This window comes from aff. Roholtiella sp. LEGE 12411, assembly GCF_015206995.1.
Lineage (GTDB): Bacteria > Cyanobacteriota > Cyanobacteriia > Cyanobacteriales > Nostocaceae > Komarekiella.
Genome location: NZ_JADEXR010000019.1, coordinates 1 through 57,671, shown reverse-complemented (window position 1 = coordinate 57,671; position 57,671 = coordinate 1). Strand labels below are relative to the sequence as shown.

54 protein-coding genes and 1 pseudogene (1 of these 55 running past the window's edge) are annotated in these 57,671 nt (G+C 41.3%); 32 read left to right on the top strand and 23 right to left on the bottom strand.

Features of this window, described 5'->3' with window-relative positions; all coding sequences use genetic code 11:
* Window positions 1-293: the 3' portion of a thiamine-phosphate kinase gene (gene thiL, locus IQ246_RS06795; protein WP_194001335.1), read on the top strand. The gene continues 763 nt to the left of window position 1, outside the view; only the last 293 of its 1,056 coding nucleotides appear in the window; the start codon falls outside the window, past its left edge; it ends in the stop codon at window positions 291-293.
* Between the two features lie 26 nt (window positions 294-319).
* Here thiL and IQ246_RS06790 read toward each other — a convergent pair whose 3' ends face one another.
* Together IQ246_RS06790 and nadD are read right to left on the bottom strand one after the other, a co-directional pair.
* Window positions 320-1,333, bottom strand: coding sequence for a type I glyceraldehyde-3-phosphate dehydrogenase (locus IQ246_RS06790; protein ID WP_194001333.1), 1,014 nt, complete (start codon window positions 1,331-1,333; stop codon window positions 320-322).
* 116 nt (window positions 1,334-1,449) lie between these two features.
* Window positions 1,450-2,076, bottom strand: coding sequence for a nicotinate (nicotinamide) nucleotide adenylyltransferase (gene nadD / locus IQ246_RS06785; RefSeq protein WP_194001331.1), 627 nt, complete (start codon window positions 2,074-2,076; stop codon window positions 1,450-1,452).
* Between the two features lie 404 nt (window positions 2,077-2,480).
* Between nadD and murC the strand changes: the two genes are divergently transcribed.
* The 4 genes from murC (at window position 2,481) to IQ246_RS06765 (ending at window position 6,206) form a co-directional block, all read left to right on the top strand.
* Window positions 2,481-3,944, top strand: coding sequence for a UDP-N-acetylmuramate--L-alanine ligase (gene murC, locus IQ246_RS06780; RefSeq protein WP_194001329.1), 1,464 nt, complete (start codon window positions 2,481-2,483; stop codon window positions 3,942-3,944).
* A 114-nt stretch (window positions 3,945-4,058) separates the two neighbouring features.
* Window positions 4,059-5,045, top strand: a complete 987-nt coding sequence (gene murB, locus IQ246_RS06775; RefSeq protein WP_194001327.1) for a UDP-N-acetylmuramate dehydrogenase — start codon at window positions 4,059-4,061, stop codon at window positions 5,043-5,045.
* Between the two features lie 236 nt (window positions 5,046-5,281).
* Window positions 5,282-5,629: a YbaB/EbfC family nucleoid-associated protein gene (locus IQ246_RS06770; protein WP_162397640.1), complete on the top strand. Its 348-nt coding sequence runs from the start codon at window positions 5,282-5,284 to the stop codon at window positions 5,627-5,629.
* 91 nt (window positions 5,630-5,720) lie between these two features.
* The gene (locus IQ246_RS06765; protein ID WP_194001325.1) at window positions 5,721-6,206 is read left to right on the top strand and encodes a low molecular weight protein-tyrosine-phosphatase; all 486 of its coding nucleotides are present in this window, start codon (window positions 5,721-5,723) and stop codon (window positions 6,204-6,206) included.
* 134 nt (window positions 6,207-6,340) lie between these two features.
* Here IQ246_RS06765 and IQ246_RS06760 read toward each other — a convergent pair whose 3' ends face one another.
* On the bottom strand, window positions 6,341-7,024 hold the full coding sequence (locus IQ246_RS06760) for a response regulator transcription factor (protein ID WP_194001323.1): 684 nt from the start codon (window positions 7,022-7,024) through the stop codon (window positions 6,341-6,343).
* Between the two features lie 574 nt (window positions 7,025-7,598).
* On the opposite strand from IQ246_RS06760, the gene smpB reads away from it, so the two are divergent.
* Together smpB and IQ246_RS06750 are read left to right on the top strand one after the other, a co-directional pair.
* Entirely contained in the window at window positions 7,599-8,066 is a 468-nt protein-coding gene (smpB, locus tag IQ246_RS06755; protein WP_194001321.1) for an SsrA-binding protein SmpB, read from the top strand.
* Between the two features lie 181 nt (window positions 8,067-8,247).
* Window positions 8,248-8,526 carry a WGxxGxxG family protein gene (locus IQ246_RS06750; RefSeq protein ID WP_194001319.1) on the top strand — a complete coding sequence of 93 codons (279 nt, stop codon included), beginning with the start codon at window positions 8,248-8,250 and terminating at the stop codon, window positions 8,524-8,526.
* Window positions 8,527-8,604: 78 nt separating this feature from the next.
* On the opposite strand, the gene IQ246_RS06745 is transcribed toward IQ246_RS06750, so the two are convergent.
* Window positions 8,605-10,014, bottom strand: coding sequence for an IctB family putative bicarbonate transporter (locus IQ246_RS06745; protein ID WP_194001317.1), 1,410 nt, complete (start codon window positions 10,012-10,014; stop codon window positions 8,605-8,607).
* Between the two features lie 197 nt (window positions 10,015-10,211).
* Entirely contained in the window at window positions 10,212-11,765 is a 1,554-nt protein-coding gene (locus IQ246_RS06740; protein WP_194001315.1) for a GAF domain-containing sensor histidine kinase, read from the bottom strand.
* A gap of 811 nt (window positions 11,766-12,576) precedes the next feature.
* Between IQ246_RS06740 and IQ246_RS06735 the strand changes: the two genes are divergently transcribed.
* On the top strand, window positions 12,577-13,758 hold the full coding sequence (locus IQ246_RS06735) for a DegT/DnrJ/EryC1/StrS aminotransferase family protein (protein ID WP_194001356.1): 1,182 nt from the start codon (window positions 12,577-12,579) through the stop codon (window positions 13,756-13,758).
* On the opposite strand, the gene IQ246_RS06730 is transcribed toward IQ246_RS06735, so the two are convergent.
* Entirely contained in the window at window positions 13,713-13,961 is a 249-nt protein-coding gene (locus IQ246_RS06730; RefSeq protein WP_194001312.1) for a hypothetical protein, read from the bottom strand. The two genes, IQ246_RS06735 and IQ246_RS06730, sit on opposite strands and share 46 nt — an antisense overlap.
* Before the next feature lie 56 nt (window positions 13,962-14,017).
* On the opposite strand from IQ246_RS06730, the gene crtB reads away from it, so the two are divergent.
* From crtB to IQ246_RS06710, 4 genes are all read left to right on the top strand, one after another.
* Entirely contained in the window at window positions 14,018-14,896 is an 879-nt protein-coding gene (gene crtB, locus IQ246_RS06725) for a cyanoexosortase B (RefSeq protein ID WP_194001310.1), read from the top strand.
* A gap of 162 nt (window positions 14,897-15,058) precedes the next feature.
* Window positions 15,059-15,781, top strand: a complete 723-nt coding sequence (locus IQ246_RS06720) for a cyanoexosortase B system-associated protein (RefSeq protein ID WP_194001308.1) — start codon at window positions 15,059-15,061, stop codon at window positions 15,779-15,781.
* A 276-nt stretch (window positions 15,782-16,057) separates the two neighbouring features.
* Window positions 16,058-17,419 carry a polysaccharide biosynthesis/export family protein gene (locus tag IQ246_RS06715; protein ID WP_194001306.1) on the top strand — a complete coding sequence of 454 codons (1,362 nt, stop codon included), beginning with the start codon at window positions 16,058-16,060 and terminating at the stop codon, window positions 17,417-17,419.
* A 245-nt stretch (window positions 17,420-17,664) separates the two neighbouring features.
* Window positions 17,665-19,839, top strand: a complete 2,175-nt coding sequence (locus IQ246_RS06710) for a tyrosine-protein kinase domain-containing protein (RefSeq protein WP_194001304.1) — start codon at window positions 17,665-17,667, stop codon at window positions 19,837-19,839.
* 70 nt (window positions 19,840-19,909) lie between these two features.
* Here IQ246_RS06710 and IQ246_RS06705 read toward each other — a convergent pair whose 3' ends face one another.
* The 3 genes from IQ246_RS06705 to IQ246_RS06695 form a co-directional block, all read right to left on the bottom strand.
* Entirely contained in the window at window positions 19,910-20,581 is a 672-nt protein-coding gene (locus IQ246_RS06705) for a rhomboid family intramembrane serine protease (protein WP_194001302.1), read from the bottom strand.
* 124 nt (window positions 20,582-20,705) lie between these two features.
* Window positions 20,706-21,425: a rhomboid family intramembrane serine protease gene (locus tag IQ246_RS06700; RefSeq protein ID WP_194001300.1), complete on the bottom strand. Its 720-nt coding sequence runs from the start codon at window positions 21,423-21,425 to the stop codon at window positions 20,706-20,708.
* Window positions 21,426-21,649: 224 nt separating this feature from the next.
* On the bottom strand, window positions 21,650-22,132 hold the full coding sequence (locus IQ246_RS06695) for an MEKHLA domain-containing protein (protein WP_194001298.1): 483 nt from the start codon (window positions 22,130-22,132) through the stop codon (window positions 21,650-21,652).
* Window positions 22,133-22,251: 119 nt separating this feature from the next.
* Between IQ246_RS06695 and IQ246_RS06690 the strand changes: the two genes are divergently transcribed.
* Entirely contained in the window at window positions 22,252-22,872 is a 621-nt protein-coding gene (locus tag IQ246_RS06690; RefSeq protein WP_194001296.1) for a hypothetical protein, read from the top strand.
* Window positions 22,873-22,887: 15 nt separating this feature from the next.
* Here the strand turns inward: IQ246_RS06690 and IQ246_RS06685 are convergent, their stop codons facing one another.
* Both IQ246_RS06685 and IQ246_RS06680 read right to left on the bottom strand, forming a co-directional pair.
* Entirely contained in the window at window positions 22,888-23,469 is a 582-nt protein-coding gene (locus tag IQ246_RS06685) for a Uma2 family endonuclease (protein ID WP_194001354.1), read from the bottom strand.
* A 103-nt stretch (window positions 23,470-23,572) separates the two neighbouring features.
* Window positions 23,573-24,133, bottom strand: a complete 561-nt coding sequence (locus tag IQ246_RS06680; RefSeq protein WP_194001294.1) for a Uma2 family endonuclease — start codon at window positions 24,131-24,133, stop codon at window positions 23,573-23,575.
* A gap of 65 nt (window positions 24,134-24,198) precedes the next feature.
* Here IQ246_RS06680 and IQ246_RS06675 point away from each other — a divergent pair, with 65 nt between their 5' ends.
* Window positions 24,199-24,336: a hypothetical protein gene (locus tag IQ246_RS06675; protein ID WP_194001292.1), complete on the top strand. Its 138-nt coding sequence runs from the start codon at window positions 24,199-24,201 to the stop codon at window positions 24,334-24,336.
* A gap of 5 nt (window positions 24,337-24,341) precedes the next feature.
* On the opposite strand, the gene IQ246_RS06670 is transcribed toward IQ246_RS06675, so the two are convergent.
* The 4 genes from IQ246_RS06670 to uvrB all read right to left on the bottom strand — a co-directional run bounded on the left by IQ246_RS06670 (window position 24,342) and on the right by uvrB (window position 27,702).
* The gene (locus IQ246_RS06670) at window positions 24,342-24,818 is read right to left on the bottom strand and encodes a hypothetical protein (RefSeq protein WP_194001290.1); all 477 of its coding nucleotides are present in this window, start codon (window positions 24,816-24,818) and stop codon (window positions 24,342-24,344) included.
* A 354-nt stretch (window positions 24,819-25,172) separates the two neighbouring features.
* Window positions 25,173-25,481 (bottom strand): DUF2442 domain-containing protein, encoded by a 309-nt coding sequence (locus IQ246_RS06660; protein ID WP_194001288.1) that lies wholly within the window; start codon window positions 25,479-25,481, stop codon window positions 25,173-25,175.
* Window positions 25,462-25,647: a hypothetical protein gene (locus tag IQ246_RS29820; protein WP_208492035.1), complete on the bottom strand. Its 186-nt coding sequence runs from the start codon at window positions 25,645-25,647 to the stop codon at window positions 25,462-25,464. Before IQ246_RS29820 ends, IQ246_RS06660 begins: the two co-directional genes overlap by 20 nt.
* 57 nt (window positions 25,648-25,704) lie before the next feature.
* Window positions 25,705-27,702, bottom strand: a complete 1,998-nt coding sequence (gene uvrB / locus IQ246_RS06650) for an excinuclease ABC subunit UvrB (protein ID WP_194001286.1) — start codon at window positions 27,700-27,702, stop codon at window positions 25,705-25,707.
* Between the two features lie 254 nt (window positions 27,703-27,956).
* On the opposite strand from uvrB, the gene IQ246_RS06645 reads away from it, so the two are divergent.
* From IQ246_RS06645 to IQ246_RS06620, 6 genes and pseudogenes are all read left to right on the top strand, one after another.
* On the top strand, window positions 27,957-28,424 hold the full coding sequence (locus IQ246_RS06645) for a hypothetical protein (RefSeq protein ID WP_194001284.1): 468 nt from the start codon (window positions 27,957-27,959) through the stop codon (window positions 28,422-28,424).
* A gap of 371 nt (window positions 28,425-28,795) precedes the next feature.
* Complete coding sequence (locus IQ246_RS06640) at window positions 28,796-28,978, top strand: CsbD family protein (protein ID WP_194001282.1); 183 nt, start codon at window positions 28,796-28,798, stop codon at window positions 28,976-28,978.
* A gap of 5 nt (window positions 28,979-28,983) precedes the next feature.
* Window positions 28,984-29,353: pseudogene (locus tag IQ246_RS06635) on the top strand (hypothetical protein); the annotation flags it as partial.
* Window positions 29,354-30,243: 890 nt separating this feature from the next.
* Entirely contained in the window at window positions 30,244-31,107 is an 864-nt protein-coding gene (gene crtA, locus IQ246_RS06630; RefSeq protein WP_194001280.1) for a cyanoexosortase A, read from the top strand.
* 5 nt (window positions 31,108-31,112) lie between these two features.
* Window positions 31,113-31,364: a hypothetical protein gene (locus IQ246_RS06625; RefSeq protein WP_194001278.1), complete on the top strand. Its 252-nt coding sequence runs from the start codon at window positions 31,113-31,115 to the stop codon at window positions 31,362-31,364.
* A 95-nt stretch (window positions 31,365-31,459) separates the two neighbouring features.
* Complete coding sequence (locus IQ246_RS06620; RefSeq protein ID WP_194001276.1) at window positions 31,460-32,182, top strand: HpsJ family protein; 723 nt, start codon at window positions 31,460-31,462, stop codon at window positions 32,180-32,182.
* A gap of 240 nt (window positions 32,183-32,422) precedes the next feature.
* Here IQ246_RS06620 and rpe read toward each other — a convergent pair whose 3' ends face one another.
* Complete coding sequence (gene rpe / locus IQ246_RS06615; protein WP_194001274.1) at window positions 32,423-33,130, bottom strand: ribulose-phosphate 3-epimerase; 708 nt, start codon at window positions 33,128-33,130, stop codon at window positions 32,423-32,425.
* 210 nt (window positions 33,131-33,340) lie between these two features.
* Here rpe and IQ246_RS06610 point away from each other — a divergent pair, with 210 nt between their 5' ends.
* Together IQ246_RS06610 and IQ246_RS06605 are read left to right on the top strand one after the other, a co-directional pair.
* A complete protein-coding gene (locus IQ246_RS06610; RefSeq protein ID WP_194001272.1) occupies window positions 33,341-34,936 on the top strand; it encodes a S8 family serine peptidase in 1,596 nt (531 codons plus the stop codon).
* A 303-nt stretch (window positions 34,937-35,239) separates the two neighbouring features.
* Window positions 35,240-36,571, top strand: a complete 1,332-nt coding sequence (locus IQ246_RS06605; RefSeq protein WP_194001270.1) for a serpin family protein — start codon at window positions 35,240-35,242, stop codon at window positions 36,569-36,571.
* Window positions 36,572-36,601: 30 nt separating this feature from the next.
* Here IQ246_RS06605 and IQ246_RS06600 read toward each other — a convergent pair whose 3' ends face one another.
* Window positions 36,602-37,777, bottom strand: a complete 1,176-nt coding sequence (locus tag IQ246_RS06600) for an AI-2E family transporter (protein WP_194001268.1) — start codon at window positions 37,775-37,777, stop codon at window positions 36,602-36,604.
* Between the two features lie 280 nt (window positions 37,778-38,057).
* Here IQ246_RS06600 and IQ246_RS06595 point away from each other — a divergent pair, with 280 nt between their 5' ends.
* On the top strand, window positions 38,058-38,438 hold the full coding sequence (locus tag IQ246_RS06595) for a hypothetical protein (RefSeq protein WP_194001352.1): 381 nt from the start codon (window positions 38,058-38,060) through the stop codon (window positions 38,436-38,438).
* A gap of 278 nt (window positions 38,439-38,716) precedes the next feature.
* Window positions 38,717-40,135: an LCP family protein gene (locus IQ246_RS06590; protein ID WP_194001266.1), complete on the top strand. Its 1,419-nt coding sequence runs from the start codon at window positions 38,717-38,719 to the stop codon at window positions 40,133-40,135.
* A 136-nt stretch (window positions 40,136-40,271) separates the two neighbouring features.
* Here the strand turns inward: IQ246_RS06590 and IQ246_RS06585 are convergent, their stop codons facing one another.
* A complete protein-coding gene (locus tag IQ246_RS06585) occupies window positions 40,272-40,424 on the bottom strand; it encodes a nicotinate phosphoribosyltransferase (RefSeq protein ID WP_191758285.1) in 153 nt (50 codons plus the stop codon).
* 424 nt (window positions 40,425-40,848) lie between these two features.
* On the opposite strand from IQ246_RS06585, the gene IQ246_RS06580 reads away from it, so the two are divergent.
* The 4 genes from IQ246_RS06580 to IQ246_RS06565 all read left to right on the top strand — a co-directional run bounded on the left by IQ246_RS06580 (window position 40,849) and on the right by IQ246_RS06565 (window position 45,542).
* Window positions 40,849-42,294 (top strand): nicotinate phosphoribosyltransferase, encoded by a 1,446-nt coding sequence (locus tag IQ246_RS06580; RefSeq protein WP_194001264.1) that lies wholly within the window; start codon window positions 40,849-40,851, stop codon window positions 42,292-42,294.
* A gap of 100 nt (window positions 42,295-42,394) precedes the next feature.
* On the top strand, window positions 42,395-42,994 hold the full coding sequence (locus IQ246_RS06575; RefSeq protein WP_194001262.1) for a nicotinate-nucleotide adenylyltransferase: 600 nt from the start codon (window positions 42,395-42,397) through the stop codon (window positions 42,992-42,994).
* Window positions 42,955-43,701 (top strand): NUDIX domain-containing protein, encoded by a 747-nt coding sequence (locus tag IQ246_RS06570; RefSeq protein ID WP_194001260.1) that lies wholly within the window; start codon window positions 42,955-42,957, stop codon window positions 43,699-43,701. Before IQ246_RS06575 ends, IQ246_RS06570 begins: the two co-directional genes overlap by 40 nt.
* 92 nt (window positions 43,702-43,793) lie before the next feature.
* Window positions 43,794-45,542, top strand: a complete 1,749-nt coding sequence (locus IQ246_RS06565; protein ID WP_194001350.1) for an NAD+ synthase — start codon at window positions 43,794-43,796, stop codon at window positions 45,540-45,542.
* A 73-nt stretch (window positions 45,543-45,615) separates the two neighbouring features.
* On the opposite strand, the gene IQ246_RS06560 is transcribed toward IQ246_RS06565, so the two are convergent.
* Window positions 45,616-45,792, bottom strand: coding sequence for a hypothetical protein (locus IQ246_RS06560; protein ID WP_194001257.1), 177 nt, complete (start codon window positions 45,790-45,792; stop codon window positions 45,616-45,618).
* 422 nt (window positions 45,793-46,214) lie between these two features.
* Here IQ246_RS06560 and IQ246_RS06555 point away from each other — a divergent pair, with 422 nt between their 5' ends.
* Window positions 46,215-46,628 carry a four-helix bundle copper-binding protein gene (locus IQ246_RS06555; protein WP_244141947.1) on the top strand — a complete coding sequence of 138 codons (414 nt, stop codon included), beginning with the start codon at window positions 46,215-46,217 and terminating at the stop codon, window positions 46,626-46,628.
* 663 nt (window positions 46,629-47,291) lie between these two features.
* A complete protein-coding gene (locus tag IQ246_RS06550) occupies window positions 47,292-48,239 on the top strand; it encodes a zinc-binding dehydrogenase (RefSeq protein WP_194001255.1) in 948 nt (315 codons plus the stop codon).
* A gap of 250 nt (window positions 48,240-48,489) precedes the next feature.
* Here the strand turns inward: IQ246_RS06550 and IQ246_RS06545 are convergent, their stop codons facing one another.
* Window positions 48,490-48,918 (bottom strand): hypothetical protein, encoded by a 429-nt coding sequence (locus IQ246_RS06545; protein WP_194001253.1) that lies wholly within the window; start codon window positions 48,916-48,918, stop codon window positions 48,490-48,492.
* A 353-nt stretch (window positions 48,919-49,271) separates the two neighbouring features.
* Between IQ246_RS06545 and IQ246_RS06540 the strand changes: the two genes are divergently transcribed.
* Complete coding sequence (locus tag IQ246_RS06540; RefSeq protein WP_194001251.1) at window positions 49,272-50,255, top strand: DUF1517 domain-containing protein; 984 nt, start codon at window positions 49,272-49,274, stop codon at window positions 50,253-50,255.
* A 211-nt stretch (window positions 50,256-50,466) separates the two neighbouring features.
* Window positions 50,467-51,984, top strand: a complete 1,518-nt coding sequence (locus IQ246_RS06535; protein WP_194001249.1) for a glycosyltransferase family 39 protein — start codon at window positions 50,467-50,469, stop codon at window positions 51,982-51,984.
* Window positions 51,985-52,050: 66 nt separating this feature from the next.
* Here IQ246_RS06535 and IQ246_RS06530 read toward each other — a convergent pair whose 3' ends face one another.
* The 3 genes from IQ246_RS06530 to IQ246_RS06520 form a co-directional block, all read right to left on the bottom strand.
* Complete coding sequence (locus IQ246_RS06530) at window positions 52,051-53,904, bottom strand: bifunctional serine/threonine-protein kinase/formylglycine-generating enzyme family protein (protein WP_194001247.1); 1,854 nt, start codon at window positions 53,902-53,904, stop codon at window positions 52,051-52,053.
* Window positions 53,905-54,492: 588 nt separating this feature from the next.
* On the bottom strand, window positions 54,493-55,935 hold the full coding sequence (locus IQ246_RS06525; RefSeq protein ID WP_194001245.1) for an AAA-like domain-containing protein: 1,443 nt from the start codon (window positions 55,933-55,935) through the stop codon (window positions 54,493-54,495).
* A 505-nt stretch (window positions 55,936-56,440) separates the two neighbouring features.
* Window positions 56,441-57,259: an ABC transporter permease gene (locus IQ246_RS06520; RefSeq protein WP_194001243.1), complete on the bottom strand. Its 819-nt coding sequence runs from the start codon at window positions 57,257-57,259 to the stop codon at window positions 56,441-56,443.
* Between the last annotated feature and the right edge of the window lie 412 nt (window positions 57,260-57,671).

Genomic DNA, 57,671 nt, shown 5'->3' with positions numbered 1-57,671 from the left:
GCGGTGTCGGTGCTATCCTAGAGCGCAGGCAAATCTCCTTACCGACAGCTTTTGAGCACTGGCTGACAAAAGAGCAAGCACTGGAATACGCTCTCTATGGTGGTGAAGACTTTGAATTAGTGCTTTGCTTACCACAATATCTAGCCCATGACTTAGTAGAACAACTAGGTCAGAGTGCGGCTGTTGTGGGGAGGATTACATCGGAATCAACAGTAGTATTGCACGATGAAAAAGAAAAATTCCCTGACCAAGTTCTGAGTCTTAGCCAGGGATTTCAACATTTTAGTCATTAGTCATTTGTCGAAGGACTAATAACTAATTATTGCCACTTGTGAGCCACTAATTCTGCCAAATCCAGAACTCGCTGGCTGTAACCCCACTCGTTGTCATACCACGCCATCACTTTCACTAAGTCATTGCCCAAGACCAAAGTCAAAGCAGCATCCACAATCGAAGAAGCGTCACTACCTTGATAATCGGACGATACCAGTTGTAGTTCACTGTAGTCCAAAATACCTTTGAGTGGGCCTTCAGCAGCATCTTTAAGAGCTTGGTTAACTTCTTCGGTAATAGTACGCTTCTCAACCTGAACCACGAAATCTACCATTGAAACGTTCGGGGTAGGTACACGCAGAGCAACGCCATTCAGCTTACCCTTGAGGTCTGGAATTACCAGCGCCACTGCTTTTGCCGCACCAGTTGAGGTGGGTACAATGTTTATGGCTGCTGCTCTGGCCCGTCGCAAGTCCCGGTGAGAAGCGTCTAGCAAGCGCTGGTCGCCAGTATAGCTGTGGGTGGTGGTCATTGTACCTTTAATGATGCCGAATTTATCATTCAACACCTTGGCGATGGGAGCCAAGCAATTAGTGGTACAGCTGGCATTACTGATGATGTGGTGTTTGTTGTGGTCATAGTCATGATGATTTACACCAACCACAAAAGTGCCATCCTCATTTTTACCAGGGGCGGTGATCAGAACCTTCTTGGCTCCAGCATTCACATGCTTCAGCGCTCCTTCTTTGCTGGTAAATACTCCCGTCGCTTCGATGATCAGGTCAATTTCCCACTCTTTCCAGGGCAAGTTTTCTGGGTTGCGATCAGACACGCATTTAATGGTCTTACCGTTAACGATGATAGAGTTATCATCGGCAGCAATCTCAGCACCCTTTATCTTGCCCAGCATTGAGTCATATTTCAGCAGGTGAGCGTTGGTTCTAGGGTCTGAGGTGTCATTAATAGCAACAAGGTCAATTTGGCTATTTTCTCTACCCACCCAGCAGCGCGCAAAGTTACGTCCGATACGCCCGAAACCGTTAATTGCAACTCTGATCACAGTGTCTTGCCCTCTGTATTTATGCTTATAAGTTGATATCGTTGACCCCAATCATATCGCAAAGGGGGGGAGCACTCATAACCAGAAAGTGTTGGATCAAGAAAAAAACACATAATTTATTCAGATTTGCTTGAGTAAAGGTTGTTGTTAGCGATGTACCCTCTGACGGATTCCGGGACTAAGTAGCGAATTGACTGGCGTTGGTAGCAAAGTTTGCGAATTAGACTTGACGAAACTCCTACTAAAGGTATATTCAAGAATTGCCAGTGAATGGTAATCGACTGCTTCATCAGTTGTTGCTCCACTTGCTTGCAGATTAACTCGCTTTGAGCTATAGTCTCACCACCTACCAGTCGGGGTGCGATTAACCAATCGCACATTTGTGCTAGTTCGTGTCCGCGGTACCAACGAGGTAAGGTTTGGAAAGCATCCAAACCCAAAATCCAGTACCAGTGAGTATTTTGGTAAAAAGCAGATAAGTCGATTAGGGTATTTATCCCAAAAGAGACCCCAGAGCGATTTACTTCTACTAGTGAGACAGTAAATGCTGGGTTATCTTTTGTAGCTGTTTGCAACATTTTCACGCGATGCTCAAACAAAGCTGCTTCTTTATGAGGAGGATTTAGCGATGGCACCCAAATTACCTTTTTTAGTGGTACTTGATGCAAAGCTGTTTCGGCTATGAGGAGGTGTCCCCAATGAATTGGATCAAATGTGCCACCAAAAATTGCTAGTTGCTGCATCCAATCACGCCTGGGTTTTATGCAATTGAAAAATAGTTTCATTACCAATGTACTATTGAAGTCAATTTGCGCCTAGGCTTGATGCAATTTAAAATCAGTTTCGCCAACAATGTGCGATCGCAGTCAATTCCAGTAAGGTAACGAAAAATATGTATTTGACATTACAAGAATTTATTTCCCGACGCGGCAAAAATTCTCAGAATAATCTTAAAAACAGTTCAAAAATAGCAAAAACCTCCAACCAAGGTAAAATCATTCTGAACAAACAAAGCCAGAGCATAAAAGTCAACTAAGCATCAAACATAAACATGATGTACGAGCAGTTACGGTAAAAAATCAAATTCCTGTTATGATACGCGTGTCATTTGTGATTATGGTGTGGTGTGGTGTAAAAGGAGTAATAAATGAGTAATTCTGTAGACTTTAGTGGTAGACCATTTCATTTCATTGGTATCGGCGGCATAGGTATGTCTGCTCTAGCATACGTTCTCGCCAAACGCCAATTTCCAGTATCAGGTTCGGATCTTCGTCCTAACCACATTACGCACAAACTGGAATCTATTGGCGCTCATATTTTTGGCAAACAAGAAGCAAGCAATCTTGAATTCTTTCGCCCTCAAGTATTGGCTAATGGAGTAGTATTAAACTCACAAGAACAATTGCCTGCTCCTAGTAAGTCAATACTGCCTCAAGTCATTTGTTCGACAGCGATTAACACTAATAATTTAGAATACAAAGCGGCGTTGGAATTAGGTTGTCCTATTTTACATCGTTCAGATGTACTAGCAGCCTTGATTGCCGATTACTACAGCATTGGAGTGGCAGGAACACACGGCAAAACCACAACCAGTAGTATGATTGGCTATATGCTTTTGCAAGCAGGTTTAGACCCAACCATTTTGGTGGGTGGGGAAGTAAACGCTTGGGAAGGCAATGCTCGACTAGGGCAAAGTCGGTATTTAGTAGCAGAGGCAGATGAATCAGATGGTTCTCTAGTCAAACACGCCCCTGAAATTGGCATTATTACCAACATTGAACTTGATCATCCCGATCACTACGATACATTGGAGGAAGTAGTTGACATCTTCCAGACTTTTGCCAAGGGTTGTAAGATATTGATAGGTAGTATTGACTGTGCTACAGTACGTGATTGCCTAAAACCAACAATCAGCTACAGCTTACACTCAGATACTGACGCTGACTACACCGTCACCAATGTTGACTATCGTGCTGATGGCACCACGGCTCTTGTTTGGGAACGAGGCAAAGCTTTAGGTGTATTGAAATTGCGGCTGCTTAGTCGGCACAATCTCAGTAATGCTCTAGCAGCTGTCGCCGTTGGTCGAGCCTTGGGCTTAGAATTTGGAGAAATCGCCAAAGGCATTGCCACTTTTGAAGGAGCTAGACGCCGCTTTGAATTCCGGGGTGAAGTCGATGGTATCACCTTCATTGATGATTATGCTCATCATCCCAGCGAGATTCGCGCTACTCTTGCCGCAGCACGTTTACAGGCAAGACCAGGACAAAGAGTTGTTGCTATCTTCCAACCCCATCGCTACAGCCGTACACTTACCTTCTTAGAAGAATTTGCCCAATCTTTTACTCACGCTGATTTAGTTGTGCTGACTGATATTTACAGTGCAGGCGAACCAAATTTAGGGCAAATCAGTGGTGAACAACTAGCAGCGGAAATTGCCAAGCAGCATCCGCAAGTAGTTTATCAACCGACTTTAGACTCAGTGTGCGAATTCTTATTGCAAACACTGCACCCAGGCGATTTGGCACTTTTTCTAGGAGCTGGAAACTTGAATCAGGTGATTCCCGAAGTAATCACAACACTTTGCGAGCCTGCTAAAGCCACATCATAAGTTGCGAGGTCTAATTTCTGAGCAAAGCACCCGTCTACCAACGGTTCCATTGGTTTATGCTATTGCCGTATTATTACGGTAAAAAATGTAAAAATTTTACCTATTAAACTAAAGATGACCATTTCCCAGGCAGTTGGAAACGTCTGCATAGCTTCTGCTTTGAATACAAAGAAACAAGAAACAGCTAATTCAATCAAGAGTGAGGTAATTTATTTACCTGGTACTGATTGTGCGATTAAGTCTCAGGCTTCCTTGTCAGCGTTTACTTCCTATAGAGTTGGGGGAGCAGCCCAATGGTACGTTGCTCCCCGAAACTTAGAAGCGTTACAGGCAAGTCTTAACTACGCAAAAGAACATGATTTAATAGTAACAATACTGGGAGCAGGTTCTAACTTATTAGTGAGCGATCGCGGTATACCAGGCTTAGTCATTGTTACTCGCCATCTGCGCCACAGCTACTTCGACTCCGAGACAGGCCAATTAACCGTTGCCTCTGGAGAATCAATTCCCAGCTTGGCATGGCAGGTAGCAGAACTAGGGTGGCAGGGATTGGAGTGGGCTGTTGGTATCCCTGGAACTGTCGGGGGCGCTGTCGTAATGAATGCAGGAGCACATAAGAGCTGTATCGCAGATATGTTAGTTAGCGCCCAGGTACTTTCACCTGATGGTACAGTGGGAACTTTTACACCTAAACAGCTAGGTTATAGCTACCGAACTTCATTACTACAAGGCGGCGATCGCATAGTCACTCAAGCCACCCTCCAGCTTGAGCCAGGTGCTGATCCAGCACAAGTTGTAGCGCTTACCAAGCAGCACAAAAAGCATCGGCTGAACACCCAGCCCTACAACTTCCCCAGTTGTGGCAGTGTGTTCCGCAATCCCAAACCTTACACTGCTGGATGGTTAATCGAACAAACTGGTTTAAAAGGTTACCAAATTGGTGGAGCACAAGTAGCACAACTTCACGCCAATTTTATCGTCAATCGTGGTGGAGCAAAGGCTAGTGATATCTTCTGTCTCATTCGGCATATCCAACAACAGGTTCAAGAACGTTGGTCTATTTGGTTAGAACCAGAAGTCAAAATGATCGGAGAGTTTTAAAGTGCTTGTTGAAATTTGCAATTAAGGGTATGGAAACTGAACAAGCAAAAGGGCAGAGGAAGAAAAAACTGACTGCAACTTCTCCTGTCCTCCCTTACTCTCCTGCTTCATGCCCAATGCCCCATGCTCCATGCCCCCTGCCCAGCATTAATTATTGGTAAAAAAAGAGGCAAATTGCCCACCCCATCTATAATTGAATTTGATTTGTTATTCAACGCACACGCGGACAATCAATTATGACAGGAAAAGGACAGGGATTCGGCTTTGGCTTAGGAAAAATGAAAGAATTAGCCGAAGCTTTTAAAAAAGCACAACAAGTTCAAGAAGGTGCAAAGCGACTCCAAGAAGAATTGGAGCAAATGGAGATTCAAGGAGAATCTGGCGGTGGTTTAGTTAAAGTAATTGTCAGTGGCAACCAAGAACCCAAGCGAGTGGAAATTTCCCCAGATGCTTTAGGAGAAGGTGCAGAGGTACTTTCTGATCTTGTGGCAGTGGCAATGAAAGACGCCTACAACAAATCCACAGCAACAATGAGGGAACGTATGGAAGATTTGACAAGTGGACTGGAACTTCCTGGATTTTAGTTGTTAGTCATTAGTCATTAGTCCTTGGTCAATAACTATGGACAAATGACAAATGACAAATGACTGAATCCTTACGGACAATCAAATATTTATGCCTTATAAGCTGCTGTTTGTCTGCTTAGGTAACATCTGCCGATCCCCATCGGCAGAAAATATTATGAATCATTTAATTGAGCAGGCTGGCTTGAGCGATCGCATCTTTTGCGACTCAGCTGGTACATCTAGCTACCATATTGGTAGCCCACCTGATCAACGCATGAGTGCTGCGGCTGCTAAAAAGCTTTTAATTAAATTACGTGGTCGAGCACGCCAGTTTAAAAAGTCGGACTTTCAAGATTTTGATTTAATTTTGGCTATGGATCGAGAGAATTATCAGGACATCCTTTCTCTTGATCAAACTGGACAGTATCATCACAAAGTGCGTTTAATGTGCGATTTTTGCTCTCGACACACCCTCAAGGAAGTTCCAGATCCTTATTACGGTGGTTTAGAAGGATTTAATCAAGTGATAGATTTACTTGTTGATGCTTGTGAAGGTTTGCTCACATACGTTACTACCCAGCAATCAATACCATAACGTAGAGAGTTTGGAGGTTGAAGATTGTAATTATTGGAGTGAGGACTTTAACATTTCTAACTCCTGTACAGACGCTTAGGCGCTCTCTGAGCGCCTAAGCGTAAGAGTATAATCGCGTCTTTTAACTTCTATTTTTATTCTACTAAACCATGCTTAATCGCAAAACGCACCAACTCTGCTCTGTTGCTGGTTGAAGTTTTTCTCAATAAACTGCTGACATACTTTTCCACTGTTCGAGGACTAAGGTGTAACTGATGACCCATTTCGGCATTAGAAAGACCATGAGTCAATAGCTCAAGGACTTCCTGTTCTCTATGAGTTAGGTCTGAGAACATCTGAGATGGTTGAATCTGAGTGAACAGAGAATTATGGGCGTCTACTGCTTTTGTGGAAGCGGAAATGCCCAACTTTTCCTTATGAGAAAAGCGGTACTCCGATTGAATGATTTGCGATCGCTCCAAAAGATTGCGAATTGCTGCTGCTAACTCTTCTAGTTCAAAAGGCTTGGGTAAATATAAATCACACCCTGACTGATAGCCCAAAATTCTTTCTTGGGTTTTGGTTCGTGCTGTTAACAAAATTACAGGCAATAAACGGAACGCTGGTTTTTGACGCACCTGCCGTACCAGTTCATAACCGTTCATCCGTGGCATGACGATATCCGTGACAATCAAATCAGGATGGTACTCGTCCACCATCGCCAAAGCCTCTTGACCGTCATTAGCCGTGATCACCGAGTAGCCAGACAGTTCAAGATAATCGCTAATAGACAGACGAGTGCCCAGGTCGTCATCCACTACAAGGATCGTCAAGGGCATGGACAGTAGACCCCTAGCATTTTTTTTAGTAAGAAATTTGCTTCTATGAGCACTATCAATGAACACAGGCAACAATATTAGTGTTCTTATGTTTCATACTATGACAGGATTACCAGCTAATAACTGCCTTAGGGCTAATTTATAAAGAAAATCTTAAATCATTTAAGAGGCGCTAACGAAGTGTAACCTAACTTCAGCTTTATACGCTTAGGAGAAATCAAGAGCTTTATAATTCGTAACAACTTATCGAAAAATTAGAGTAAATACTCACCATAATGTAAATTAATATTGACTTAAACAATAATTTTCTGGAATTTCAGTAATTAAAAATAAATAAATCTATAGCCATCAGTAGTGTTTACTCATTTTTGACAACACCTAATTGACAAACATAATGATTATATTTACACACTCCAAGCAACTTGAAGTTATTGAAAAACTTTCAATGGCAACTTAGAAAAGCTAAATTAGTGATATACAGATCAGCATTTATAGTGGTTTAATATCCCCCCAAAAATTCACAAAGTTAATCCAAACAATTTTTTCGGTACATTTAACGCATCCAAAATGATCAATGAGTGAAAAGAGCGAAGGTTACAAAGTTATTAGTGACAACCGTCAAGCCCGTTATTTATATGAAATCCTGGAAACTTACGAAGCTGGAATTCAGTTGACAGGAACCGAAGTCAAGTCAATTCGTGCGGGTAGAGTCAATCTTCAAGATGGCTATGCTTTACTTCGCAACGGCGAAGCATGGTTGATCAACGTGCATATCTCCCCTTACACTGCCAGTGGTCAATATTTTAATCATGAACCGCGGCGTACACGCAAGCTGCTGTTACATCGCCAAGAACTCCGCAAGCTAATTGGCAAAGTCGAACAGCAAGGTTTAACCTTAGTGCCTTTGAAAATGTATCTCAAAAGAGGCTGGGTGAAAATCAGTATAGCTCTTGGCAAAGGTAAAAAGCTCTACGACAAACGAGAAGACCTAAAACGACGCCAAGATCAGCGCGATATTCAAAGGGCGATGAAAAACTATTAACTGTCAGTGTTGCCATACTACACTCTACATTAGGGTGAGAAACGGATTGCAGTAGAAAGCATGTTGTATGTCCTCAGCGTGAGTTGACAAAATGCCCAGTTTATAGCTCCAGATTGATTTTATTAAATTTTAAACTCGATACAGTTGTGAATAACTTCGGATGGCATGAGGGACTTTCACGATGAAACGCAATTTCACCAAAGCTGTTGGCGCGGGCGTGCTCACCTTGAGTATGGGAATTATGCCCTTAACTCTACCTGCACAGGCCCAGACAACTACTGATCCTGGAGTCAATACAGCTCCCAGGACAACAACTTATGAGCGCAATGATTTTGATTGGGGTTGGTTAGGATTAATTGGTCTGTTAGGTTTAGCTGGTTTAGCAGGTAGAAAGCGTAATGACGAACCAACCCGTTATCGTGACCCTAATACCCCCGGGGCTACCACCTACAGGGACTAGACAATTAAAACTTCCAAAACAGTCAACAATCAGTTGTTTTATACTGACTGTTGACTGTTTTTAGTTTACTGCTACTTCTCAGGTAGGTGAATTTAGTTCTTGAGTTTGGTTTTGAGCGGAAGGTGTCCAGTAGCTAGCAATTAAAGCAACCATTAGCCACCAAAGGGTATTAACTTCAGGACGAAACCAGATAGTATCTACCGTTCCATGAGTTAGCATACCCAGCAAAGTAGCGATCGCCCCAATCAACCAAAATCCCTCGGCACTTCTTAATTGTCGCAATCGTCTTATTTGCATCAATCCTGTATTCAAGGTAACAATTATTAACCAGAGAAAGCAGGCTAAACCAATGAAGCCAGTTTCTACAGCTACCTCTAACAAAATCGAGTAGGCACTCAAAGCAGTATAACGAGGACGTTGGTAAAGGGGATAAATCTTGTTAAAAGAGTTGTGTCCAGGGCCAATACCGATAATCGGGCGATCGCGAATCATTTCAAAAACAGCATCCCATACGTTCCTACGAAAATTATTACTGCTATCTTTGCGATCGGCAAAAATGCTGAATACTCGCAGGCGTACTGGCTCTACAAAGATCACCGCCAACACCAATACCCCAATCAAACCTCCCAAAACGATTGGCAGCGACCAAGTACGCCAGAAAGGAGGCATTTCTATACTTATCCAATAAACTAGCAATGCCATCACAGTTAAAACTGCTGCCACTAGTCCAATCCAGCCGCCACGACTAAAAGTCAGAACCAGGCAGGCAGTATTGACAATCAGCATGGTTAATGCTAAAGCTTTTTTAATCCAGCTTTGCCATGCAAAAACCGCTACTAAGCTAAAAACTACCGCTGGCAGCAGGTATCCAGCTAATAAGTTGGGATTTCCCAAATAACTGTAGACTCTTGTAGTCTTAGACAGAGGAGATTCTGGGTCAACCCAAGTTGCTAGTGCTGTAGCTCCAAAAAACCATTGCCGTAGTCCATATACGCTGACTATAAGCGATACATGTAAGTAAAGGATAATCAGCCAAGACCGCAGGCGAGGCAGCCTTAGTACCCTAGCACAAAGAGCAAATAGCATTAAATACAGCGTCAAAGTTGCTAAATCGCTAAGTGCCGCCTTTTTCACTGGTGATAAAGCTGTTGCTACTACGGCAATTACCCAGTAGAGTAATACCAGTAGATGAATGGGCGTAACTGACGTAGTATTTGCTGCTGTTCCCTCATCAGATAAAGTCAATAAAAGCCAAAATCCGACACAAGCAACCAGTAACAAACCCACTAAAGTGCTTGAAACAAAAGGTGCAAGAGCGTATATTAGGCTGAGTAAGGCAGCTGCAATTGTTTCTCCCCACTGTATCAAGACGCTAGTTTGCCGCCAGGAACGCAACAGTCCTACTAGGGAACGGTGTAGGTAACTGGTAGCAAGATATTCTTTAATTGGTAAAGATGATAAGGTAAATCGTTGCCAGACTAAATTCATAAAAAACGATGTGATCAATTAGCATGTCGCCACAGAACTTGGACTTAATCATAATGCGGGTAGCTATAAAAAGGTAATAATGTAGATTGCAAGTTGGTAATTTTTGATGGGCGCTCTTGTTAGTAGCCCTCAGCTATTACCTATAGTTTCAAAGCATTACAGGCATTACTAATTGAAGACATCTATAGGGTTGGTCATCAGACATCATTAATTGCTTCTGAGGCAGCAGCTAGTTGTAATGGCAAAGAAAGTACGTAACGATATCCTGATTCTGGTGAACCTTGAATGGAAATTTGTCCGCCATGCAGTTCTGCTAGCTGACAGCTAAGCAACAGACCTAAGCTTTCACGGGACAGACTTCCATGTGGTTTAGTTAAATCTATGGCTGAAGTAACAGCAAAGATACTTGAGTGAGAATCACTCAAATCTTTTGACTTGTCCACTGCTGCTGGTAAGATATCTGGTTGATCTTGACTTTCTAGATGAGTATTATAAGTTACTGTTTCACCAGAGAGATCCAGTCTCGACAAGGGATTAAAGCGAAAATAGGGATCGACTTCAGTCATACCGTCTCCCAGCCAGGGATGCGAAACCCAGATAGTAATGTGAAGCGTATCTTCCTTGTAAGAGACATGAATACGAACAATACTACCTGTAGCAGAAAGTTGAATCACGCTAAAAACCAGGTGATAGAGAATTTGCCGCACCTTGTCTTTATCCAAAGGACAAATGCGATTACGTCCCGGTTCTATAGATAGGCGAATATCTTGGTCGCGACGGTTAGCCACTTCTTCTAGAGTATTGATAGCTTGTTGACACAGCATTTCAATATCCACAGGAGCTAGATTCAGTACATCTGAGTTTTGCTCTAGAGTACCAAGTTCGGTAATTTCGTTTACTAACGAAAGCAAGTACCGACCACTATGTTGGATAATCTCTACATATTCTCTCTGCTTAGTTGTCAAAGGCCCGTAAATCTCACGTCCCAGAACACTAGCCATGCCTAGCACAGATGTTAAAGGTGTACGCAACTCCTGAGTTAGCTGCTGCAAAAGTTCTAGTTTCAGTTGCTTAGTAGAAACAGAGTCTTGGTCTAAAGTGGGTGGGGTGATTCTGAGGTCAGCAGTATGATCGTCATTATATGACAGTATAGGAGCACTCTTGGAAGGGCTTGTTTCTAGTTTTCCTTGCAGCAGTCGGTTGCGCTCAAATTCACTCATGCTCCAACGAGCGATGATTTGTAAAAACTCAATGTCTCGAATTGTAAAGTTACGCGGCACTAAATCCATTACTGCTAATGCACCTAAACAATTTCCCGAAGCATCAATCAGTGGCGCTCCTAAATAAGCACGAATGCCATAATCTTGCACCAATTTACTGCTAGCAAGTACTGAATCTGTAAGCTTATGAGTATCATTAATTACAAATATTTGATAACTCTCTACTACCTGTGTGCAAAAAGATTCCTGGCGTAAAAGTTGACGGTTTTGTGCCAAATGATTCATTAATCCCAGCCTGGATAAGCCTACCGCTGATTTGAACCAATGCCGTCCTTGATCTACAAATCCCAAAATTGAAATTGGGGTTTCCAAAAAGTGAGCAGCAGTTTGAGTGGCTTCTTCAAAGACCGGAATTGTTTCTGGTTGCCGCAAACCTAATTCAGACAAAGCTTTGAGGCGTTGTTGTTCTCTTGTTTCTTGAGAAGTCCAACCATCCTTTAGGGCAAATAATTTGTTTTCAGGCTCTACCATTGCCACTGCTACCTTGATAATTGCTCGATACTGTAATTGATATAACCACTATATTTTGAGTTATCAATTGCTATTTTTAAGCATTCCCTAATTTCGCCTCCAATAAACAATTTTAGGGCAAAATTTTTCACCCTCAGCCTTAACCAGGCAATGCAGTCTCCAATAATTCCTATCCACTGGTGCTGAATGTTCTACTCAGCACTGATATTATCTGTATTGCTTTATATTTTGCAAACAGACAACGTTAGTTTTGGATTAAGCAAGGGTAACATAACGCTAAGGATACAATACAAAGGGTGTATCATTCTTATGCATGGAAGGTAAAATTATTGTCTATATAATAAACGTAAATTTACTGTAAATAACTTTAATTTATAAATAATCACTAATTTAAATTTTCTGGATATTTGGAAAGCTAGATGCAGGCAATAAATCCTAAATAATTTATTAGTGAAAGTATTTTAATTACCTTGTTGGGATAAATTTAATATCTTCGCCCATCTTGTCCTAATCATTGGTCGGTCACATTTTAATAGTCTATTAAAAGCAACCTTGCTCAGATAATAATTATGATTTTTAAGTGGTCGTGAAATATCTAAAAAATAAACAAATAAAGATGATTTTGTAAAAAATTAATTTAAATAAAATTGTTATGTAAGTTTGTTTTTCAAGTTGCACCAATTTCGTCAAAAACTTCATGGTTTTTAGTAAGTATATTTATATTAACATTTACGGGCAACTAAAAATAGATTAACTTTGATTAAGCAGAATTTTAATATTTGCATTTTGAGGACAAAGAGTGATGAATAAAATGATTATTAGAATTCCTTTTGTAGACCTTAAATTACAACATCAACCGATTCAAACGCAACTACAACAGGCAATTCATGCTGTATTAGAACAGGGAGATTTTATTTTAGGGCAAGCACTCTCAGATTTTGAAGGAGCTTTTGCAGTAGCATCGGGGACAGAGTATGGAGTTGGTGTTGCATCAGGAACCGATGCGATCGCCCTCGGATTGCAAGCATGTAATATTGGAGCTGGCGATGAGGTGATTTTACCAGCCAACACCTTCATAGCAACTTTGATTGGGGTGCTACGTGCTGGCGCAAAGCCTGTTCTTGTAGATTGCGATTCCCAAACAGCTTTAATTGACTTAGAAGCAGCTACAAAGTCAATTACACCAAAGACCAAAGCAATTATTCCTGTACATCTTTATGGTCAGATGGTATCACCACGGCAGCTATTAGACTTTGCGGATGCCTATAAGCTGCTAGTTTTTGAAGATGCGGCACAGGCACACCTAGCAGAAAGAGAGGGGTTTCATGCTGGTTCAGTAGGAATAGCAGCAGCTTTTAGTTTTTATCCCAGCAAAAATTTGGGCGCATTTGGGGATGGGGGGATGTTGCTGACGCGAGATTCCGATGTAGCCCAGAAGATGGTGCGCTTACGGAATTATGGTGCATCACAAAAGTATTATCATACTGAATCAGGAACGAATAGTCGCTTGGACACCATGCAAGCGGCTGTCTTGCACCAAAAATTACCATATTTACCACAGTGGAATCGCGATCGCCTGACTATTGCCCAGCAGTACGATATGGAACTAGCACCCTTAGCAAATGCTGGCATTATCCCTATACAAAACCAAAGTGATACAGGACACGTTTATCATCTTTATGTGATCAGAGTTGACGATACTTGCCGCACAGAACGCCAGCAACTCCAAGAAAAACTAACAGCAGCAGGAATTCAAACTGGTATTCACTACCCAATTCCCTGTCATCTCCAGCCAGCATTCACCAGCTTAGGCTATCAACAAGGGGACTTCCCGCAAGCGGAAAAGCTGTCAAAGCAAATATTATCGTTACCGATGTATCCTGGTTTGAGTAGCAGCCAAGTCAAAGAAGTTGTAGCAGCGATCGCTGATGTAGTTTCAATAGGTTCTCATTCAGATCCATCTTCTGCTGTGGTTGGCAGCATAGCAGCATAAATCGTAGATGATATTAGCGATCGCCTATTAAGTTGATCAGGGGTTTGTAAAGGAAACATCTCCCCTGGATACTCTAAGTATGATTGAATAATAAGGCACACTTTGCGTAGACGTAGCCCGTCGTAGCGAAAAGTCGAGCCAGTGTGTTTCTGTCGCCTTGCGTCGGAAAGCAACCGCCGCTCTGAACTTTTCAAGACAGACATCGCATCAGCTAACAGTTATTGAGTTGTTAATTTTTAATCTTGAATTGCTTAAAATCATGGCATTCCAACAACAGGTTAAAAACAGAAACGCGCCAGGCATTTTCAGTCCAGCTATCTTAGGCGTTTTGGTGCTGCTTTATGCTCCTGTATTACTACATTGGTTGGATGGTTGGCTGCACAAAAACATCAGTACAGAGCATGAATATTTCAGCCACGGTATTATTGGCCTGCCATTTGCCACTTACCTGGGGTGGTTGAACCGAAAACAGTGGAGACGATTGCCAGATATTATCCATCCGTTGGGCGGTGTCTTCTTGCTGATAGGCGGAGTTTTTTATCTTAGCGGTGTTACAGAGTGGGTTAACCTTTCCTTGCCCGTTATACTGGCAGGATTGTGTTTGTGGTTTAAGGGAATACCAGGTTTGCGATCGCAAGGATTCCCCCTGTTGTTAGTATTTCTGGCAACTCCAACAGCATTACCCTACCTGATTGCACCCTATACTTTGCCTCTGCAAAGCTTCATAGCTGGAACCGCGGGCTTCATACTGAATCAGTTTGGTATGGAAGTGGTAGTTGATGAGATCAATTTATACGTAGGAGGACGAATTGTGGAAGTTGCCCCCTACTGTGCTGGACTGAAAATGTTATTTACTACTCTCTACGTCTGCTTAATGCTGCTTTATTGGACGGGTGCTTTATCTTCACGCCGCACAACTATTTGGTTTTTATCTATTGCTGTGATCATTAGCATTAGTGCCAATATCGTTCGCAATACTTTACTTACCTTCTTTCACGGCACAGGTCAAGAAGCAGCCTTTCAATGGCTGCATGAAGGTTGGGGTGGAGACTTCTACTCTGCTTGTATGCTGCTGTTATTAGTACCTTTGCTCAATCGGATTAATAACTATTTTTCAGCATCTCTAGAAACTCAGTAACAAGGGGAAAATTAAAAGGGAGTCAGAAGCCACGAGTTGGAATCTCCTTTCTCCTGGCTCCTCTGCCAAAACAATTAAGATCAGGTTACATTGTCAATATCACTGAACTCATGGTGTTATTTTTTAAAGTAAAATTTTGTCTAAGTATTGTAAATTTTACTGATGATTTCCTTATCCAAGTTTTTCAAGGAAAACCAATTGAGTCAGGTGGCAGCACTTTTGTTATTGCTACTGCTATTAGCCATAGGAGGGATTCCCGGATACCTGACAGGACGCTGGCAATGGAAACAGCCACCACCTGTTACGAGCCTTAATGAATTAAGACACATACGCAAGACTGGTTTAATCCTTCCTGGTTGGCAAACTATTGAACAAGCAGAACAACAAATTGGCGAGCGAAAATGGTCATTGCAGGTAATTAAAAAACAAGGGTCTGAAGCCCAGGCCATCCTGCTTTTATTGCCACAAAATGGCCCTATGGATCAACCTGAGGTGGAGTGGACAGAGATTAACGGTTGGGGAAGGTCGCGCTGGAAAAAGTGGGATATAGCTCAACATCGCTCTGCCGAATTTACTGTGAAACAGCCTCGAAAGTTGGGATCTAATACCGAAACAAAAGTAGAAGCTAGATTCTTTCGTGCCTCTACACCACAGCAAACTTTTGCTGTTTTGCAATGGTACGCTCTGCCAGAAGGTGGCAATCCATCACCTTTACACTGGTTCTTGGCAGATCAATGGGCACAGTGGCATAAGAAACGTACTCCTTGGGTGGGCGTGAGTATTATCATTCCAATGGAGCCTTTAGGGCAGGTAGAAAAATTGTGGTCTCTAGCCCAGTCTATTGGAGAAGCGGTGCAAGCTGCATTGATGGCAACTGCTTTGTAGAATAAGTTACAGCTATAGCAACTGATCTTTTGACTCGGCGATCAACGCTTGCACGGTCATTTAGTTCGAGTTTCCCTAACGTAAAACGTCATCGCAACACTATAGTGTAGCTTGACAACTTTCAAGTCACAAGTATTCACCAAAGCATTTGGAACAAGTTCACTAGGGTTGAGTCGATTTAATACAGTTGTTGCAAATAAAAGAGACATTATGACTGTTTACAGAGTAAAATAACCACTCGGCGCAACCGATTCTTAGTTCAGCATTACTGCACCGATGTTCATAGCTCCCAGTTCTCATATGCGTGCATTCAGTGCCCTGTGTCTTGTCAGTCTTCAGGTAGGCGTTTATTTAACAACACCCATCCAACTTGTTGTTGCCCAGCCCTTACCATCTCAAAGACAACCACCAGGGCAACCCCCCTCGCCTCCCCTAGGTGTTGAAGTTGTACCACCTGGTGCAAACGACGAAGTTTCCCCTCAACTGAGCCGCTATCTCTTAGGGCCAGGAGATGTAATTGGTGTTGTACTTCAGCGCCCCGTTGGGCCTTACCGTTTAGGAATAGGAGATACAATTAGCGTTGCTGTTCAGCGTTTTCCTGATTTGAGTTTTCAAGCTGCAATTAATCCAGAAGGCAACATTGTCGTGCCCCTACTAGGAACTGTGTCCTTACAAGGTTTAACTTTAGAACAAGCACAAGCAAAAATTCGCTCTGGCTTAAATCGTTATGTAATTGATCCAATCATAGTTTTATCACTAGTAGGGCAGCGTCCAGACTTTAGTTTTCAAGCCGCAATTAGTCCAGAAGGTAATATTGTAGTGCCCCAAGTGGGAACTGTGTCCTTAGAAGGTTTGAGTTTAGAAGAAGCTCAAGAAAAAATTCGCTTAGGCTTAAGTCGCATTTTCGTTGATCCAATTGTGGTAGTATCCTTGGCAGGGACGCGACCAGTTCAAGTTACTATTAGCGGGGAAGTATTTAGACCAGGAATTTATCCTATTAATTCGGGAACACCTCGTGTTGCTGATGCCCTGCTGATAGCTGGTGGTTCAACCTTGACCGCAGATCTGCGGCAAGTGCAAGTACGTCGGAAGTTGATGGATGGTTCTGTGGTTTCACAAACTATTGACCTGTATGCAGCATTGCAAAGTGGCGGTTCACCACCTAATTTACGTCTGCAAGATGGGGATGCGATAAGTGTACCGCGTCGTGAAGTTGGCACTGATGATAGTTACGATCGCAATTTGGTAGCACGTTCATCCTTGGCTGTACCGCAGATTAGAGTCCGAGTTTTAAACTATGCTGCGGGAGGAATTGCCACTCAAGCACTGCCTAATGGTAGTACGTTTGTAGATGCTTTGGGAGGAATAAATCTCGACACTGCTAACCTCCGGGAAATTGCTTTAGTGCGCTTCGATCCAGAACGAGGCAAAGCTGTTACACAGACACTTGATGCTCAAAAGGCTCTCGGAGGTGATGCGTCTCAAAATGTGCCGCTTCAAGATAATGATGTTATTGTTGTTGGTCGGAACCTCATAGCTAAAATTACTAATGCCATCAGTACAATTACTCAACCATTCTTTAATATTCAAAGCTTTATCCGCTTCTTTGAATTCTTTACTGGTGGTGGGTCTGATTAGTTACTCTAACCTCATCCCTCCTGATCACCAGAAGTGATAAGGGAGATGAAGAAGCGGGGATAGCAAAGGCCGCAGGAAAAGAATAAATCAAGACAAATGACAACTGACCCTTGACTCCTGTACAGATGCGTAGACCCTCAAAGAGCGGCTTTTCGTAAGAGTATAATCGGATCTCTACTCTTGACCTTTGACTCTTAACAAATGACTAATGACTATTAACTAATAACTAACCAGATGCATCTGCCATGACCCCACCAATTGTTAAGCGCTATCTTATTGCTTTTGATAAGTACAAGTGGATTGGATTAGCTAGTTTTGCTTTAGTTGTAGCGGGGTCAACAGTGGTGGCTATGCAACCAGAACCACCCGCTAGCTACATAGCATCTGCCGCGCTTACCTACACTGGCCCGCCAGTTTCTTTCTCTGCAACTGGTAGTGAAATTCAGCAGCAAGGAAAGGAACTGAACGAGCAAGTTTTGCTATCAGACCAGATAATTGAAGCTGTGGCAGCGAAAGTAAATATCAAACCAACAAAGATTGGTACAAGTGTCGCCCTAATTCTACCTAAAAAAAACCCCAGGACTGGAGAATTAGAATCCACAATTCTGGAAATGAAATATAAAGATACTGACGACAAGCGAGCTACAGAGATCTTGGTCGAATTGATGCAAGCAATGATCAAGTTAAGTGGTGATATTAATACTGGGCGATTAAAAGCGATTATTCAAAAAATTGACGAGCGCTTACCACAGGCTAAACGAGAACTACAAGTTGCTGAGCAAAAACTAGAACGGTACGATCGCATAGAGCGAACCGCAATATTGGCTGCTGAAAATGGCAGTTTGCTAAACGGGGTTACTGCTAGCCAAAATCTGCAACGGCAGATTCAATTAACTGTTTCTGGAGTCGATGCCCAAATTCGTTCTTTAGAAAATAAGTTAGGTTTAACAGTTGGACAGGCTTATGTTTCTTCAGCTTTAAGCGCTGATCCAATTATTGGCAATTTACGAGCACAAATTTATCAAACTGAGGCGCAAATTGCTGTTCTCAGGAAAGATTTACGACCTGAACACCCAACAATGATTCAGTTGCAACGTCAGAAACAAGCTTCTGAGGAATTACTGCAACAACGTGCGGCTGAGGTGTTGGGTGGTGGTGGTACAGCGGCTCCACTGCGGGGTAATGTTGCAGATATTCGCACCCAAAGTAGCTTAGACCCAGCACGTCAGGAATTGGCCAACCAGATGGTGGCTTTGCAGACCCAACAGGAGACGCTGCAACAACAACTAGCTCAAGAAGTTCAACAGGAGGCTCAATTACGACAGGAGTATTCTTTAATACCTAATAAGCAATTGGAGCGATCGCGCTTAGAACAAGAGGTTGGACTTAAAAAAGCTGTCTATGACCAAATGCAGACGAAGCTAACCGATGCTAAGACCGCAGAGGCGGAAACCATCAGTAGCCTCAGCGTTGCTAGACTTCCCACAGTCACAGCCGACATTAAACCCCCTAAGAGTGTACCTGTTACTCTAGGTGTTGGTGGTTTCCTGGGTTTGTTGGTTGGTGGTGGGGTGATATTTTTGCTGGGGTCGCTGGAAGGCACTTACAAAACCAAGGAAGATATCCGCGAAAGTCTCAAGCAACGGGAAGTGGCACTGCTGGGAGAGTTGCCTTTAATGCCAGTTGATGATTTGGACAAAGAAGCAGTTCCAGTGGTACTTTCCCCCGATTCTCCTTATTTGGAATTTTACGAAAAGTTCCGCAGTAATTTGCGCCGGATTGGTGGTAGAGACTTGAAGGTGGTGCTAATTACTAGCACCGATAGTCAAGAGGGTAAGACGGTGAGTGCTTATAACTTAGGCATAGCTTCTGCCCGTGCTGGCAAAAGAACGTTGATTATTGAAACAGATTTGCGATCGCCTTCCCATTGTGCATCCTTAAAAGTAACCGCTGACCCCGATGCCACTATTGAACCCCTGCGTTATTACGCCAGCTTGAGTGAATGTATCCGGTTAGTTCCTGATGTAGAAAATTTATACATTATTCCCAGTCCTGGGCCTGTGGGTCAATCGGCTGCTATTCTTGAATCAAGCGAAATGCGGCGACTAATGGAGGATGTCCGTGAGCGTTATGATCTGGTCATTTTAGATACTAATCCTCTGAGCTTATCCAATGACCCCTTGTTAATTCAACCCTACAGCGATGGTATAGTGCTTGTAGCGCGACCAAACTTTACACAAGAAAACATGCTGGGTGAAGCTATTGATCAATTAGTTGAATCTGAGTTAGGGCTATTAGGAGCAATTATCAATGGTGCTGATATCACGGTAGCCATACCTAAACCAATTCAATCCAGAGCCACTTCACCTCAAGCAGAAACGGAAATTGAAGAAGTGTCAGCGGGCATCAGTAAAAACTAAGGGAATAGGGCATTGGGTAGTGGGTACTGGGAAGCATTTAGTCCCCAGTTACTCGTATATCCCATTACTATTAATCGTCCCTAAACAATCCAAATAAGGGCGCGAGGATCATCCCGAAAACAAAGCCGCCGATGTGTGCCCAGTAGGCAACTCCACCTGATTCGACACTCATATTGGCAGCTGCTTGCAGACTAGCAAGACCGGATATTACATTTTGTACAAAGAAAATTCCGATCATTACCAGTGCCGGAACGCTAATTGTAGTTACGAAAAAACCTAAGAAGATTAAGGTTGTAATTCTAGCATGGGGAAAGCGAATGATATATGCACCCAAAACCCCAGAAATCGCACCACTTGCCCCTAAAGAAGGAATAGCAGAATCTATGCCAATAAACCACTGGCACGCGGCGGCTAAAGCACCGCACGCCAAATAAAAAATCAGATATTTGAAATGACCTAAACGGTCTTCAATGTTGTTGCCAAAAACCCAGAGAAATATCATATTCGATATTAAATGCCACCAACCTCCGTGTAAAAACTGTGACGTAATTAAAGTTATCCATTCCCCGGATAAGTCGGTGGTTAACTCTCGTGGGACTACGGCATACAGCTGGAAAAACTGTTCTAATTGTTCATTGGATAGACTCACTTCGTGAAGAAAAACTAAAATATTCATCCCGATCAACCCATAGGTGAAATATGGGGTGGTTCGCGTCGGATTTTCGTCGTAGAGGGGAAACACAGGTGTTTTTCCTAATTATCAATTAACTGCAATATATCGTGTGTGACTGGCAGTTGGAAGTTTAGGAATTCCACCTGTTAAATTAATTATGCTGATTCAAAGTCTCCCATGATACCTTGAAGAACTACCTGTACCAAGATTCTTCGTTAGATTTGTCGCTAAATAAACCCAACAGCGGGCCGAGAATTGCCCCAAAGATGAAACCACCTGCGTGGGCCCAGTAAGCGATACCACCGCTTTCCATGCCAATATTGGTAGGTGTTTCTAGACTGGCAAGTCCATAGAAAGATTGCTGGAGAAACCAAAATCCTAAAAAGAAATATGCCCTGACGCGGAAGGTAGGGAAGAAAAACCCTAAAGGTACTACACCGATAACTTCGGCGTTGGGAAAACGAAGAATATATGCTCCCATAACGCCAGCGATCGCACCACTTGCACCCAAAGAAGGAATGCTAGAACTCTGGGCAAAGTACCACTGAGTCAACGATGCCAAAACACCGCAAGATAGATAGAAAAGCAAATATTTAGCATGACCCAATTTATCTTCAACGTTGTTACCAAAAATCCAAAGGAACAACATATTGCCACCTAAGTGCAACAACCCGCCATGCAGAAACTGGGAGGTAATCAAAGTTGCCCACTCTGGTACTGGTTGATTCACAGAGATCCCGCCAAAGCTTAAGGTAAGTTCTCGTGGCACTACAGCCGCAAGGTGTAAAAATCCATTTAATACTTGGGGAGGAAGACTTGCTTCATAAAGAAAAGCGATGACATTGGCAGCAATCAACCCAAAAGTGACATAAGGCGTGATTGTTATGGGATTATTATCTCTAATTGGAACCACAGACGATTTTCCTGATTTTTGAGCAACTAACTTCACAGTACTGAATTTTGCCAGTTGTTTCTTCTACCTCATGGACAAATTTGGATTTAGTTGTTGCTACTGATTAGGTAAAATAGTTGATTTTTTGCACTTCTGGAATTGGAACAAGAACGACAGCGATATCAAGATTTGTTAGCACGATTGCAAACAAGGGGAATTGCTCCAGAAAATTTATAAGGTAGTGGTCATGTAATAAACTTCCATTTAGAAAAGAAAGCAGCTTGACCACAGTGCTGATTTTGTTCATCTAATACGTTCCATAAAATAGTATCTTCTATGTAGAAACGTTTACCATTACTAGAAGTGCGGATACCGGAATAGTTTCTGATAAAGCCTTTGGTTGCCGCTTCTGCCAAGAGGCGATCGCGTTCTTCTTGCACTACTTTTTGAGCTGATTTCCGAGAAGGCATTCTGATAAATTCTTTCCAAGAAAGCTCCCATAGTTCCAGTGCTTTGCGATTGCCATAGTTGAAAATTGGATCTGATTCAATCCCGTGAGAAACTAATACAAAGGGTGCTTCAAATAGAGCTTGGGCTTTTTCCTGCGGTGAAGAAGCATTGATATTCAGCAAACAATCCCCTATCCAATGCTGAAAACTGCTCATTAAGCGTTGACTGTGGCAAATAATTGCCTCTTGCTGCCAAGGAAATTCGATAATGCTGGTCATGAGAAGATGGAAACATAACACCAAGAATTTAGTATGACAAAACTTGCCTCATAGGGATTGACTAATTATCTGTAAGGCTGAAAATATGCTAGTTAAATGCATATAGGTTTGGCAAACTCATGTTTCTATCCAATTCCCTAGAAAATCAACTCAAACGGTGGAATGAAATCATCCACAATCAGCCGAAAAATCCCAATGCTTACATTCGCCGAGGTATGGTAAACTTCCAGCTTGCCAAGATTAATGAATCTATTCAAGATTTCGACATGGCAGAGCAACTAGATGCTAGTCTCAAACCCTACCTGTGGCAACGTGGTTTATCGTACTATTATGCAGAAAGATTTGCCGAAGGTGCTCAACAGTTTGAGATCGATTTGACAGTAAACGCCCAAGACGTAGAAGAAACAGTTTGGCGATATCTCTGCACAGCGCGTTCGTTAGGTATTGAAGAGGCACGTAATTCTTTACTAACTGTGAAAAATGACCCACGACGCGTTATGCAGTGCGTGTATGATTTATATGCAGGTAATTGTACACCAAATGATGTTTTAACTGTTGGACAATTAGAAGGGAAAAAGGGAAATTTTTATACTCATCTTTACTTAGGATTGTATTACGAAGCCGAGAATAATATTGATTTGGCTCAAGAGTACATAGTTAAGGCTGCTGATAATTACAAAATTGATGATTATATGTGGTATCTGGCGCAGGTACATAAAACTCTGCGAGGATGGTCTTGATTTACTCAATACTAATCAATTTTCGATGGCTTCGGTTTCAAACTGCACTTGGCGGTACAAATGGGCGATCGCTATTTCCACATCCACCGATTCCAGTCGCAATATCTCATCCAGATTATACTCCGACAGCACCCATTTTCCCTGTTCGTTGTGCCGAAACACTTCCACACCGGGTTGAGCTACTTGTACTAAGACATATTCTTGCAAGGTTGGAGATTGGCGATATTTGGCAAACTTTTTCCCCCTATCAGCTGCTTCTGTTGAAGGTGATAGCACTTCAACAATTAAGCAGGGAAATTGTACCAATTGTGGATCGTCATCGCGCTGATCGCAAGTTACTACCACATCTGGATAAAAATACTTTTGCCCCGGTTCTACCTGAACCTTCACATCTACAATGTATACTTCACAGGAGCGCTCGGCTAGGGCATCATCTAAAAGCTTAAAGAAATTTGCAGAAACCCGATTATGGTTGCGTGTCCCACCGCTCATCGCTACAACTTCGCCATCCCAATACTCGTAGCGTTGCTCTTGGGTGGGTTCCCAAATTAGATATTCTTCTGCACTCATCGAAATGTGATCGGGTAAAGCAACCATCGGCGCGATTGGGGAATGATTTACTTTTCTAGGATAGCGAAAACAGGGTGTTCTTCTTATTGCTACCCTGACTAAGCCGCAGATGCTTTGTGGCGATCGCCTTCTAGACTTTTCGCAATAATTCCCGAATTGTAATCGCACAATCAGGAAAAGCTAAAGGTGAAATTGTCACATCTTCTGCAAGTATGCTCTCACTGTGATAGCCGTCTGGACTAGGGAGACGATACATGTACAACTTGCGTCCATTGATATCTAAAATCCAGTACTCAATAATACCTGACTTAGCATAAGCGATCGCTTTTAATTCGCGATCGTACTTGAGACTAGAATCAGCTATTTCAATCAGTAAAAATACTTCAGAAGCATCAGGATGGTGATCATCATAATCTAATGAATTAAGCTTCACCACTGAAATATCTGGTTCTGGTTCCGAGTAATCGTCAAGTTGGACTGGTGACTGGATTCTTAATAAAACTTTGTCACCCAAGCGTTGACGTAATAACCTTTCTGTGCGGGTAATTGCTGATTCGTGAGCAGTTCCTTTTGCTGACATTCTGACAATTTGTCCCGCTATTAGTTCTAAGCGTTCTTCAGGATGAAAAATTCCCGTTTCCGCCATTTTGTGATATTCTGGAACACTAATTAGGCGAATATTGGTGAGCATAAAATTTACGTTAACGTCCTAACATTTTATCTCGCAGATGTTTGATGCGATCGCCGAAGCTTGTCATGAACGCCTCAAATCAACGGCAGCAAGCAACCTTGAACTCAGCACCAGCGATTTACAACCGTTTTTTACTAGGGGGTTGTTGTGGGGCGATCGCTTCTCACAGAAACTTTCCGGTCATGCCTCAACAGATAACCTAAGTCAGCTAACGATTGAGATCAGCCACCGCAGAACATCTCCGATTCTCACAGACAAGCTTAATACGGCCAGACCCATCGATTTGTTTCCATAGAAAAAGTTTAGGATCAGATGTCTGATATGCCCCCAAAACATCACTTGGTAAGAGTTTTCCTCTACCTAATATATCCACTGAATAACCGTCCTGAATGATGATCTTGAATAAAGGCTGTCTGCTTAGAAGCATTGCTGCATCTAAATCGATCACTTGACCATCTTCCTTCAAAATAGCTAGAAATTCAGAGGATGATAAATACAGTTGCTGTTCATCATTTAGCTGCAAGGTTAACCTTCCGCCTTGTTTCCCTGTTGCATCTAAATCTGAAATCTCCCACTGAGCATCTTTGTAGGTCTTTGCAAGGTAATCCGCGATTAAAGCAACCCTTTCCTCAAGACTCTCTTCAGAAGTTTGGCTCAACGTAATAGCCCACAAACTACTTTTCATTGCTATTCCTCCTTTAGAATGGCTCTGGTTTTTTACTTCTAGGTTTACGCTGAAATATACCAACAGGTGGTTTGTAGATTATGTAAAACCACTTAATATCTATTCAATTTTCAGTAACTTTGGTTTCAAACTACATTTGTGGGTACAAATGGGCTATTCGGCGTCGCACAATCACCAAAGGCTAAAGGTGAAATTGTCAAATCCTCTGCAAGTCTCCTCTCACTGTGATATCCGTCTGGACTGGGAAGACGATATATATACAACTTGCATCCATTGACATCTAAAATCCAGTACTCAATAATACCTGACTTAGAGTATGCGATCGCTATCAATACGTTCCGGTGCAGCGACTTGTTAGACTCTTGCTATCCGATTACTTAACCACCTCTGAAAGGATTTTTGACTTTCTCCTGATGGTTGTCCAACAATCAGATTCTTGATGCTAATGTCTTCGTCAAGCTGATCCCAGTGGATTCCATTACCGCCACCGATGAAGCGCCAGTTGTTGCGTTCTTCGACTGATCCATGTAATAGGCGAGGATACCATGCTAATGGAACAGATATAGTGCGCCCATCGGATAAATCCGCAGAAAGGGTGTCATCTGTAATTGCCACTTGCTGAATCGTGGGTATTTCAAGCAGTTCAGTCGTTAAAGAAGTCATTCCAGCCTACTAGCAATTGCTCTTGATGTTCTTGAACAAGTTTGTGAATGCGGTTAAGCTGATGCGCGTCTAGATTGTAAATTGCAATCGTTAAGACTGTCCTTTGCCATTGGTCATCTGTCCTTTGAAATACTAATGACAAATGACTAATGACAGTGTTTGACATGAGAGTTGTATTTACTCGGTGATGAATAATCGCCTCAGACGATACATATACTTTACGTTAACGTCCTAATAATTTATCTCGCAGATGTTTGATGCGATCGCGTAATTTTCCCGCCTCTTCAAATTCCAGTTTCTTCGCTGCTTCTTTCATTTGTGTTTCTAACAGAGTAATTAACCCTGGAATCTGTTCTAATGGCAGTTCATCTATATGTTCATCTACTATTTTCAAGTCAGTTGCATTCAACCGTCGGGATACGTCTAAAAACGATAAAATCGCGTTACTCGATTTTTTTATAATTGGTTGCGGTGTAATGCCATGAAGTCGATTATGTGCCGTTTGAATCCCACGACGCCTATCTGTTTCATCAATAGCTTTAATCATACTCTGTGTCAGGTTATCGGCATACAAAATTGCCTGTCCCCGAATGTGACGCGCGGCTCTACCAATAGTTTGAATTAAGGAGCGTTCGGCTCGCAAGAAACCTTCTTTATCCGCATCCATAATTGCTACTAAGGAAACTTCGGGTAAATCTAAACCTTCCCGCAGCAAGTTCACGCCGACCAAGACATCAAATGTACCTTCACGCAAGTTCTGCAAAATCTCAATTCGTTCAATTGAATTAATCTCGGAATGTAAATATCGTACTCGAATACTGTGGTCTTGCAGATACTCTGTTAAATCTTCCGCCATGCGCTTAGTTAATGTGGTAATTAACACTCGCTCATGGAGGTCAACTCTATCTTTAATTTCTCCTAACAAATCATCAATTTGTCCATCTGTCGAACGCACAGAAATTTCTGGATCAATTACACCAGTTGGTCGAATTACTTGCTCAACTATATGACCTTCAGAAACTTCTAATTCCCAATTTCCTGGCGTTGCAGAAACAAAAATACACTGATTCACGTTTTGCCAAAATTCTTCTGCCTTTAAAGGACGATTATCAGCAGCACTAGGAAGACGAAATCCATGCTCAATTAACACTTTCTTCCTAGCTTGGTCGCCGTTGTACATACCACGAATTTGTGGCACGGTAACGTGAGATTCATCTATAACTAATAGCCAATCTTTGGGAAAATAATCAATTAAACACTCTGGCGGTTCTCCAGCTTGTCTTCCTGCTAAGTGACGAGAATAGTTTTCTACTCCGTTGCAGTAACCCACCTCACGTAACATTTCCAGGTCATAACGTGTGCGCTGATCTATACGTTGCGCTTCTAATAATTTTCCTGCTGATTCAAAATCTAATTTTTGCTGTTTTAATTCGGCTGCAATGTCATGACAAGCTACTTCTAACCGTTCTTCTGGAGTGACAAAGTGACGTGCAGGGTAGATATTTACCGCTTCCATACTTTTGAGAATTTCACCACTCACCGGGTCAATATAACGAATGGCGTCAATTTCATCGCCAAAGAATTCTACACGAATAATTCGGTCTTCGTACGCTGGTCCAATTTCTAAGACATCACCCCGGACGCGAAATTTTCCCCTACCCATTTCTATATCGTTGCGGCTATATTGAACCGATGCCAAATCCCGCAAAATCTGGCGTTGATTAACTTCCATACCTATCTGGAGGGGGATGGCAGCTTTTAGATATTCTGCTGGCATTCCCAAACCGTAGATGCAGCTAATGGAAGCAACAACAATGACATCACGGCGTTCAAAAAGCGATCGCGTCGCTGAGTGCCGTAACATATCAATTTCATCATTAATTGAAGCTGTTTTCTCTATATAAGTATCGCTAACTGGAATATAAGCTTCTGGCTGATAGTAATCGTAGTAGCTGACAAAATACTCGACTGCGTTGTCGGGAAAGAAATCTCGCAATTCGTTACAAAGTTGTGCAGCGAGAGTCTTGTTATGAGCCAAAACTAAAGTTGGCTTGCCAATTTTCTCAATAACTGCTGCTACTGAAAATGTCTTGCCAGTTCCCGTAGCTCCTAGTAAAGTTTGGTAACGATTACCAGATTGGATACTTGTAGTAAGTTCTGCGATCGCTTGTGGTTGATCGCCTGTTGGACTAAAGGGAGCTTGAAGACAAAATTCTGTCATACAGTTTTGCTGAAAATACCCTATCTCATGGTAACAATCCCACTTTGTAAGCGTTCTGTCTAAGGTAATCAAACTAATAAATAGCAACAATACTTAACAATATTTTACTATTTAAGTTTACTTATGTATAAATTTTAAAGATCTTATATCTAAATGAGGTTTTTTAAGGTTAAACTCTCATATATAGGTATAGGAAAAATTTCATCTTTCCTTAATTATTGTAAAATTAAGTTAACAAATCAAAGGTGTTCGTTATGACTATTAGCAGCGCTGGTAAAGCAATCAGTCCTCGGCAGAAGCTTGCCAAGCTTAAGGGAGAAACAACTACAGAAGTTGAAAATCACCAGGAAAAGAGCTTGGATGGAGATCAAGGCGAGCTAGGTACTGAACTGCCAGTGCAGGCGGATCATGGAACACTTGCTATAGCTGGGGTTCGTCCCATAGCCAGCAGCGACTTAGAGTTTGCTCAAACAGTCTCAATTTCTGGTTTACGTCCCATTAGCACCAGTAGTTTTGAAGTAGTTGAGACATATCATGAAGCTGGCGATCGTCCAATTTCTGGCAATACGTTTCAAGTCGTTGACACTATTAGCTCATCTGGTATTCGTCCAATAGGCTCAAGTTCAATAATAGTTTCTGAAAACTATTCAGTGTTTGGGAACCGTCCCGTAGCACCAAATACTATTGACGAGTCTGAAAGTCTGATGGGTTTTCTTGATTAGACCGAAAAATCAACATCATAATTATTATTAACCCAGTTTGTTTACGGAACTGGGTTTTTTAGTTAAAAGTCATTTTGTAGAATTAGGTACCTCACTTTCTACTCGCTCTTATTCTCTATCTTTTAGCATAGATAACTAAGCTGTTACTCATTCCATTCATATCCAGTTAATACCTAGGATGCTTGCTATGATTACACTTATTTATTCTTCTTGATTTGAGATTTTTAATTTAAAATTCTGGATCGTTTAATATATCTTGTGGTAGAAGGCTTGAATCAAAAGCTTAAGCTACTTTGTAAAAGTAATAACAAAGCATTTCAAAGTTGCAAATAAACTTTGAAATTAACTTTCTATAAAATCAGGAGCGTAAAATGAGCATAGAAGATCGCGCAAAAGCTACTGCTAAAAATGTAGAAGGTAAAGCTCAAGAAGCATTGGGCAACGTTACTGGTGAGCCAGAAGATAAAGCAGAAGGCAAAGCAAAGCAAGCTGAGAGCGAAATACGTCACGGCATGGAAGATGTGAAAGATAGTGTGAAAAAAAAGGTTGACTAAAAGTCATCCCTTTTTGCAGAGACTTTGATGATCCAACAGCCCACACAGCGACTGAACATCAAAACTTCGACGATTTTGCTCAGCGCACAACACCAGATCAACGTCTACAGTTATTTGGTAGGTTTTTGCATCCAGATAGGATTCCTACAAGCCAAATGGAGCCAGAATTACAAAAGGCGATCGCTCAAATTAAACCTAATGAACGGGATAATATAATACGCGCCTTTTTCAAACACTTAAAGCAAAGAAGATTTGATGAGCGCCATCTAGAGCAGCAGTTGGGACTGTCTACACCAACCCTAACAACATGAGCGCTGATGATGTGGCAAACTGGCGTCCTTCGCTTTTCACAGCCATCCAGACATTTTCCGCGAGTAGTCCCAAGTAAGTAAACTAAGTAAACTAATATTTTTGAGGTGGGTAATACCCACCTTTTTTATTTGCCATTTTGATGTATGATTTTTAAAATGCCCTATGTCAGCAAAGTGCAAAGTTCGCAGCAAAATTGCCCTAAAACACAATAGTATTAAACTTGCTTGACCTTAAAACCGCCACAAACAATACTGACAATTAGAAACTTCTTTAGATATTTTTATACAAATACTTAGCTAATCCCAAGTTTTAAACCCTTATTTATCTGGCTTTTAGCAAGCTGGAAAATACTAATTGTATTGATGATTTTAAAGATTTGATTAATCTTAGTAAAAATTATTGATCATATTTACTGAAGATGTAACAATAATTACTGATTTTTCTATAAGAATTACACCAAACATCGACAAAATCCTGAAGTCGGAAAACAGCAAGACAATTTATAGGATGACGTTAAAAGTTAGAACTTCACCCAGTAAATAAATTTACGGATTGGGTAAAACGATACCTTTTATTACTTACACCATTTGCTAATAAACCATTTATATGCTTACTCTGTCTTGTATCTTGCCCTGTTTTTTGATTTGTTATCTTTCATCCAAACTTAGTCATTTTTCTCCGTGTTTTTATGAATATGACAGGCTGACTGACCACCTGTATTAGTTGCTTTGATTTACAGTTTTTAAGAGAATGTACTAGTGCTAAGTATTTGGATATTCTACTATAGGAATAATATTTGATTTTGGAAAAAACTGCGTATACCTCTAACTCCCTTTTTTCCTATTCCCTATCCCCTATCCCCCATTGCCTGTCTCTACGAGTCAGTTCACAAATCAAATCGGATTACTATAGAAACTTTGTCTTATTGCTGGAGTTAATTTAATTATATCTACATGAAATTTACCACTTTTACCGCAGTTAAAACGCTAAACAATAGCCAATTTTGGTTATTAGGAATAGGAGCAGGCTTAATTGCGATTATCCTGACTCTAACCCAGAGAACCGGAGATATTTCCCATCTAGGAATGAGTGTGCTGTTTTACTTTGCTGTAGCCTCTCTAATTGGGGAAAAACGCCACAATTTAAATTTAGAAAGTGGATTTTTCCCCAGCTTTTTAGGCATATTGTTGATTGCTTTAGTACTTTGGCAAAGCGCCTCTTTGACTCAAGGGAAGTTACTTCTAGTTTTTACTCACCTAGCACCATTTATTTCTGCTATTGGTCTAGCCTTACTTGCTTCGGGACTGAAAGGCTTAAAGCAATATTGGCAAGAAATAACTATTTTATTTTTTTTGGGAGTTCCAAAGATAGTACTAACATCTGTGACTGATATTTCGCCTATTACTGCAAAGTTTTCTGCTTTCCTGCTTTGGTATTCCGGTTTTGAAGTATCTCTTCAACAGGAAATTTTTATCAGAGTACCACCAGGAAGCATCAAGGTTTATTCTGGTTGTTCCGGGGTAGAATTGATTAGCCATTTATTGGGACTAGCCGTGATTGCTTTGCTGATGTTTCCCTTAAAACGCAAAAAGGCAATGCTTGTGCCAATTGTAGCCATTACCATAGCATTTATAGTCAACGGGATAAGGGTTGCTCTCCTAGCTGTTATAGTGACACAACAGCAAGCATTTGACTACTGGCATGAGGGCGATGGTTCCCGATTATTTGGGATGGTTGCAGTGCTGATATTGGGGTTATTCTACTTTCTCCTACTCCGGGAAGGGGAAGGAAAAAATCAGGGTAATCTGGAGTCTTAAAAGCGATGACTCAGTGGAAAAAATTGCGTATTCTACTTTTAGCTTTAACTTTAGGTAGTGTACTATTAGTTTTTGTGAAGGTATTTCTAACAAAAACTACAGACAAGCCCAAACCAGAAGAATCTAGAGTTAAAGCTGATATTATTTCATTTTCGGAAGAATACCAACTTCCAAGTTATAGTTTTCCTCACACCCTTTATCAACTCTCTTCTTTAAAAGGAGATATAACGAATTTGTATAATCGCAAATGGTCATAAAATGCCTATTTTTATTGGAATGAATAGAGGCAATCCTGATTTTGGAAGTCTTGAAGTCATGCCAATCTCAATCTTTTTTCTATTTTGCTAAAAACATGACTAAATCAAATAGTGAAAAGTTCATTCCTTTAGTACAAGAATTACAAGAGTTTGCTTTCAGCCAAATAGCCTCAATTACCCTTTTGCGAATACTAGGCTACGGTCTATTAGTATTAGCCTTTTTTGACATCGTTGAGATGTTTGTTCCGCCAAAGTTTATGAATCCTGCTTGGGAATTTCAAACCTTTGGCGCACTGGTTGAGCGGGTACCTGTACCTTTAATTGGCTTGGTGTTCGTGCTTTATGGAGAGCTACATTCACGAGCTAAATGGGAATTCGTGATTGTGAAGCTCTTATCTTGGTTAACTTTATTGGTTGCGGTATTTTTCTTCTTACTAATTCCTTTGGGAATTGGCAACACAGTCCGTCTTAGTAATCAAAGTGCTGCTCAAATCAACAATCTATCTAAGCAACAAATATCTCAGGCTGAACAGGTAGAGAAGCGACTGAGTGCAGCTACACCTCAACAGATAGATAATTTTTTAAGGAGCCAAGGTCGCTCCGCAGATGGCAAAAACCCTGATGAAATAAAAAGTCAAATTTTATCAGAAGTCTCTAAAGCTAAGACGCAAATCAAAAATCAAGCACAAACCACCCAGTCTACTCAAAAGCTGAACTTACTCAAGAGTTCTGTTAAATGGAACCTTGGAGCTTTGGTTTCTGGAGCTTTATTTTTTAGTATTTGGAAGGGAACCAGATGGGCGAGAACAAGTAGGTAACATAGAAAGTTAATACCACTCGCTTAAGCATTTTCAACTCGTAATTTAGTTTGGGGAAAAGCTTAAATGGTAAGGCTTAAAGGGCTTAAAGATTTTTTATTTACCCTTTTCTTTTTCCCTTTTTCTCCTGAACCGACAAGTATTGCATAGTAAAGTTAGACAACGGTAAAAAAGTAGGGCGGGCAATTTATTTGCCCGCCCTACTTTTATTTATGGTGTTTGTTTAATCCAAAAACGGGACTAAACTTTTGCTAATTCTGGGGTAGGACGCTTGCTGTTGCGAATGGCTGTAATTGCTTCACCATAATCCTTAGCATTAAATACGGCTGAACCAGCAACAACAGCATTGGCTCCTGCTTCCAAAACTTGCCAGGTATTATTTGCCTTTAATCCGCCATCCACTTCAATCCAGGGGTCAAGACCGCGTTCATCGCACATCTGACGGAGCTTGCGGATTTTGGGTAACACAGTCGGAATAAAGCTTTGACCGCCAAAGCCGGGGTTGACGCTCATAATCAGCACTAAATCGCACAGTTCCAAAACGTATTCAATTAGCTCTAGAGGGCTACCAGGGTTAAGTACAACTCCTGCCTTCTTACCAAGCTCTTTGATTTGCCCTAGGGTGCGGTGCAGGTGCGGCGAAGCATTATGCTCGCAATGTACGGAGATAATATCAGCACCAGCCTTAGCAAAGCCTTCAACATACTTTTCTGGCTCCACAATCATCAAGTGGACATCCAGTGGCTTGGTTGTAACTGGACGAATCGCCTCCACAACCAGAGGGCCTATCGTAATATTAGGTACAAAACGACCGTCCATTACATCAACATGAATCCAATCTGCTCCAGCTGCGTCTATGGCGCGAACTTCGTCCCCCAGACGACTAAAATCGGCTGATAGGATAGATGGAGCAATCACAATGGGCTTTTTAGATAGGTTTTGGGTCATGGCTGGTGGGTTTTCAAGCGTCCTCGTCTGTAAGCATTGTAACAAAAGATTGAGCAAGTGCTCATAGCTTTGATCCCGCCTATTTCGCAAAGATTATAAAAGTGGGAAAAGAGGAGTGGGGGAGTGGAGGACAAGGAGGATAAAGGGAATAAATACTGAATCTTGATTGTTGACTGTTGACTGTTGGCTTTTGACCTTTGACTTTTGACTATGACTAAAAAACTAACTTGGATGATTTGGGGATTGAGTGCTTCTTGTCTGAGTGTGCCTGTACTGGCTTCAGCTTTAGAAAATTCTCTGGGAACCAATGGTATTGATGCTCTGAAGTTACACCAACCTCCTTACAATTTAATCGGTCGCAAGATTGCGATTGGTCAGGTAGAAATTGGGCGTCCGGGAATGTTTGGGTGGGATAAAGCAGTATCTAAAAATCGTGCTATATCCCTAGCTGCGGTGTTCTCACGCAATGGGCCAGCTAAGTCCAATAGCGGTGTTGACCCCCATGCTTACAATGTCGCTGGTGTCATGGTGAGCCAAGACAAAGCTTTGCCAGGGGTTGCACCAGGAGCACGACTGTATTCATCTGCGGTGGGTTCTACTAAAAACATGGGTCAGCCAGAAGAGTGCTTATCGGCGCAGCATATAGCTCTACAAAATAGCGGTGATGTCCGCGCCATTAACTTCAGTTTTGGTGAACCCTTAAATCGTGATCCACGACCGGAGGCTGTTTTAGATGGCAAAGCTTTACTAACGCTATGTGTTGACTGGTCTGGTCGCGTTCATGATGTCTTGTATGCGATCGCTGGCAATCAGGGCAAAGGGGGTATTCCTATTCCTACAGATAATTTTAATGGAATGAACGTGGCTTTTTCATCCCGCAGGGGAGGGATTTTTAATAAAGTAGACGTTTCCAATCTGGCGGGTACTAACCAAGGAGTGAGCGGTCGCCTAGCGGGAAAAGAGTTTAATCTTGATGGGCGGCGTGCTGTCAGTTTAGTTGCGCCAGGTAATAACATTGCTTTGCTCAATCCAGATGGCAAATTGAACAAGGTCACGGGTACAAGTTTTGCTGCACCTCAAGTTACAGCTACTGTTGCCTTATTGCAGGAACTTAGTGATAGACAGATGCGGACAAAACAACCCAATTGGAGCATCGATGCTCGGCGTCATCAAGTGATGAAAGCTGTATTGCTCAATTCAGCAGACAAGATCCAAGATAGCGGCGATGGCTTACGACTGGGAATGAGCCGAACATTAATTGACAAGCAAAATCAAGACTGGGTAGCTTCTGATGCTTACAAAGACCCCAAAATTCCTTTGGATGCCCAAATGGGAGCGGGTCATTTGAATGCATTTCGCGCTTATCAGCAACTTAGCGCTGGTCAATGGCAACCATCAGCTACAGTACCTCCCATTGGTTGGAATTATCGCACAGTTGATGTTGGAGCGTCTGCTGATTATGTGTTAGCAAAACCTTTAAAGCAGGGGAGTTTTATTGCGATTAGCCTAAGTTGGGATCGTTTGGTGGAGCTAAACGATCGCAATAACAACCAACAGTTTGATGTGGGAGAGAATTTTCGCGATCGCGGTTTGAATAACCTCGACCTTTACTTAGTAAAAGCTGATGCCAAAAATACCGATGCTGGTGCTGTTTGCTCGTCCATCAGTCCAATCGATAGTGTAGAACATATTTTTTGTCCTGTTCCTGCAACTGGCAATTACAAAATTCGCGTCCATTTTCGCCAAAAGCTTAACGAAGCAACTCAGCCTTATGCTTTAGCCTGGTGGAGCGTACCTGTTAATTAAGCAGCATTAATATCCTGTCACCGAAATTAGGGTGTGGTGCAATGCCCACCCTATTTATATTTCAAAGATCAAATAAGAACCCTATATCTTAATTACGAATTAGTATAATTATCTGCCAGAATTACGGAAAGCTGAATCATCGAAAAGCTCAGCTTTGACGCCAAATGTAACTAAAACTACCGTTACAGAAACTGTAACAGTCCAGTCTTTCTATCACGGCGAATGCAATAGTTAACAATTGATGCATAATTAGCGTCAATGTTGAGTAGCAGCTCCAAAATCTTTGGCAAGCAAGGTGGTAGAATGAATCGGCAAAAATTTAGTGGTATGAAAGACAATTTTTTACAAAGACGTTACGGTGTGAGTCTGGGAAGACGTTACGTTTTAGCAGCCGCAAGTGTTGTCTTATTCGGTGTATTAGGATGCTCTCAAGTCAATAATAGTACGAGTGCGCTTGCTCAATCTGGTTCACCTCAGCCCGAATCCCCATTACCAAAAAAAATACTCAATTCTGATACCAAAATTGTTGATGCTAACAATAAGTTTGGCTTCAAACTGTTTTCAGAAGTTCAGAAAAACGATAGTTCTGAAAAGAATGTTTTTATCTCACCTACGAGTGTAGCGATCGCTCTGGCTATGACCTACAATGGTGCTAGCGGCTCGACTCAACAAGCAATGGCAAAAACTCTGGAATTACAGGGGATGAATTTGCAAGAAATCAACTCTTATTACGCAGCATCAAAAAAGCTTCTAGAAAACCCGGATATGAAAGTGCAACTGACTATTGCTAACTCGCTTTGGGCAAATAAAGATGCTAGTTTCCAGCCAGATTTTCTCCAAGTAATTCAGCATTTTTATCAAGCAAAAGTAAGCAATTTAAACTTTAAAGACGCCACTGCAACTAGTACTATCAATAACTGGATCAATGAAAATACACGCGGAAAAATCAGCAAGATTGTAGAAACAATTGAGCCAGACCAAGTACTATTTCTGATTAATGCCATCTATTTCAAAGGAAACTGGAGCAGAGAATTTGATAAAAGTCAAACTACTCAATACCCCTTTCACTTGACATCAGAAAAGCAAAAGAAACACCCAATGATGTCTCAGACGGGTGACTATAGATACTATGAAAACCAACAATTTCAGGCAGTTAGTTTACCTTATGGTAAAGTTGGTAAGGTCAGCTTTTATATCTTTCTGCCTAAACAAAACTCTGACCTCACAACTTTCTATCGAACCTTGAATGTTGAGAACTGGGAAAAATGGATGACTCAGTTCAGCAAACAGCAAGGGTTTATTCGCTTGCCTCGTTTTAAAACGGACTACAATGTTACACTCAACGATGCGCTGAAAGCTTTAGGTATGGAGGAAGCTTTCAGTAGTAAAGCCAACTTTTCTGGCATGGGCAAAAATTTTGCTCTCAGCCAGGTTAAGCATAAAACTTTTGTTGAGGTAAATGAAGAAGGCACCGAAGCTACCGCGGCCACATCAGCGGCAATAGAGGCAGTATCTTTGAGACAGCAACCAGAACCATTTAAAATGATCGTTGACCGTCCCTTCTTCTGTGCCATTAGGGATAATCAAACAGGGAACATTTTGTTTATGGGTTCAATTGTCGAGCCGCAGTCATAAAGTCAAAATTCCTTCATTTTAAATTGCATCTTAAGGTAACGTAGCTTCAGAAACGCTCAGAGAATTTTTGGCATCACCTTTTGAGGATTCCACTGCTGGAACGGGTGCAGCTATCTCCCCAGTGGGGTTGTTGTCCATCTCGCTGGCTAACGGTTCAGGACGTAGAGCGCTTAAAGCAGTCTTAATCACAACAGCTGTGGGTACTGCTACAATTACACCCAAAAGTCCACCAATTCTTGCTCCTGTCAAGACCGAAATCAGTATCCAAACAGGGTTCAAACCAGTAAAACTACCTAAAATACGGGGAGCAATTAAGTTTTCGAGAATTTGCTGTACAATTACTGCTGCCACCAACACCCTCACTCCCATTGAAAAATCTTGCAGTGCCACCAACAAAGTAGTCAAGGCGATACCCACAGAACCACCAAAGGGAACAAGAGCCATGATGCCAATAGTTAAGCCAAACAGCAGACCAAATGGCACTTTCAACCACAAAAATGTCGGAATCAGGGCTGATGCCATACAGGTAGATAAAATCAGCTGAGTGATGAAGAAATTTTGAAAGCTCAGGCGCACTGTTCGAGAGAAAGGATCTCGGAATTTAGTAGGTAGCCATTCTACTAAACTCTCCCAGAGTTCATCTCCATGCTGTAAAAGATAGAAAGTCAAAACCATTGTCAAGAGAAAATCCAGCAGGCTAGTGACTGTAACTACAGCTAAATTTAATACTTGTCCAGCGATCGCTTGCAATTGTCCCTTGACGCGATCATTAATTTGCACTACCAAGGCATCAAGGTTAATCGGTAAACCAAAAATCTCAGCTTTCTCGTTTAATAACATTAACTGAGAGCGTCCAGAGTCAATCAACTCCGGTAAGCGCGCCACCAGTTGCTCAGCTTGAGTTAGGGCTAACGGAAAGAGGGTAACACCCAAAGCCAATAAAATCGATAAAGCCAACAGAAAGACTAAGATGGCAACTTGCTCTCGCCTAGCACCGTGATGCTCCATCCAGCTTACGGGGTAGTTGAGCAAAAATGCTAGTACTGAGGCTCCGACTAAAATGACTATCAGCGAATGGAAGTAATTAAAAATTGCCGAAATTGCCCAACTGTTGAGAACTAGCAACGGAGCGAACAAAGCGATCGCCCCGATTCGCGCTATTGGTGTGAGTGTTTGCCACCAGTCGAGAAGCTTGCGTGTCTGCATTTTGAGCTGATTGCGGGATAGAACTAAATTGAATCCTTCTTTAAAGCTTATTATCTCTAACTACATGAGTGTCTTTCATCCTTCTAGTTTAGGAGTTACACTAAACCAAATGGAAAATATTGAACCAACAGGAACAGGGACTGGGGACTGGGAACTTGGTACTGGGAAGGAATTTTCCCAATCACGCCACTTGCTTTGTGATCCAGGGCGACAGGAACGTAGTGGCTCCCCAGTACCCAATCACGCCACTTGCTTTCCGACGCAGGGCGACACAAACGCAGTGGCTCCCCAATACCCAATCATCAGTGAAGACGCAGCCACCTCTAAAGCACAGTTAATTTTGTATTTGATTCCAGTTATTGGCTTTTTCCCGTCCCTGTGGACTCTCTATCGCCGTCAAGGAAGTCGGGAACAACTTGCCATTAGTCGTCTGTCTATTACTTTGGCATCGGCTTGGCTCTTGGGATATCTATTGTTAGCAACCGGAGCAGCAACTTCAGATTTATTCACACTGCGTCTATTCATCCTTAATAGCTTTCTCACCTCTGGTTATTTTTTAGTGAGTGTCTGGTTGATTATTCGCCTGTTACAAGGTAAGTCTAAGCGCTTACCGGGGTTTAGCAGTTTTGCTGAGCATAAGGTAAGCAAGTACTTGTCTTAATTTATTAGAATAATTAAGAGTATTTTTACTTATCTTCTCGTAGATTATGCATGATTTTCCCAGATGGCTGGTCAAATCCAGTTTATTATTGCCATACTTCAATAAAACATTTCTAGATTTGCCCAAAAGAAGAATAAATGCTGGTATAAGTGTTTTGGTTGAAACAACAGAGAAAAACTTAGCACCAATAATTAAAAGTTAGCTATTATGGGTTGATTTATCTGCATATTTTTAGTATGCAAATTTACCGAATTTGAACAGTAAGTGTGAGGAAGTCTGTGACCATTCAAAGAAGTTCGGCGGAAGAAAACCAGTCGGGAAGAGCCTCAAAGACCAACAAAAAAAATTCCCAGAACTCTAGATCCGGACGTTGGCTGTGGTTTTGGGTTGGGATGAGCGGGATTGCAATGGTGTCAGCAACAGCAGGGGCGCTATTGGCAGTGTCTTTGACTAGTACCCCTTTACAACAAGCTCAGTTAAGTCCACAAGAGGAGGCGGTATTTGATAGCGATCGCATCTCTGGAGGTGGGCTACGATTTTCGGAATTAACTCGCCCAGTCAATCTCTTGGTTATGGGGATGAGCGTACTTCCGCCAGATGTCCAAAGCCCTCCCACCGAAACCCAAAATCTCGGATACCTACCCCAGGTAAACTCCTTTGATGGTCTTGCTGATGTCATGCTGTTGCTAAAATTTGACCCAGAGACTAAAAAAGTGGTCATGCTCTCTATTCCCAGAGATACCCGTACAGAAATAGAAGGGTATGGTATCAAAAAAATTAACGCCGCCAATGTTGAAGGTGGGCCAGCTTTGACTGCTAAAACTATCAGTAATCTGTTGGGTGGAGTGGGAATTGATCGTTATGTCCGAATTAATGTTCTAGGAGTTGGGAAGCTGATCGATGCTTTAGGTGGGGTAACAGTGTTCGTCCCCAAAGATATGAAGTACCAAGATGATTCTCAGCATCTGTATATCAATTTGAAGGCAGGAAAACAGCATCTCAACGGCAATCAAGTATTGCAATTACTGCGCTTTCGCCATGACGAATTGGGAGATATTGGTCGGATTCAGCGCCAACAAATGGTGATGCGTGCTTTGATGGATCAGACTCTCAACCCAGCTACTGTGGCGCAATTGCCTAAAGTTCTGGAGGTAGTCAAAGAACATATCGACACCAACATGACGGTTGAGGAGTTAGTGGCGCTAGTAGGTTTTGGGGTAAGAACAAATCGCTCCAATATGCAGATGTTATTGATGCCAGGTAGCTTTAGCGAGAAGGGCGAGTATGATGCTAGCTATTGGTTGCCAAACAAAGATGGTATTGCCAAACTTATGGCTCAGCACTTTGGTTTGGAATCAGAACAAGGACAGCAGATAGCCGATCCAGCTTCTTTACGAGTAGCAATTCAAGATAGTACAGGTGGCGATCGCTCTAATCTCCGACCATTAATTAGAGCTTTGGAAAAAGCTGGATATCGTAACGTCTATGTGTCTAAGCCTTGGGGCGAACCTTTAGAGGTAACTCACATTGTCGCCCAACAAGGAGATGGCAACAGCGCCGACTCAATTCGTAACACTTTAGGATTTGGGGAGGTGCGAGTGGAAAGTACTGGCAATATTAGCTCGGATATCAGTATCCAAGTGGGTCAAGATTGGTTACAACAAAAAGCTATGTTTGACAAATCTGCTAACCCTTAAGCTATACCTTTATTTAGACATCAAGATTGTCTAATGTAATGTCAAAAGTTGTAAACAAAAAGGCGTAAAGTTCTCCTTACGCCTTCATCTTACTCACTTATTAAAATATCATTTATTGCTGTTATTACATCAGCATCTACCAAGCATCAGCTTTACCTTCTTTGTAAGGATCACCTGTAAAAGGTTGTACACCAATCACAGGATAAGCATCATCAGTAGGGCCGAAAATCCGCATAAAGGCTTCAGAAATATACTGGATTATGCTAGCAAGCATTTTGGAAAAAGCCATAATATTAGACTCCTTTGTTGAGCCAATTTCTTCTGATGTCTATACTTTAGTTCTAATATTCTTAGCTAGCTCTAATTCTCAACAAATTGAGAATCTCTGCAATGTTTGTTCAGATAACTTTGTAATACTTTAACTTGTCAAAAAGTCAAACTTTTCTCTTTGATTATACATGATGCGCCATGTCTACAGTCAATATCTGGTAATCAAATAATTTGGCATATAGGTGATGTATGACAAGCAAAATCACGCAACTTATTGCCGTAAATAACTATTAAAAAATATTAAATAATCGATAACTTAGTATTAACTCGCTCGTAATTACACAGTTTTACAGCAATATCTCAGCTAAATTCTCCAGTAGTTGACATTATTTATGGTAAAATCTACCATAACAGAAGAAGCATTCTTGTAAGGAAGCTCTTGCATGACAACTTTCCCAGATTTGGACTATGTACATACCAATAATCAGCAACAGCAAAGCCATCAGAACCAGGAACTGAACCTCTGTGCGGATGACTACAGCCTGCTGACTGACCTTTACCAGTTGACGATGGCTGCTTGTTACACAGGTAAAGGTATAGAACAAAGACAGGCAAGCTTTGAGTTAACTGTCAGGCGCTTGCCAGAGGGTTTTGGTTATTTAATTGCAATGGGGCTAGCACAAGCCTTGGAATATTTGGCAAAATTTCGCTTTAGTCCCTCTCAAATCGCGGCTTTGCAGGCGACGGGAATTTTTGCTCATGCTAGCGAACACTTACAGTGCGCCGGAGGCGATCGCTTTTGGTCACTGCTAGCTGAGGGACGGTTTACCGGGGATGTTTGGGCAGTACCGGAAGGGACGGCAGTGTTTGCAAATCAGCCAATATTGCGAGTGGAAGCACCACTTTGGCAAGCGCAACTGGTAGAAACTTATCTACTAAATACTATTAACTACCAAACCTTGATTGCCACAAGAGCAGCAAGGTTGCGTGATGTGGCAGGAGAGCAAGCAACACTTTTAGAATTTGGCACAAGACGGGCGTTTAGTCCCCAAGCTTCGTTGTGGGCGGCGCGAGCGGCTTTGGCCGGTGGTTTAGATTCCACTTCCAATGTGTTAGCAGCGCTACAGCTGGGACAGAAGCCAAGTGGTACGATGGCACACGCTTTAGTGATGGCGCTGTCAGCAATCGAGGGATCCGAAGATCAGGCTTTTAGTACCTTTCATCAGTATTTTCCGGGTGCGCCCTTGTTGATAGATACCTACGATACAATTGCTGCTGCTCAGCGCTTAGCTGAAAAAGTAAATTCCGGAGAAATGAAATTAACGGGAGTGAGGTTGGACTCAGGAGATTTAGTTAGCTTGTCAAAACAGGTGCGATCGCTCCTTCCTAATGTGCCAATTTTTGCTAGTGGCGACTTGGATGAGTGGGAAATTGCCAGGCTCAAAGCAGAGGGGGCACAGATTGATGGTTATGGACTGGGGACGCGACTAGTTACAGGTTCACCTGTGAATGGAGTCTATAAACTCGTAGAAATAGATGGCATTCCAGTTATGAAACAGTCTAGTGGCAAAGTAACTTATCCAGGGCGTAAGCAGATTTTTCGCTCGTTTGTAGGAGGTAGGGTCAAAGCAGACAGGTTGGGACTATTGGGTGAAAGTCCCCTTGAAGAACAACCTTTGTTGCAGTTGGTAATGCAGGAAGGTCAATCGGTGCAATCACTAGAGACTTTGGCAGCAATTCGCCAACGTACTGCCGCCTCAGTTGCCAGTTTGCCACCGGAAACACGGCATTTAGCTCATCCTGTGGCCGTGCAAGTGGAAATTTCAGAAGGTTTACGGGTGTTGATTGAGGAAACCGAGAAACGAACCGCAAAGGTGCTGAGAATATAGAGGTAAATAATGATACTAAATCAGTAAAAGGTGAAAGTACTCCAATCATCCTCTATCCAGGCTTTTTTTATTGTGTCTTAATTACGAATTACGAATTAGTATGAGAATTGCTTTATTTGGTACTAGTGCCGATCCACCAACTGCTGGACATCAGTCCATTCTAAGATGGTTGTCTGAGCGTTATGATTGGGTAGCAGTTTGGGCAGCAGATAATCCATTTAAGTCGCATCAAACGCCTTTAGAACATCGCGCAGCAATGTTGCAATTGTTGATTGCGGATATCGATACACCACGGCACAATATTGCTTTAGAACAAAAATTGAGTAGCTTTAGAACACTGGAAACGGTAGAGAAAGCGAAAGTGAATTGGGGAGAGGACGCTGGGTTAACGTTGGTAGTTGGTTCAGATTTACTAAGTCAGTTACCGCGTTGGTATCGCGTTGAAGATTTGTTACAGCAAGTGCAACTACTAATTGTGCCGCGACCGGGATATGCGATAGATGAGTCTAGTTTGGAAACAGTGGAAAAGCTGGGAGGAAAAATTGCGATCGCTAGTCTGATCGGTTTAGATATTTCCTCAACAGCGTATCGCGAACATGGAGATCCTGAAGCCCTCACACCCCCTGTAATTGCCTATATTCATCAAGAACATTTGTACAAGTGCCAGGACGCAACCAAAAAAAGATTTCAACTCTGTTAAACCAACAACCTTTGGCCGATTTCAAGGTTGGGGTTGATAATGTAATTTTTTCTGTAGATACTGTACAAAATCGGCTGTTAGTTCTATTAGTAATGCGACAGCAAGAACCATTTTTAAATCATTGGAGTCTTCCCGGTACTTTGGTGCGTCCAGGAGAGTCTTTAGAGGATGCCGCCTATCGGATCATGGCGGAGAAAATTCGAGTAAAAAATCTATATTTAGAGCAACTATATACCTTTGGGGGGCCCAATCGCGATCCCAGGGAAGCAACCGATTGTTATGGTGTGCGTTATCTATCAGTTAGTTACTTTGCCCTTGTACGGTTTGAGGAAGCAGAATTAATTGCCGATCACGTTGCTGGTATAGCTTGGTATCCGGTGAAACAAGTGCCGCAATTAGCTTTTGATCATAATGAAATTCTGGCGTATGGGCATAGGCGTTTGCGAAATAAGTTGGAGTATAGTCCAGTAGCTTTTGAAGTTTTACCAGAAATGTTCACCTTAAATGATTTATATCAGTTATACGCCACAGTTTTAGGGGACAACTTTTCCGATTATTCTAATTTTCGGGCGCGTTTACTCAAGTTGGGTTTTTTGTGTGATACCAAAATAAAAGTATCACGGGGTGCTGGTCGTCCGGCTAGTTTATATAAGTTTGATGCCGAGGCTTTTGCTCCCTTAAAAGATAAACCTTTAGTGTTTATTTAATAACCGCTTCGCAGAGTCAAAAGTCCAAAATACAGAGTAACTATCTTGACTAATGACTAATGACTAATGACTAATGACTAATGACAAACAAAATGAAAATTGCGATCGCTCAAATTAATCCAATAATTGGTGATTTACCTGGAAATGCCCAAATAATTGGGGAAATGGCACAACAAGCAGCTGCAAAGGGTGTGCGTTTATTGTTGACACCAGAACTTTCTTTGTGTGGCTATCCCCCAAGGGATTTATTACTAAATCCTAGTTTTGTGGAGGCGATGGGTATCACCTTACAACAATTAGCTAGGGATTTACCGCCTAAATTAGCTGTGTTGGTGGGAACTGTTGAACAACATGCAAAAGCCCACGTTACTGGTGGTAAAACTTTATTTAATAGCATAGCTTTGTTAGAGAATGGTCAAGTCAAACAATTCTTTTATAAACGGCTTTTACCTACTTATGATGTCTTCGACGAAAACCGCTATTTTGAACCAGGGTTGCAAGCTAATTATTTCACTCTAGATAATATCCATATTGGCGTAACTATTTGCGAAGACTTGTGGAATGATGAAGAATTTTGGGGCAAACGTAGTTATGCTGTCAATCCAATTGCTGACTTAACAATTTTGGGTGTGGATTTAATTGTAAATTTGTCTGCGTCGCCTTATAGTGTGAGCAAGCAGCAGTTTCGAGAAACATTACTTAGGCATAGTTCGTTACGTTTTCAACAACCCATAATTTATGCTAATCAGGTTGGGGGAAATGATGATCTAATTTTCGATGGTCGTAGTTTTGCCTTGAATCGTCAAGGAGAAATTATCTGTCGCGCCCGTGGATTTGAAACAGATCTGGTAATAGTTGAATTTGATGAGGCGCAGCGAGATTTACAGTTAGATTCTGTAACTGCTGCGTATGAATCAGAAGATGACGAAATCTGGCAAGCTTTGGTTTTAGGAGTGCGAGATTACGCCCGCAAGTGTCGCTTTTCTAAAGTAGTGCTGGGTTTAAGTGGAGGGATTGACTCCGCATTAGTAGCAGCGATCGCAACTACTGCACTTGGTAAAGAAAATGTTCTGGGTGTTCTTATGCCTTCCCCTTATAGTTCTGAGCATTCGATTAGTGATGCTTTAGCTTTAAGTGAAAATTTGGGGATAAAGACTAATATTTTACCCATTGGCAATTTAATGCAAGGCTTTGATCAAACCTTAGCCAATTTGTTTGCAAATACTGAGTTTGGACTAGCAGAGGAGAATATACAATCCCGAATTCGGGGTAATTTATTAATGGCGATCGCTAATAAGTTCGGTTATCTCCTGCTATCTACTGGTAACAAGTCAGAAATGGCAGTCGGTTACTGTACCCTCTACGGCGATATGAATGGCGGTTTGGCAGTAATTGCTGACGTTCCCAAAACCCGTGTTTATTCACTTTGCCATTGGTTAAATCGCAATAGTGAGATGATTCCGCAGAATATTCTGACTAAAGCACCCAGCGCTGAACTCAAACCGGGTCAAGTGGATCAAGATTCTTTACCATCCTACGAAATTTTGGATGATATCTTGCAACGCCTGATTCACAACCACCAATCAGCAGCACAAATTGTTGCAGCCGGACATGATCCACTAATTGTAGATAGAGTAATTCAGATGGTTGCACGCGCTGAATTTAAACGGCGACAAGCACCACCCGGATTGAAAATCACTGATCGCGCTTTTGGTACAGGTTGGCGAATGCCTATTGCCAGTAACTGGGTTGCTGTCAAAAATGCTTACCAGACGAAAACAACTCCTAAATCTACTTTAGTCTGCTGGGATGGACAAGATACCCATCCGCGAATCAAGTAATAGTCATCCTCTATAATGTGTTTGCTATCAAGCTAATTAAAGCTGTCTTTACACTGACTACTCAACGAACTTTTTAACCATCCTCTAAGTGGGTTCCCAATGCCCAATGCCCAATCCCCAATGCCCCATGCCCCATACCCAATGCCCCATACCCAATGCCCAATGCCCCATACCCCGTTCTTAACGTGAGTTCGATAAACTTCTCCCTGCCTCCTGCTATACATAATGAGATATAACTTAATAAAGTCATGAAATTTTGATATTGCATAACAATAAGAAAATGTACTCATAGCATTTTTTTCATCAATAGACTTATCAGTAATAAAAATGTCTAGAAAGTTCATCAGATAAAAGTTTGAGGAATTATATAATTGGAGATAAATTTCTTCTTAAGAGATGTGAAGGAGTGAAACCGACAGCTAAATTCTTGATCCCCATAAAAGATTTACTCGCAATAAGTAATTCTCTATCATCAGCAGAATATTATTAAGTCTTGACTGACAAGGATTTTAGCTAATTAGAGCTTGAGCAAAATACCTAAAAGCAGCTTAATTCACATTAAGTAGATGGGTTTAGTGACCTTAAAATTGCAGGAATCATAGAACCTATTGATTTTCCCAAAACAAAGTTTTACCTTGCTATTGAGTGCGCTATTACACTGAATTGCAAAATATGGAAATTACTTCTATGATGATGACCGAATCTATACTCGCCGAAATGCAAGCTTGTAAACAAACCTGCATCGAATGCCAAACTACTTGCATTGATACCCTGAAATACTGCAAGAGTCAGGGTGGTAAACATTCAGACATGACTATGATGTCTATGATGCGCGACTGCGCCGAAATGTGCATGATGTGCGTCAATATGATTAATGATGGTTCTGAGTTTATGGGTAACACCTGTAGTTTGTGTGCCGAGATGTGCGATCGCACCGCAATGGCTTGTGAAAAGATGGGTAGCGATGTAACGGTGATGTTCTGTGCCGCTATTTGCCGCAAGTGTGCTGAATATTGCAAAACGATCGGGCTAAATTCTGCTTCCTATTTCCGCAGGTCAAGTTTGGTTAGCGAAGATACACTATAATACCTAGCTGAATTACCGCAGTTCAGGTATAACCAACTGATACCAACACCAAATAACTTACTAGTATTGGGTTCCTTTATTAACAGCAGACTGACAATTTTACTTGAATCCCTATTTTGCTGATTGCCTTTAGTGTTTCACCACCCAAAAACCAACTTTGTAGAATCTTCGTTTGGTGATGGTGTGGCAAACAAATAATCAAGAGTAGACTGTTGAGGTTTAAGCTTCAACAGTCTACTTTGTTAAAAGCCAACTAAATATTTGAGTGCAGTACCTCTGTATCACTAGGTAGCAGTAATACGGTTTGATTGCTTAATCACTCGTAGAGACAGGGAATGGGGAACTCGGGGCCCCCTTTGGGGATTAGGGGCGAAGGGGCAATGGGCAATGGGGAAGAAGTAATGAAGGTGTACTGAATTTTTTTCAAAAATCAAATAGGAATTCTATAGTATTATTGTCACTGAAAAAGTTAATTGACGGTTCTTTAGAGCGCGACTTGTCTAGTGAAACCAAATTCAAGATTTTTGTAGTCATTAACTGGGCTTGATTTAAAAACACATCGCTAATCGTCTATGCGATCGCAAACTGAGAGACGTCGTTACTACTCTTTCTCAAGAAATTGCATCAAACTAGAACTTATAAATTGATTGAGAGATTTTCAAGATGAGTAAAATACGTGCTGTTGTTGTTGACCCCAATGTATCAGGGCGTTTAGCACTGCGTGATGTAGATGCACCCACCCCTGCTGTGAATGAAGCGGTGATTCGGGTAGCCGCAATTTCCCTCAACCGAGGAGAAGTCAGACGTTCTACCACAGCTGAAGCAGGTTGGCGACCAGGTTGGGATTTGGCAGGTGTTGTAGAAACCCCTGCTGCTGATGGTTCTGGGCCTGCCGCCGGGACGCGAGTCGTCGGTTTACTCCGTTCTGGTGCATGGGGAGAATTAGTGTCAGTACCAACACACTCACTAGCAGAATTGCCCTCATCAGTCTCCTTTGCTCAAGCTGCCACATTACCCGTAGCTGGTTTAACTGCCTATCATGCCCTGCTCAAAGGTGGTTCACTTTTAGGTCGCTCAGTATTAATCACAGGTGCATCTGGTGGTGTAGGTCACTTTGCCATTCAATTAGCAAGGCTCAGTGGCGCACAGATAGTAGCACACATTCGGCGTCCAGAATACGAGACATTCGTCAAAGATGCTGGCGCTCATTTTGTAGTTACTGGTGAGGATATTTCATCAGCTAGCGAATACGGTTACTATCACCTAATTGTCGAGTCAGTTGGTGGAAATACCCTCGGAACAGCCCTCGGTTTGTTGGCAGAAGATGGGACGGTAGTTCTGTTTGGTACTTCAGGGGGAACAGAGGTAACATTCAATGCTCAAAGCTTCTATGGCACTGGTGGTGCAAGTTTGTATGGTCTAATTTTGTTCCACGAGTTGAGACGAGAATCGGCAGCAGTTGGACTAAAAAGGCTTTTGAGTTTAGTAGCAGCAGACCAATTGCGTCCCATTATTGATATTGAAGCTTCTTGGACAGAAATAGCTGATGTAGCGCAAAAACTACTTGACAGGCACTTTCCAGGCAAAGCGGTGTTGCACATCTCAAACTGAGCCTTGGCAACTTAAATATGCCGCTGGGTGTGCCAAAAGCCGATGCTCAGAATTTTCTAACAGAGAAAACACAGAGATGCGATCGCTCTCAGTGTTTAAATTGATTCATTCCAGGAACTATGGGGCATGGAGAAGAAGTAATAAAGATGTACTGAATTTTTTCCCCAAATCAAATATGATTCCTATATTTTAAAATTAAAGTTATTTTACTTAAAACTCATCAATTTATAATTAAGAACTGCTTTTTTTATTAACTCCCAGAGAAAAAGTTAGGAGTATCGATAATTTTAAATTTGATTAATACCATAATTAAAAAGGTATATGCAGTTGAAGAAACTAAACCCGTAAATAGTTCTTTTTTTAAGTTGCGTTCTTGGGGTTGTTTTTGGAAAACATCAATTGCACCTGCTTGCATTAAAAGAATACCAATAATATTAGATAACCAGTAACCGATGAGGACACAAGGCATAAGTAATTTAGGAGTAAAAAGACTACAAATATAACCAAATAAATAAGCAATTGGTAAGTTAAATATCAAGTCATTCCACCAGCATAATGGTGACAACAAATATCCGATAACTAAGAAAAATCCACCTCTAATCTTCTGCAATAGTGTTTTGGGCAAATTCTCTGTAGTCTGCGACAACAACTCTTGACTACTTTTTTCAATGTCAATCATAATAGTACGCTAATTTTATCGGTTTATCGTATTTTAAAATAAAAAATTAAAAAAGTCTATGAGTCTCTCAAGTTTGATTTAATAGGTTTGTCGTTTACGCTAGTAAAAATAGTTAATTGAGCTTAAAGGCCTATGGAAATATTTTGAGGTACGGTTATCTACTCAAGAAATCCCTCCTGCGATCGCTGTCTACCCAAGATAAGACACGGTAAATTAAATATGTAGCCTAACAAAGAGCCATTGCCAATCACAAACCCCTTGCTTGTTACGGGCTGGCGTCACCTACACACCACAACACTCCTACTAGCGTGAGGAGAAATCATAACCAATACCGTTTTCCAAACGACTGTATTATGCGTAAAAAACTACAACAAACCATCAAACCGCTGTTAAAAACTTTCTTTGTACTGAGCCTGGTGTTAGCTTTGGCCCTGAGTCACGCCGATGGAGCATTAGCTGCCCGTAGTGGTGGTCGCATTGGCGGTGGTTCCTTTAGAGCGCCTTCTAGCCGCACCTACACACCACGCACCTACGCGCCTCCTGGCGGGGGCTACGCTCCTTACCCCGGTGGTGGTTTTGGTGGTGGTTTTGGCTTTCCTTTTCTAATTCCCTTCTGGGGTATTGGAGGAGGGTTTGGCGGTCTGTTTAGCATTCTAATTTTCTTTGCGATCGCTAACTTCTTAGTCCAATCTTTCCGCCGCGTGTCTAATGGTGAAACAGAAGAAGTCGGCTATAGCAGCAACTCCCCTGTTTCTGTAACTCGTTTACAAGTGGGTTTGTTAGCTCAAGCTCGTGGCTTGCAAACAGAACTCAACCATATTGCCGAAACTGCTGATACCAACTCCCCAGAGGGGAGAGCAGAAATTCTGCAAGAAGCCAGTCTAGCTTTATTGCGCCATCCTGAATACTGTGTATATGCAGGTGGTGGAACCCAACAAGCCAGTTTAAATTCCGCTGAAGCTCAGTTCAACCGCCTATCACTGGGAGAACGCAGCAAATTTAGCGAAGAAACTCTTTCTAATGTCAACAACCAGCTAAAAGCAGCTAAGGCCAAAGATGCTTTACCTGCTGCTGGCGAACTCGACAATCCAACCCGTCTAATTACTGAAGGCCCTGGGGAATACATTATCGTCACATTATTAGCGGCGACATTAGGTAAGTATCAAATCCCAACAATTAACAGCGCTGATGATCTGCGTCAAGCTTTGCGGCAAATTGGTAGCATTCCTAGCGAAAAACTTCTAGCAATTGAAGTTCTTTGGACTCCGCAAGCTGAAGGTGATACCCTCACATCTGATGATGTGTTGGCAGAATATCCAGATTTAAGACTGGTTTAACCTCGACCTTTTTGCAAGTTTCTTGATACCACATAGAAAAATAAAGGCTGCCTTACTCAGGCAGCCTTTATTTTAGGTTATCCACCAATAAATAGAGTTCTAAGCATATTCCCTGATGTTGGGACTAGTGTTAATCTAAATGTATTCTGATAGTACTACGTAATCAAACGTTATTTGATTTGATTGCACTTCAATTTTAAGCAAAAATTCCATGATTAGCATTCCTAAACTGAGTAAGTTTGACTTTTTAGTTTTGATTGTTATTGTCATGATTGGTCTTATACATCTACCTTTTCCATTGGGAGGAGATCAATCACTTTTTACACTCGGTGCTTTGGAGATGCAACAAGGCAAGGTGCTCTATCGTGATTTTTGGGATTTGAAGCAACCGGGTATTTACTACTTTTATTTTTTAGCGGGAAGTTTATTTGGTTTTAATGAGATTGGCATTCATCTGTTTGAATTTATTTACATGATGCTTTTTTCTGTAATATTACTACTGACTCTAAAAAGCTATTTTCAGCATCAGGTAATTGCAAGTTTAGTACCTTTATTAACGGTTGGTGTTTACTACGTTGTTTCAAACCCTAGTCAACTTACTCAAGTAGAAGCTCTGATTGGTTTCCCTTTATTCCTTTGTCTTTGGCTGACCTATCAATCTTTTAAATGTGAAGGAAAGCAAAGGTTTTTCCAACTTTTAAGTTCAGGCTTGATTGGTGGAATTATCCTGTTATTTAAATTAATGTTTCTGTTGATATTGCTTTCTTTTTGGGGAACTTTATTGGTAAATTTTATATTTATAAAACGCCAGAGTTTTCAGAAAGCTTTTGTGAAAATTTGCTTGCCAATTTTTTTAGGAGTTATATTTCCTATTCTAGTTGTTATCAGCTACTTTGCTTGGTCAAATAGTTTATCAATTGTATATGAAACATTTTTTGTATATCCAGTACAGATTGTGGCTAATTCCAAATTTAGTATAATCAAGTTCCTTCGGGCAACAAGATGGTTTTTACAGGGTTTTTTCCCTTTAATTTTTATGGCTATTGTTGCAGTGTATGTATCATTACGTAAATCGAATAATTTATTAACTTGGCTACTTGTTATTTGGTGTATTTCTGGGATGGGTGTTATTTGTCTACAACGTCATTCATTATGGGATTATCATTATTTACTATTATTTGTACCTGTAGGGATTTTAGCAACTAAAGGATTAGATATATTATGGCAACCTTTAAAAGATTTGATTTCCCCAATAATTGCAACTTTGCTGCTATTTTTATTTTTCTTACCTTTATTTTTACAATTACAGTTTAAGAGTGTTGCTCTGGTTCAGAATAATTTTGCTTTAACCGAACAGACAAGATTTAAATATCAGTCCGTATTTAGAAAAGAGTATCCATCTCTTCATTCAGAGGTTGACTTTCTCTCTAAACCAGGCAATTTATCTGGTGATATTTTTATTATTGGTGATCCGTCTCTTTACTACTTATCAGGTCGAAATCAAGCAACATCACTAAATGGTTGGTCAGTTGAATTGTTTGTACCTCAGCAATGGACAGAACTTCTAAAAGAGTTAGATTCATCAAAGCCTGCTTATATATTTATTCATAATACTTATAAGTCTATGATTAAGGAAAAATCTCCAAAAATGCTGGAATTTCTTGAGCAAAAATATCGTATTGAACACCAAAGTAATCGCGGAACATGGTACATTTTAAATGTTAGCTAAATCTGTGGTTGATTGGAAAGAAATACTAAAGTTAAATTGTTTGCCGGGTAAATCTGAATTAAATTGCTAAATAGTCTCTCCGGCGGAAAGTACTACCCTAAAACCACAAATTCTCAACCCACCGTCTGACTCGTTCCAGCTACGGCTAGCGCTGCGACAAAGTTCCGAGCTGAAACTCCAAGAACCACCGCGTAATACGCGACGATGAGCATCGCCACCAACTTCCCAAGCTGTTCCATCTACAGGTGCATCGTTGTAATTGTTGTGCCACGAATCAGCGCACCATTCCCAAACTAGCCCGTGCATATCGTATAATCCAAAGGCGTTAGCTACCTCAAAACTGCCTACATTTGTCGTTTCTTTACGAAATTTGCTTTTTGACTCACCAGTGTAAGCATCGCTGCTACAGCTAACCAACTCAGAGGTAATCTTTTCGCCAAAGTGGAAGGATGTCGTAGTTCCCGCACGACAAGCGTATTCCCATTCAGCTTCACTGGGTAAACGATAGCTGCGTCCAGTTTTTTCTGACAGCCTGACACAGAATTCTACAGCTTCATGCCATGATACGTTTTCTACCGGTCTATCTAAACCTTTAAATTTAGATGGATTTGGATTTAAAGTTTGTTTAACTTTAGGTAAAGCTGCTATGGCTCTCCACTGTGCTTGAGTTACAGGAAATTTGCCCATAAAAAATGGTTCAACCCTAACTTGATGTTGGGGACGTTCGTCAGCATCTCCTTCATACTCTGGTGAACCCATCATGTATGTACCACCTGGAATCGATAACATTTCTAATGTGACGATCTTACTTAACTCTTCGGTAAAAAAGTTTGTATTTAGGCGATCGCGGCTAACTTCTCTACCAGCTGTGTCTACTGTCACTACATCAAATTCAAAAGTTTGTAAGGGTGGTAATGGTATAATTGCTTTTTCTGGTAGCTGCAATAATGTGGCTTGAGAAATTGCTACAATTTTTAACGCAGTTGGTGTAAAAGTAGATGTTGTAGACTTTAAATCATCTAAAACTGCTACTGCTGTTTGATACCTTTCACTTGGCAAGTGTTTTAACAATTTATCTAAAATTTTTCCTAAGTCGTCGCTAATAGTAATTCCTTTTTCCTGTAGACGTTCACGCCACAGCCATTTAACGTTCATAGGGTCATAAATAGGGTCATTAATTTGTCCGTAAGCATCCTGGAAGGGCAAACATTGAGTTAAAAGGCGCACGCAAGTTACACCCAAAGCATACAAATCACTGGCGTGACAAGCAAATCCAGCCATTTGTTCTGTTGGAGCATAACCGATGGTGTAAATTACCGTAGATGGTCTTGCTAAACTAGTTTGTGTTACTTGCTTGGCACCACCGAAGTCAATTAATACAGGTTTACCATCGCTTTCACGGCGGATAATATTTTCTGGTTTAATATCCCGATGGATAACATTATGAGAGTGAATAAAGTCGAGAATTGGCAATAAATCAGCTAAAAGTTCCCGAATTTGCGCCTCGCCATAAGTTTGTTGCTGAACTTCTCTTAAAAGAGTTTTCCCTTGAATAAATTCTTGCACGAGATACAAGCTAGAACCTTGTTCAAAGTAAGCAAGTAATCTTGGTATTTGGGTATGATTTTCTCCTAGTTCATACAACCGAAAAGCTTCTTCTTTAAAGAATTCCGCTGCTTTGGTACGTTGTCCTGTTCCCTGAACTTGAGGAAAAAATTGCTTGATCACGCAAGGAGCATTTAGTCTATCTGCATCTTCGGCTGCATAAGTTCTACTAAATCCACCTTCACCTAACAGTCTCAAGACACGGTAGCGGTTTCTGAGAAGTTTGCCAAAGTAACTTTGGCCGCAACTCACGCAAAATCTATTGCTGTCAGAGTTGAATGGATTTGAGCAATTGGGATTTTGGCAGATTTGCATAACGAGGGGAAAATAGCATCTTGTCCAAAGTTAGCCCCAATATTATCTAATTGAAAACAGTTATGTAGAGAAGCGAACACGGATATTTATCCATGTGCTTAAAACTCTCCTCAATACGAGGATTTAAAGATGAAGTAATTTTATTTATTTGTTTATCGGTACTGGGACATTTCTAAGTATGAGTAGATATAAATACATGAATTAATGTGACATATATAATAATATGCGAAACCTTTGATTCTGTCAATACGGAAGATATTTAGCTGAGAGTAAATACATATTAAAAATAGCTGATTTGCTTCCTGATTTATAATGGATATTACTACCTAGAAAGGTAGTCATGAGCAGCGATATATCCGATAAAATTTTATACGTTGTTGATATTTAATTAACTCACTAACAATACTTTTAAAAATCACAATTGCAAATAGAGCGAGCACCATTTTCCACAGTGTATACAAATAGATAGTCTATACAAACATATTACAGGTTGAGATAATTTCAATTTGTAATATGTTTATATTGCTTATTTTCTTTGACAGCAAAAATAATCTGATAAGAACTCTTCCAAGAAGATTATTTAGGTAATTAGACTGCTTTCCAACCCCTACTACTAAAAATTGTAGACAGCTGTTTTTCAAAGTAAGCGCGATAAAGTTCGCAACGCGGTTTAATGCGATCGCCCTCAAAACTGATCAAACCTAAACTGTCGAGCTTATAAGCCTCAATAGGATTAAGATAGATACTTTGCTTTGCCGTCACAATATCAGTATATATCTTTGCAAGATGTGGTTTGTCTTGCAGGATTGCCCAGTGTCGCCATAAATGATAACGGTAGATACCGCCATTGGTCATCGCCTCCTTTACCAGGTGTTCTAAAGACATTCCCTGACAGCACAGATGATATAAAGCAATTTGAATCAGTGCTGGATGACCCCCCACAAGGGACATCAGTTTAGTCGCCTCGTTCCCAGAATACCAGTTTAATCCGTGCCGTCTTGCTAAGTCTTCTACCTGTTGTTGAGTAAATTCTGGAAGACGGATTGGTAGTCCTATATTAAACGGGGAGCGGTTGATATCTAATGAGACATACACTTCTGTGGAGTAAACCACCACTAGTCTTAGCTTTTGCCAATTGGAATCTTGTCGTGCTTCCTCATACCACGAGCGCAACAAAGCAAAGAACTCCTGAGCAATATGAGGATGTTCAAAAAGGCAGTCAACTTCGTTTAAAACTAGAACCACTGGACTTTGACTCTGCTTGAGCAAACAGTTCTGGAAGTAAAGACTGCAACTCAACTTACAGCCAATTTCTTCATCCCATTGCTCATTCAGGTTGGGATCAATGCCTAGTTGTGTTGCAACTCGCCAGCAAATACAACGTAATAGCTTATTTAAGTCAGTCACATAGTCTGCATCAATCTGGTTGCAATTCAGGTTCACCGTGCGATATCCTTGCGTTTCTGCAAAGGCTAATAGCCGCAACACAAGAGAACTTTTACCCATTCCCCTTGGAGCTCGAATCCGAATCACGCAGCCTGGTTGCATCACCTCTCGATAGACTGGTTCCTCAATCGCGGGACGTTCAATATATAAGGGAGAATCTAGAGATATAGGGCCATCCGGGTATGCCCAAAGCTGTTCAAATTGCTCATGTTGTTCGTTAATAACTGAATTTACGGGTAAATACGGAACGAAATTTTGATTTCTTATGTTTAAACTCAGTGAGAGAGCTTTAGATGTTTCAGTTTTGTTCGATTCATTCAAGATGGCGTAGTCTTCTCTACGTAATTCTAAGTTAAAAGTGTCATAGCACAATCTCAGTGTTTTTTGATCTACACTTGTATTCAATGACCACAGTCGACTCAGTGTTTTGGTAGAAACATTCATGAGAGCAGCCAATTTCTCTAAAGTAAAATGCTCGCCCTTATTATCAGCTATCTCCATAGCTAATATTGCCGCTTGTAAGCGCTTCAGCCCTACAGGAGTCAGCACAAATCCCCGCCTTCGTGTGTTCTTAGGTGGTTTCATTTTGCTAATTATTTACCTGCTATCTTGATTAACTTTTTAACTGTCTTCTAATTTTTCCACATTTTGAATCAGTTATTCAACTGTTGTTAACTGCTTGTAAGCTGTTATTTAGCTTTCCAGTAAGTGGGTATAATTAAACAATAGACTCTTTATGGCTTGTAGTTAGCGATTTAGCGCTAATATGCCAAATACTGACTTTAATTTATTCATGCCTAGTATTTAAGAAATTATCTTGCGAATCTAATTATTCTATTAATAGACTGTTATTAAATATTCTTTAAATATCTACTTAACTCTCTTGATGGCATCCTCAACATGATCTTGAGCATTATAATACCCACTCTACAAGCGCTGAAGCATAAGTAAAATTTAATACTGCTTGGCGATCGCAGCCTAGAACCCTTGTAGAGCAAGGTTAATATCAAGAGTAAAATTTTACTTTCTAATTAAATAGCTAGTCAATACTACTGAAGCTACGCGAACAGTTACGAGTAATAATTACAAATTACGAATTAATAATGTTTTTTTTACTTTCTCCAGAAGCGCGAATCAATTCGGCTACAAAAGCAGCGATCGCAGATACTGAAATGAGCATGACGCTAAGAGCATTAATATCAGGCTTAACTCCTGTTCTGATCCGACTGAAAATTTCCATAGGTAAGGTGTTAGAACCGCTACCAGCAGTAAAACTGGCGATCAGAAAGTCATCTAAGCTGAGAACAAAAGCTAACAGACAACCGGCTATAATTCCGGGCATTAATTGAGGTAGCAATACTTTGATAAAGGCTTGGGTTGGTGTCGCTCCTAAATCAAGTGCTGCTTCTTCTAAGTGGGGATCTAAGTTGGTAAGTCGTGAAGAAACTACAAGTCCGATGTAGGCAAGACAAAACACCACATGAGCTGCCACTATTGTCCATATACTTAGGGGAATTGCAAATGCGGCTAGAACAACTAAAGTCGCCACTGCGATCGCAATATCGGGAATAATCAACGGTAGATAAGCAGTACCGCGATACAATTTTTTAAAAGGAAATTGATAACGTGCCAATCCCACAGCCATCGAGGTTCCCAGTACGGCTGAAATTCCCACTGCACAACCAGCAACTATCAAACTGTTTTTCAACGCTGATAAGATGCGATCGTCACTGAACAAATTGCCATACCACTCTAGGGTAAATCCTTGCCAATTTGCACTATAGGGTGACTGGTTAAAGCTATAAAAAGCTAGTACCAATATAGGCAAGTACATAAATACAAACATCAGCAATGAGAAAACCGCTTGCCAGGCAACATCCGGTTTTTTTAATGATGGAGATATATTCACGTTTATATATTCCTTAAACGAGATAGAAAGATATCATATTTAATATTATAAGTCAATTCTCCGACTTTTTTCTTGCTCTTATTAGTTAACTACTGGGCTAACCTGTGGAGAGAGGTAAAAAGAAGTTGGCTTTGATACTTTTATCGTTGTGTTTGAATTTCCGAAGACGAGGTTAATATTTCTTGTTAAAAACTTAGGTAGAACGTAAAGGATAAAATCCCAAGATAATTTCATTTTTTCGAGAATACATTGCTGTTTATCATTCATCCTGACCGACAATAAATCGGGAGCATCCCAGTTTTTTGCAAAGAAAGCGAAAATCAGTCAGGATAAGTAAGACGAGTGTATTTACTTAGCGATGACCCCAGAACAAAAACAAGCTCTTCAAGAACACATTCAAGCGATCGCTAAA

What these genes read in the sequence shown, in the direction of transcription:
- nadD (WP_194001331.1), bottom strand. Translation starts at nt 2,076, where the DNA reads ATGCAGCAACTAGCAATTTTTGGTGGCACATTTGATCCAATTCATTGG.
- murC (WP_194001329.1), top strand. Translation starts at nt 2,481, where the DNA reads ATGAGTAATTCTGTAGACTTTAGTGGTAGACCATTTCATTTCATTGGT.
- murB (WP_194001327.1), top strand. Translation starts at nt 4,059, where the DNA reads ATGACCATTTCCCAGGCAGTTGGAAACGTCTGCATAGCTTCTGCTTTG.
- IQ246_RS06770 (WP_162397640.1), top strand. Translation starts at nt 5,282, where the DNA reads ATGACAGGAAAAGGACAGGGATTCGGCTTTGGCTTAGGAAAAATGAAA.
- IQ246_RS06765 (WP_194001325.1), top strand. Translation starts at nt 5,721, where the DNA reads ATGCCTTATAAGCTGCTGTTTGTCTGCTTAGGTAACATCTGCCGATCC.
- IQ246_RS06760 (WP_194001323.1), bottom strand. Translation starts at nt 7,024, where the DNA reads ATGCCCTTGACGATCCTTGTAGTGGATGACGACCTGGGCACTCGTCTG.
- smpB (WP_194001321.1), top strand. Translation starts at nt 7,599, where the DNA reads ATGAGTGAAAAGAGCGAAGGTTACAAAGTTATTAGTGACAACCGTCAA.
- IQ246_RS06750 (WP_194001319.1), top strand. Translation starts at nt 8,248, where the DNA reads ATGAAACGCAATTTCACCAAAGCTGTTGGCGCGGGCGTGCTCACCTTG.
- IQ246_RS06745 (WP_194001317.1), bottom strand. Translation starts at nt 10,014, where the DNA reads ATGAATTTAGTCTGGCAACGATTTACCTTATCATCTTTACCAATTAAA.
- IQ246_RS06740 (WP_194001315.1), bottom strand. Translation starts at nt 11,765, where the DNA reads ATGGTAGAGCCTGAAAACAAATTATTTGCCCTAAAGGATGGTTGGACT.
- IQ246_RS06735 (WP_194001356.1), top strand. Translation starts at nt 12,577, where the DNA reads ATGATTATTAGAATTCCTTTTGTAGACCTTAAATTACAACATCAACCG.
- IQ246_RS06730 (WP_194001312.1), bottom strand. Translation starts at nt 13,961, where the DNA reads ATGTCTGTCTTGAAAAGTTCAGAGCGGCGGTTGCTTTCCGACGCAAGG.
- crtB (WP_194001310.1), top strand. Translation starts at nt 14,018, where the DNA reads ATGGCATTCCAACAACAGGTTAAAAACAGAAACGCGCCAGGCATTTTC.
- IQ246_RS06720 (WP_194001308.1), top strand. Translation starts at nt 15,059, where the DNA reads ATGATTTCCTTATCCAAGTTTTTCAAGGAAAACCAATTGAGTCAGGTG.
- IQ246_RS06715 (WP_194001306.1), top strand. Translation starts at nt 16,058, where the DNA reads ATGTTCATAGCTCCCAGTTCTCATATGCGTGCATTCAGTGCCCTGTGT.
- IQ246_RS06710 (WP_194001304.1), top strand. Translation starts at nt 17,665, where the DNA reads ATGACCCCACCAATTGTTAAGCGCTATCTTATTGCTTTTGATAAGTAC.
- IQ246_RS06695 (WP_194001298.1), bottom strand. Translation starts at nt 22,132, where the DNA reads ATGACCAGCATTATCGAATTTCCTTGGCAGCAAGAGGCAATTATTTGC.
- IQ246_RS06690 (WP_194001296.1), top strand. Translation starts at nt 22,252, where the DNA reads ATGTTTCTATCCAATTCCCTAGAAAATCAACTCAAACGGTGGAATGAA.
- IQ246_RS06685 (WP_194001354.1), bottom strand. Translation starts at nt 23,469, where the DNA reads ATGGTTGCTTTACCCGATCACATTTCGATGAGTGCAGAAGAATATCTA.
- IQ246_RS06680 (WP_194001294.1), bottom strand. Translation starts at nt 24,133, where the DNA reads ATGCTCACCAATATTCGCCTAATTAGTGTTCCAGAATATCACAAAATG.
- IQ246_RS06675 (WP_194001292.1), top strand. Translation starts at nt 24,199, where the DNA reads ATGAACGCCTCAAATCAACGGCAGCAAGCAACCTTGAACTCAGCACCA.
- IQ246_RS06670 (WP_194001290.1), bottom strand. Translation starts at nt 24,818, where the DNA reads ATGAAAAGTAGTTTGTGGGCTATTACGTTGAGCCAAACTTCTGAAGAG.
- IQ246_RS06660 (WP_194001288.1), bottom strand. Translation starts at nt 25,481, where the DNA reads ATGACTTCTTTAACGACTGAACTGCTTGAAATACCCACGATTCAGCAA.
- IQ246_RS29820 (WP_208492035.1), bottom strand. Translation starts at nt 25,647, where the DNA reads ATGTCAAACACTGTCATTAGTCATTTGTCATTAGTATTTCAAAGGACA.
- uvrB (WP_194001286.1), bottom strand. Translation starts at nt 27,702, where the DNA reads ATGACAGAATTTTGTCTTCAAGCTCCCTTTAGTCCAACAGGCGATCAA.
- IQ246_RS06645 (WP_194001284.1), top strand. Translation starts at nt 27,957, where the DNA reads ATGACTATTAGCAGCGCTGGTAAAGCAATCAGTCCTCGGCAGAAGCTT.
- IQ246_RS06640 (WP_194001282.1), top strand. Translation starts at nt 28,796, where the DNA reads ATGAGCATAGAAGATCGCGCAAAAGCTACTGCTAAAAATGTAGAAGGT.
- crtA (WP_194001280.1), top strand. Translation starts at nt 30,244, where the DNA reads ATGAAATTTACCACTTTTACCGCAGTTAAAACGCTAAACAATAGCCAA.
- IQ246_RS06625 (WP_194001278.1), top strand. Translation starts at nt 31,113, where the DNA reads ATGACTCAGTGGAAAAAATTGCGTATTCTACTTTTAGCTTTAACTTTA.
- IQ246_RS06620 (WP_194001276.1), top strand. Translation starts at nt 31,460, where the DNA reads ATGACTAAATCAAATAGTGAAAAGTTCATTCCTTTAGTACAAGAATTA.
- rpe (WP_194001274.1), bottom strand. Translation starts at nt 33,130, where the DNA reads ATGACCCAAAACCTATCTAAAAAGCCCATTGTGATTGCTCCATCTATC.
- IQ246_RS06610 (WP_194001272.1), top strand. Translation starts at nt 33,341, where the DNA reads ATGACTAAAAAACTAACTTGGATGATTTGGGGATTGAGTGCTTCTTGT.
- IQ246_RS06605 (WP_194001270.1), top strand. Translation starts at nt 35,240, where the DNA reads ATGAATCGGCAAAAATTTAGTGGTATGAAAGACAATTTTTTACAAAGA.
- IQ246_RS06600 (WP_194001268.1), bottom strand. Translation starts at nt 37,777, where the DNA reads ATGCAGACACGCAAGCTTCTCGACTGGTGGCAAACACTCACACCAATA.
- IQ246_RS06585 (WP_191758285.1), bottom strand. Translation starts at nt 40,424, where the DNA reads ATGGCTTTTTCCAAAATGCTTGCTAGCATAATCCAGTATATTTCTGAA.
- IQ246_RS06580 (WP_194001264.1), top strand. Translation starts at nt 40,849, where the DNA reads ATGACAACTTTCCCAGATTTGGACTATGTACATACCAATAATCAGCAA.
- IQ246_RS06575 (WP_194001262.1), top strand. Translation starts at nt 42,395, where the DNA reads ATGAGAATTGCTTTATTTGGTACTAGTGCCGATCCACCAACTGCTGGA.
- IQ246_RS06565 (WP_194001350.1), top strand. Translation starts at nt 43,794, where the DNA reads ATGAAAATTGCGATCGCTCAAATTAATCCAATAATTGGTGATTTACCT.
- IQ246_RS06560 (WP_194001257.1), bottom strand. Translation starts at nt 45,792, where the DNA reads ATGACTTTATTAAGTTATATCTCATTATGTATAGCAGGAGGCAGGGAG.
- IQ246_RS06555 (WP_244141947.1), top strand. Translation starts at nt 46,215, where the DNA reads ATGGAAATTACTTCTATGATGATGACCGAATCTATACTCGCCGAAATG.
- IQ246_RS06550 (WP_194001255.1), top strand. Translation starts at nt 47,292, where the DNA reads ATGAGTAAAATACGTGCTGTTGTTGTTGACCCCAATGTATCAGGGCGT.
- IQ246_RS06545 (WP_194001253.1), bottom strand. Translation starts at nt 48,918, where the DNA reads ATGATTGACATTGAAAAAAGTAGTCAAGAGTTGTTGTCGCAGACTACA.
- IQ246_RS06540 (WP_194001251.1), top strand. Translation starts at nt 49,272, where the DNA reads ATGCGTAAAAAACTACAACAAACCATCAAACCGCTGTTAAAAACTTTC.
- IQ246_RS06535 (WP_194001249.1), top strand. Translation starts at nt 50,467, where the DNA reads ATGATTAGCATTCCTAAACTGAGTAAGTTTGACTTTTTAGTTTTGATT.
- IQ246_RS06530 (WP_194001247.1), bottom strand. Translation starts at nt 53,904, where the DNA reads ATGCAAATCTGCCAAAATCCCAATTGCTCAAATCCATTCAACTCTGAC.
- IQ246_RS06525 (WP_194001245.1), bottom strand. Translation starts at nt 55,935, where the DNA reads ATGAAACCACCTAAGAACACACGAAGGCGGGGATTTGTGCTGACTCCT.